At 65.7% G+C, this 55910-nt stretch carries 55 protein-coding genes (1 of these 55 cut by a window edge); 22 read left to right on the top strand and 33 right to left on the bottom strand.

What is annotated here, in order from left to right:
- The 3 genes from ABQF30_RS21910 to ABQF30_RS21900 form a co-directional block, all read right to left on the bottom strand.
- A protein-coding gene (locus ABQF30_RS21910; protein ID WP_448467672.1) for an acyl-ACP desaturase crosses the window boundary here: on the bottom strand, nucleotides 1-449 show its 5' portion. The gene continues 379 nt to the left of window position 1, outside the view; only the first 449 of its 828 coding nucleotides appear in the window; the start codon lies at nucleotides 447-449; the stop codon falls past the left edge of the window.
- A 68-nt stretch (nucleotides 450-517) separates the two neighbouring features.
- Nucleotides 518-1981, bottom strand: a complete 1464-nt coding sequence (locus ABQF30_RS21905) for a glycine hydroxymethyltransferase (protein WP_448467670.1) — start codon at nucleotides 1979-1981, stop codon at nucleotides 518-520.
- A gap of 57 nt (nucleotides 1982-2038) precedes the next feature.
- Nucleotides 2039-3268, bottom strand: coding sequence for a DUF885 domain-containing protein (locus ABQF30_RS21900; protein ID WP_448467668.1), 1230 nt, complete (start codon nucleotides 3266-3268; stop codon nucleotides 2039-2041).
- 30 nt (nucleotides 3269-3298) lie between these two features.
- Between ABQF30_RS21900 and coaA the strand changes: the two genes are divergently transcribed.
- Nucleotides 3299-4237, top strand: a complete 939-nt coding sequence (gene coaA / locus ABQF30_RS21895; protein WP_448467666.1) for a type I pantothenate kinase — start codon at nucleotides 3299-3301, stop codon at nucleotides 4235-4237.
- Nucleotides 4238-4240: 3 nt separating this feature from the next.
- Here the strand turns inward: coaA and ABQF30_RS21890 are convergent, their stop codons facing one another.
- The 6 genes from ABQF30_RS21890 to ABQF30_RS21865 all read right to left on the bottom strand — a co-directional run bounded on the left by ABQF30_RS21890 (nucleotide 4241) and on the right by ABQF30_RS21865 (nucleotide 9586).
- The gene (locus ABQF30_RS21890) at nucleotides 4241-5713 is read right to left on the bottom strand and encodes an FAD-dependent oxidoreductase (RefSeq protein ID WP_448467664.1); all 1473 of its coding nucleotides are present in this window, start codon (nucleotides 5711-5713) and stop codon (nucleotides 4241-4243) included.
- A gap of 76 nt (nucleotides 5714-5789) precedes the next feature.
- Entirely contained in the window at nucleotides 5790-6194 is a 405-nt protein-coding gene (locus tag ABQF30_RS21885) for a hypothetical protein (protein ID WP_448467662.1), read from the bottom strand.
- 128 nt (nucleotides 6195-6322) lie between these two features.
- Entirely contained in the window at nucleotides 6323-6730 is a 408-nt protein-coding gene (locus tag ABQF30_RS21880) for a hypothetical protein (protein WP_448467813.1), read from the bottom strand.
- Between the two features lie 275 nt (nucleotides 6731-7005).
- Nucleotides 7006-7362, bottom strand: a complete 357-nt coding sequence (locus ABQF30_RS21875; RefSeq protein WP_448467660.1) for a hypothetical protein — start codon at nucleotides 7360-7362, stop codon at nucleotides 7006-7008.
- Between the two features lie 10 nt (nucleotides 7363-7372).
- A complete protein-coding gene (locus ABQF30_RS21870; RefSeq protein ID WP_448467658.1) occupies nucleotides 7373-8746 on the bottom strand; it encodes a hypothetical protein in 1374 nt (457 codons plus the stop codon).
- A gap of 45 nt (nucleotides 8747-8791) precedes the next feature.
- Nucleotides 8792-9586 (bottom strand): (2Z,6E)-farnesyl diphosphate synthase, encoded by a 795-nt coding sequence (locus ABQF30_RS21865; RefSeq protein WP_448467656.1) that lies wholly within the window; start codon nucleotides 9584-9586, stop codon nucleotides 8792-8794.
- Nucleotides 9587-9642: 56 nt separating this feature from the next.
- On the opposite strand from ABQF30_RS21865, the gene trhA reads away from it, so the two are divergent.
- Complete coding sequence (gene trhA / locus ABQF30_RS21860) at nucleotides 9643-10386, top strand: PAQR family membrane homeostasis protein TrhA (RefSeq protein ID WP_448467654.1); 744 nt, start codon at nucleotides 9643-9645, stop codon at nucleotides 10384-10386.
- 1 nt (nucleotide 10387) lies between these two features.
- Here trhA and ABQF30_RS21855 read toward each other — a convergent pair whose 3' ends face one another.
- The 4 genes from ABQF30_RS21855 to mca are packed head-to-tail and all read right to left on the bottom strand — an operon-like array spanning nucleotide 10388 to nucleotide 13917.
- Nucleotides 10388-10756, bottom strand: coding sequence for a nuclear transport factor 2 family protein (locus ABQF30_RS21855; protein ID WP_448467652.1), 369 nt, complete (start codon nucleotides 10754-10756; stop codon nucleotides 10388-10390).
- A gap of 10 nt (nucleotides 10757-10766) precedes the next feature.
- Entirely contained in the window at nucleotides 10767-12740 is a 1974-nt protein-coding gene (locus ABQF30_RS21850; protein WP_448467650.1) for a thioredoxin domain-containing protein, read from the bottom strand.
- A 35-nt stretch (nucleotides 12741-12775) separates the two neighbouring features.
- Complete coding sequence (locus tag ABQF30_RS21845; RefSeq protein WP_448467648.1) at nucleotides 12776-13054, bottom strand: hypothetical protein; 279 nt, start codon at nucleotides 13052-13054, stop codon at nucleotides 12776-12778.
- Complete coding sequence (mca, locus tag ABQF30_RS21840) at nucleotides 13051-13917, bottom strand: mycothiol conjugate amidase Mca (protein ID WP_448467646.1); 867 nt, start codon at nucleotides 13915-13917, stop codon at nucleotides 13051-13053. Before mca ends, ABQF30_RS21845 begins: the two co-directional genes overlap by 4 nt.
- A 90-nt stretch (nucleotides 13918-14007) precedes the next feature.
- Between mca and ABQF30_RS21835 the strand changes: the two genes are divergently transcribed.
- The 3 genes from ABQF30_RS21835 to ABQF30_RS21825 all read left to right on the top strand — a co-directional run bounded on the left by ABQF30_RS21835 (nucleotide 14008) and on the right by ABQF30_RS21825 (nucleotide 15893).
- Complete coding sequence (locus ABQF30_RS21835) at nucleotides 14008-14430, top strand: DUF4307 domain-containing protein (protein ID WP_448467644.1); 423 nt, start codon at nucleotides 14008-14010, stop codon at nucleotides 14428-14430.
- Between the two features lie 263 nt (nucleotides 14431-14693).
- Entirely contained in the window at nucleotides 14694-15188 is a 495-nt protein-coding gene (gene greA, locus ABQF30_RS21830; protein ID WP_448467642.1) for a transcription elongation factor GreA, read from the top strand.
- A gap of 36 nt (nucleotides 15189-15224) precedes the next feature.
- Nucleotides 15225-15893, top strand: a complete 669-nt coding sequence (locus tag ABQF30_RS21825) for a GOLPH3/VPS74 family protein (RefSeq protein ID WP_448467640.1) — start codon at nucleotides 15225-15227, stop codon at nucleotides 15891-15893.
- A gap of 23 nt (nucleotides 15894-15916) precedes the next feature.
- On the opposite strand, the gene ABQF30_RS21820 is transcribed toward ABQF30_RS21825, so the two are convergent.
- The 4 genes from ABQF30_RS21820 to ABQF30_RS21805 form a co-directional block, all read right to left on the bottom strand.
- Entirely contained in the window at nucleotides 15917-17071 is a 1155-nt protein-coding gene (locus ABQF30_RS21820) for a cystathionine gamma-synthase (protein WP_448467639.1), read from the bottom strand.
- A 107-nt stretch (nucleotides 17072-17178) separates the two neighbouring features.
- Nucleotides 17179-18270, bottom strand: coding sequence for a DUF2189 domain-containing protein (locus tag ABQF30_RS21815; protein WP_448467637.1), 1092 nt, complete (start codon nucleotides 18268-18270; stop codon nucleotides 17179-17181).
- 292 nt (nucleotides 18271-18562) lie between these two features.
- Nucleotides 18563-19957, bottom strand: a complete 1395-nt coding sequence (locus tag ABQF30_RS21810) for a cystathionine beta-synthase (RefSeq protein WP_448467635.1) — start codon at nucleotides 19955-19957, stop codon at nucleotides 18563-18565.
- A 29-nt stretch (nucleotides 19958-19986) separates the two neighbouring features.
- Entirely contained in the window at nucleotides 19987-21024 is a 1038-nt protein-coding gene (locus ABQF30_RS21805; RefSeq protein WP_448467633.1) for an alpha/beta hydrolase, read from the bottom strand.
- 193 nt (nucleotides 21025-21217) lie between these two features.
- On the opposite strand from ABQF30_RS21805, the gene ABQF30_RS21800 reads away from it, so the two are divergent.
- Nucleotides 21218-22204, top strand: a complete 987-nt coding sequence (locus ABQF30_RS21800; RefSeq protein ID WP_448467631.1) for an SGNH/GDSL hydrolase family protein — start codon at nucleotides 21218-21220, stop codon at nucleotides 22202-22204.
- Nucleotides 22205-22249: 45 nt separating this feature from the next.
- Nucleotides 22250-23467: an acetyl-CoA C-acetyltransferase gene (locus ABQF30_RS21795; protein ID WP_448467629.1), complete on the top strand. Its 1218-nt coding sequence runs from the start codon at nucleotides 22250-22252 to the stop codon at nucleotides 23465-23467.
- Nucleotides 23468-23490: 23 nt separating this feature from the next.
- Here ABQF30_RS21795 and ABQF30_RS21790 read toward each other — a convergent pair whose 3' ends face one another.
- Together ABQF30_RS21790 and ABQF30_RS21785 are read right to left on the bottom strand one after the other, a co-directional pair.
- The gene (locus tag ABQF30_RS21790) at nucleotides 23491-24378 is read right to left on the bottom strand and encodes a hypothetical protein (RefSeq protein ID WP_448467627.1); all 888 of its coding nucleotides are present in this window, start codon (nucleotides 24376-24378) and stop codon (nucleotides 23491-23493) included.
- A gap of 207 nt (nucleotides 24379-24585) precedes the next feature.
- A complete protein-coding gene (locus ABQF30_RS21785; RefSeq protein WP_448467625.1) occupies nucleotides 24586-25434 on the bottom strand; it encodes a Bax inhibitor-1/YccA family protein in 849 nt (282 codons plus the stop codon).
- A 172-nt stretch (nucleotides 25435-25606) separates the two neighbouring features.
- On the opposite strand from ABQF30_RS21785, the gene ABQF30_RS21780 reads away from it, so the two are divergent.
- The 3 genes from ABQF30_RS21780 to ABQF30_RS21770 are packed head-to-tail and all read left to right on the top strand — an operon-like array spanning nucleotide 25607 to nucleotide 29130.
- On the top strand, nucleotides 25607-26653 hold the full coding sequence (locus ABQF30_RS21780; protein WP_448467623.1) for an enoyl-CoA hydratase/isomerase family protein: 1047 nt from the start codon (nucleotides 25607-25609) through the stop codon (nucleotides 26651-26653).
- Nucleotides 26650-27426 (top strand): enoyl-CoA hydratase, encoded by a 777-nt coding sequence (locus tag ABQF30_RS21775; RefSeq protein WP_448467621.1) that lies wholly within the window; start codon nucleotides 26650-26652, stop codon nucleotides 27424-27426. The genes ABQF30_RS21780 and ABQF30_RS21775 overlap by 4 nt, the downstream gene beginning before the upstream one ends.
- Nucleotides 27427-27435: 9 nt before the next feature.
- Nucleotides 27436-29130 (top strand): alpha/beta hydrolase, encoded by a 1695-nt coding sequence (locus tag ABQF30_RS21770; protein ID WP_448467619.1) that lies wholly within the window; start codon nucleotides 27436-27438, stop codon nucleotides 29128-29130.
- Between the two features lies 1 nt (nucleotide 29131).
- Here ABQF30_RS21770 and ABQF30_RS21765 read toward each other — a convergent pair whose 3' ends face one another.
- Both ABQF30_RS21765 and ABQF30_RS21760 read right to left on the bottom strand, forming a co-directional pair.
- A complete protein-coding gene (locus ABQF30_RS21765; protein WP_448467617.1) occupies nucleotides 29132-29497 on the bottom strand; it encodes a rhodanese-like domain-containing protein in 366 nt (121 codons plus the stop codon).
- Between the two features lie 2 nt (nucleotides 29498-29499).
- The gene (locus ABQF30_RS21760; RefSeq protein WP_448467615.1) at nucleotides 29500-30033 is read right to left on the bottom strand and encodes a cysteine dioxygenase; all 534 of its coding nucleotides are present in this window, start codon (nucleotides 30031-30033) and stop codon (nucleotides 29500-29502) included.
- Between the two features lie 121 nt (nucleotides 30034-30154).
- On the opposite strand from ABQF30_RS21760, the gene lpqV reads away from it, so the two are divergent.
- On the top strand, nucleotides 30155-30613 hold the full coding sequence (gene lpqV, locus ABQF30_RS21755) for a lipoprotein LpqV (RefSeq protein WP_448467613.1): 459 nt from the start codon (nucleotides 30155-30157) through the stop codon (nucleotides 30611-30613).
- Here the strand turns inward: lpqV and ABQF30_RS21750 are convergent.
- Nucleotides 30610-32328, bottom strand: a complete 1719-nt coding sequence (locus ABQF30_RS21750) for a SulP family inorganic anion transporter (protein ID WP_448467611.1) — start codon at nucleotides 32326-32328, stop codon at nucleotides 30610-30612. The two genes, lpqV and ABQF30_RS21750, sit on opposite strands and share 4 nt — an antisense overlap.
- A 104-nt stretch (nucleotides 32329-32432) precedes the next feature.
- On the opposite strand from ABQF30_RS21750, the gene ABQF30_RS21745 reads away from it, so the two are divergent.
- Nucleotides 32433-33407, top strand: a complete 975-nt coding sequence (locus ABQF30_RS21745; protein WP_448467609.1) for a patatin-like phospholipase family protein — start codon at nucleotides 32433-32435, stop codon at nucleotides 33405-33407.
- 11 nt (nucleotides 33408-33418) lie between these two features.
- On the opposite strand, the gene ABQF30_RS21740 is transcribed toward ABQF30_RS21745, so the two are convergent.
- Nucleotides 33419-34273 carry a patatin-like phospholipase family protein gene (locus ABQF30_RS21740; RefSeq protein WP_448467607.1) on the bottom strand — a complete coding sequence of 285 codons (855 nt, stop codon included), beginning with the start codon at nucleotides 34271-34273 and terminating at the stop codon, nucleotides 33419-33421.
- Between the two features lie 59 nt (nucleotides 34274-34332).
- Here ABQF30_RS21740 and ABQF30_RS21735 point away from each other — a divergent pair, with 59 nt between their 5' ends.
- Complete coding sequence (locus ABQF30_RS21735; protein ID WP_448467605.1) at nucleotides 34333-35376, top strand: zinc-binding dehydrogenase; 1044 nt, start codon at nucleotides 34333-34335, stop codon at nucleotides 35374-35376.
- On the opposite strand, the gene ABQF30_RS21730 is transcribed toward ABQF30_RS21735, so the two are convergent.
- Nucleotides 35373-36455, bottom strand: a complete 1083-nt coding sequence (locus tag ABQF30_RS21730) for an NAD(P)H-dependent amine dehydrogenase family protein (protein WP_448467603.1) — start codon at nucleotides 36453-36455, stop codon at nucleotides 35373-35375. The genes ABQF30_RS21735 and ABQF30_RS21730 overlap by 4 nt on opposite strands.
- A gap of 246 nt (nucleotides 36456-36701) precedes the next feature.
- Between ABQF30_RS21730 and ABQF30_RS21725 the strand changes: the two genes are divergently transcribed.
- Both ABQF30_RS21725 and ABQF30_RS21720 read left to right on the top strand, forming a co-directional pair.
- Nucleotides 36702-37088 (top strand): hypothetical protein, encoded by a 387-nt coding sequence (locus tag ABQF30_RS21725; RefSeq protein ID WP_448467601.1) that lies wholly within the window; start codon nucleotides 36702-36704, stop codon nucleotides 37086-37088.
- Nucleotides 37089-37106: 18 nt separating this feature from the next.
- On the top strand, nucleotides 37107-38297 hold the full coding sequence (locus ABQF30_RS21720; protein WP_448467599.1) for a lipid-transfer protein: 1191 nt from the start codon (nucleotides 37107-37109) through the stop codon (nucleotides 38295-38297).
- A 77-nt stretch (nucleotides 38298-38374) separates the two neighbouring features.
- On the opposite strand, the gene ABQF30_RS21715 is transcribed toward ABQF30_RS21720, so the two are convergent.
- Complete coding sequence (locus tag ABQF30_RS21715) at nucleotides 38375-40003, bottom strand: long-chain fatty acid--CoA ligase (protein ID WP_448467597.1); 1629 nt, start codon at nucleotides 40001-40003, stop codon at nucleotides 38375-38377.
- 71 nt (nucleotides 40004-40074) lie between these two features.
- On the bottom strand, nucleotides 40075-40665 hold the full coding sequence (locus ABQF30_RS21710; protein ID WP_448467595.1) for a GNAT family N-acetyltransferase: 591 nt from the start codon (nucleotides 40663-40665) through the stop codon (nucleotides 40075-40077).
- A gap of 460 nt (nucleotides 40666-41125) precedes the next feature.
- Between ABQF30_RS21710 and ABQF30_RS21705 the strand changes: the two genes are divergently transcribed.
- The gene (locus ABQF30_RS21705; RefSeq protein WP_448467593.1) at nucleotides 41126-41440 is read left to right on the top strand and encodes a hypothetical protein; all 315 of its coding nucleotides are present in this window, start codon (nucleotides 41126-41128) and stop codon (nucleotides 41438-41440) included.
- A gap of 4 nt (nucleotides 41441-41444) precedes the next feature.
- On the opposite strand, the gene ABQF30_RS21700 is transcribed toward ABQF30_RS21705, so the two are convergent.
- Complete coding sequence (locus ABQF30_RS21700) at nucleotides 41445-41759, bottom strand: hypothetical protein (RefSeq protein ID WP_448467591.1); 315 nt, start codon at nucleotides 41757-41759, stop codon at nucleotides 41445-41447.
- Nucleotides 41760-41897: 138 nt separating this feature from the next.
- Nucleotides 41898-43259 carry a cation:dicarboxylate symporter family transporter gene (locus tag ABQF30_RS21695; RefSeq protein WP_448467589.1) on the bottom strand — a complete coding sequence of 454 codons (1362 nt, stop codon included), beginning with the start codon at nucleotides 43257-43259 and terminating at the stop codon, nucleotides 41898-41900.
- Nucleotides 43260-43364: 105 nt separating this feature from the next.
- Between ABQF30_RS21695 and ABQF30_RS21690 the strand changes: the two genes are divergently transcribed.
- Together ABQF30_RS21690 and ABQF30_RS21685 are read left to right on the top strand one after the other, a co-directional pair.
- The gene (locus ABQF30_RS21690) at nucleotides 43365-44900 is read left to right on the top strand and encodes a sensor histidine kinase (protein WP_448467587.1); all 1536 of its coding nucleotides are present in this window, start codon (nucleotides 43365-43367) and stop codon (nucleotides 44898-44900) included.
- 173 nt (nucleotides 44901-45073) lie between these two features.
- On the top strand, nucleotides 45074-45769 hold the full coding sequence (locus ABQF30_RS21685) for a response regulator (RefSeq protein ID WP_448467585.1): 696 nt from the start codon (nucleotides 45074-45076) through the stop codon (nucleotides 45767-45769).
- Between the two features lie 64 nt (nucleotides 45770-45833).
- Here the strand turns inward: ABQF30_RS21685 and ABQF30_RS21680 are convergent, their stop codons facing one another.
- A complete protein-coding gene (locus ABQF30_RS21680; RefSeq protein ID WP_448467811.1) occupies nucleotides 45834-46952 on the bottom strand; it encodes an MmpL3/TtfA transport complex stabilizer in 1119 nt (372 codons plus the stop codon).
- Nucleotides 46953-47710: 758 nt separating this feature from the next.
- Nucleotides 47711-48574 carry a peptidoglycan recognition protein family protein gene (locus ABQF30_RS21675; RefSeq protein WP_448467583.1) on the bottom strand — a complete coding sequence of 288 codons (864 nt, stop codon included), beginning with the start codon at nucleotides 48572-48574 and terminating at the stop codon, nucleotides 47711-47713.
- 240 nt (nucleotides 48575-48814) lie between these two features.
- Between ABQF30_RS21675 and ABQF30_RS21670 the strand changes: the two genes are divergently transcribed.
- Nucleotides 48815-49513 carry a DUF3060 domain-containing protein gene (locus ABQF30_RS21670; protein WP_448467581.1) on the top strand — a complete coding sequence of 233 codons (699 nt, stop codon included), beginning with the start codon at nucleotides 48815-48817 and terminating at the stop codon, nucleotides 49511-49513.
- Between the two features lie 12 nt (nucleotides 49514-49525).
- Here ABQF30_RS21670 and ABQF30_RS21665 read toward each other — a convergent pair whose 3' ends face one another.
- The gene (locus tag ABQF30_RS21665) at nucleotides 49526-50380 is read right to left on the bottom strand and encodes an alpha/beta fold hydrolase (RefSeq protein WP_448467579.1); all 855 of its coding nucleotides are present in this window, start codon (nucleotides 50378-50380) and stop codon (nucleotides 49526-49528) included.
- A 104-nt stretch (nucleotides 50381-50484) separates the two neighbouring features.
- On the opposite strand from ABQF30_RS21665, the gene ABQF30_RS21660 reads away from it, so the two are divergent.
- Nucleotides 50485-51087, top strand: coding sequence for a TetR/AcrR family transcriptional regulator (locus ABQF30_RS21660; protein ID WP_448467577.1), 603 nt, complete (start codon nucleotides 50485-50487; stop codon nucleotides 51085-51087).
- A gap of 16 nt (nucleotides 51088-51103) precedes the next feature.
- On the opposite strand, the gene ABQF30_RS21655 is transcribed toward ABQF30_RS21660, so the two are convergent.
- Both ABQF30_RS21655 and ABQF30_RS21650 read right to left on the bottom strand, forming a co-directional pair.
- Complete coding sequence (locus ABQF30_RS21655) at nucleotides 51104-51877, bottom strand: amino acid ABC transporter ATP-binding protein (RefSeq protein WP_448467575.1); 774 nt, start codon at nucleotides 51875-51877, stop codon at nucleotides 51104-51106.
- Nucleotides 51874-53355: an amino acid ABC transporter substrate-binding protein/permease gene (locus tag ABQF30_RS21650; protein ID WP_448467573.1), complete on the bottom strand. Its 1482-nt coding sequence runs from the start codon at nucleotides 53353-53355 to the stop codon at nucleotides 51874-51876. The genes ABQF30_RS21655 and ABQF30_RS21650 overlap by 4 nt, the downstream gene beginning before the upstream one ends.
- A gap of 248 nt (nucleotides 53356-53603) precedes the next feature.
- Between ABQF30_RS21650 and ABQF30_RS21645 the strand changes: the two genes are divergently transcribed.
- On the top strand, nucleotides 53604-54965 hold the full coding sequence (locus tag ABQF30_RS21645; RefSeq protein ID WP_448467571.1) for an alpha/beta hydrolase: 1362 nt from the start codon (nucleotides 53604-53606) through the stop codon (nucleotides 54963-54965).
- Nucleotides 54966-54967: 2 nt separating this feature from the next.
- Nucleotides 54968-55864 carry a YjiK family protein gene (locus tag ABQF30_RS21640; protein WP_448467569.1) on the top strand — a complete coding sequence of 299 codons (897 nt, stop codon included), beginning with the start codon at nucleotides 54968-54970 and terminating at the stop codon, nucleotides 55862-55864.
- Nucleotides 55865-55910: the final 46 nt, after the last annotated feature.

Here is a 55910-nt window from a genome sequence, read left to right as displayed (position 1 = left end):
TCGATCTGGCTGAAGGTGTCGGCGCGGTAGCCCTTCATCACGTGCTCGACGCGGACGTCCTCGTTGGCCGCAGGATCGATCTCACGCGTGACCACGAGGTAGTTGCGCAGTGCGACGGCGTGCAAGTGCTCCTCGGCCGTCCAGCGACCGATGAAGCGGCCCCACTTCTCCTCCAGAATGAAGTGCTCGACCAACTCGCGGTGGTAGCCGCCGAGGTTGTCCTTGGTGATCAGCAGGATCTCCAAGGCGTCGGTGATCTTCTTGGGCAGCGTCACCTGCGACGGATCCCAGTCCTTGCCGCCGAGGAAGGCGAAGTTCTCTCCCTGGTCGAACGGCACGTAGTCGTGGGCGTACCAAAGATCCTCGCTGTCCAGATGGCGACGCAGCTCTGCCGTCACCACCGGCTCGAGCTCGAGGGTCAACGCATTAGGGACAGGTTTCTGTGCCATGAAAGTAACTGTAACCCGAGTTCACATGTTTCTCGAAATCAGCTTGCGCGTGTCCCACGCGCTGGTCCTCAGAGCGTCAGACCGGGATAGAGCGGGTTGGCTTTGAGCAGCTCAGCGGACGCCGCGTGAACCCGGTCAGCGGTGCCGTCGGCCAGTTTGTACTTGGCTTTGGAAGATCCCTCGGCGTCCGTGTTCTTCAGCACATCGACGATCAATTCGGCGACCCGGTCGAAGTCGTCGGGACCGAATCCCCGGCTCGTCAATGCCGGCGTGCCCAACCGGACGCCGCTGGTGTACCAGGCCCCGTTGGGGTCTGCCGGGACGGCGTTGCGGTTGGTGACGACGCCGGCGTCGAGCAGTGCCGACTCGGCCTGACGGCCGGTCAACCCGAACGAACGCACGTCGAGCAGCACGATGTGGTTGTCGGTGCCGCCGGTGACCAGCCCCGCATCGCGCTTGACGAACCCGTCGGCCAAGGCCTGGGCATTATCGGCGACCTGCTGGGCGTAGTCCCGGAAGCCGGGTTGGCGCGCCTCGGCCAGGGCGACGGCCTTGGCGGCCATCACGTGGCTGAGCGGGCCGCCGAGCACCATCGGGCAGCCCTTGTCGACGGCGGGCGCGAACTCCTCGGTCGCCAGCACCATGCCGCCGCGCGGACCACGCAGCGATTTGTGTGTGGTCGTGGTGGTGACGTGGGCGTGCGGCACCGGATCCTCGTCGCCGGTGAACACCTTGCCCGCCACCAGCCCGGCGAAGTGGGCCATGTCGACCATCAGGGTGGCGCCGACCTCATCGGCGATCTCGCGCATCTTGGCGAAGTTCACCCGGCGCGGGTAGGCCGAATAACCGGCCACCAGGATGAGCGGCTTGAACTCGCGGGCCGCCTCGGCGACGGCGTCGTAATCCAAGAACCCGGTCTCCGGGTTGGTGCCGTAGCTGCGCTGGTGGAACATCTTGCCGGAGATATTCGGTCGGAAGCCGTGGGTCAGGTGACCGCCCGCATCCAGGGACATGCCGAGCAGCCGCTGATTGCCCAGCTTGTTGCGCAGCGTCTCCCAATCCGCCTCGGACAGGTCGTTGACGTGCTTGGCGCCGAAGTTGGCGAGCTCGGGAGCCTCCACCTTGGTGGCCAGAATCGCCCAGAAGGCAACGAGATTGGCGTCGATGCCGGAGTGCGGCTGCACGTAGGCGTAGGGGGCACCGAACAGCTCACGCGCATGCTCGGCGGCCAGTGCCTCGACAGTGTCGACGTTCTGGCAGCCGGCGTAGAAACGGTGTCCGACGGTGCCCTCGGCGTACTTGTCGGAGAACCAGGTGCCCATCGTCAGCAGCACGGCCGGCGACGCGTAGTTCTCACTCGCGATGAGCTTCAGCGAATCCCGTTGATCAGCAAGCTCTTTGCGGGTGGCAGCGGCAACCCGAGGTTCGACGGACTCGATGACCTGCAAGGCGGCCTGGTAAGCGGCGGAAGCCGTGTCGGCGTAATCAGCGCCGGAGGCCGCGGGCAAAGTGGATGACGGATCTGCTGCCATGCGCCCAAGCCTATCCCCGGGTCGCTTCGCTCCTGCCCCAGGATGCCGATCCCCGGGTCAGCCCCGCAACGTCGACGGGATCAGCGGCTCGTCGAGCAGCCTGCCGAACCGAGAAGCCAACGACACGTCGGACGGCCTGGCGTCCAGCCAGGCCCGCAGCAGCCGGTAGCCCTCGATGTAGGTGCTGGTGTAGGCCCGCCACAGCGGCGAGGACAAGAACCGCAGCATCTGCCTGGCCCGCTCGTCGTTGACCAGCAGCCAGCGTTTGAGGAATTCGACGACGTCGTCGACGTCGCGATGCTCGTCGTGCAGCATGAGCGCCGCATCCTGACGCACATCGGCCAGCCCGGCCACCGCCTCGGACACGGCTTCGGCGCGCTCACCGTCGAACCGCAGCCCCAGATCCGCGTAGATCTCGCTCGCCCAGGTACCCCAACCCGGGCCGACGGCCGCGTGCAGCGCCAGGTCGGCCAGGCCCTCGGCCATCAGGCATTGCGGGGTGTTGACGAGAAAGATCGTCTGTTCGGCCTGGTTTTTACCGGCCACCAGCCCGGCCTCCTTGCGGCAGTGCTCGGTGTGATGGCCGGGGTAGGACTCGTGGGCCACCAGCCGGGGCAGGTTGGCCATCTGCTGTTTGAGGTCGGCGTTGACCGCGACGGTGGAGCGGTAGTCGCCCAGGTAGTAGTTGAACCCCGACCACGGTTTGTCGGTGACCACCTCGTAGGTGATGGTCTCGGTCTCGGGCAGCGGGTACTCGGCGCGGACCTTGTCGCGCAGGACCGATGAGAACGCATGGATGCATTCCTCCAGGCGTTCAGGCGGGATCTCGTCGGCGGTGCGATGAGCCTGGATCCGGCCGGCCAGCGGGCCGGTGCCGCCGAGGGCCTCGTCGAGCTTGACGTGCGCTTGGCGGTAGCGCTCCGGATCGCCCTTGCTGATGCGCACGTCGAAGTAGGCGGCCACCTCGTCGACGAACCCGACCTGCTCACCGGCGAACTTGCGGCCCGCACAGTTCAGTGCCCGCAGATGCGCGGCGATGTACTCGGCCCGGTCGTGGTCGAGGTCATCGGGTATCTGACCGAGTAGGTGATCGGCCTGCCGGGCCAGGTCCGCCGGGTCGGGTGCCGGCTCGTCCTCGACTGCGCGGCGCAGCGCGGGATCACCGGTGAAGGAGTCGACATAGCCGTCCTCAATCCGGTCGAAGCGCAGACCGAGCAGCAGAAACTCCTGAATGAAGGCGTCTGTGCCTGTCGCTCTGTCTGATCCGAAGTCCATCCCGTTAGCCATGCCCCCAACCGTAAATGCAAGACTGACCGAATGCCGCGGCCCAGCGAGCCGAGCCCCTATGTGGAGTTCGACCGAAGTCAATGGCGTTCACTGCGCATGTCCACCCCGCTGAAACTCACCGAAGACGAGCTGCTGCGACTGCGCGGTATGGGTGAGAAGCTCGACCTCCTCGAGGTCGAAGAGGTCTACCTGCCGCTGGCCCGGTTGATCCACCTGCAGGTGGCCGCGCGGCAGCGGTTGTTCGCCGCGACTGCGGAGTTTCTCGGTGAGCCGCAGCAGAATCCGGACCGGCCGGTGCCGTTCGTCATCGGCGTTGCCGGCAGCGTGGCCGTCGGGAAGTCCACTACCGCCCGCGTGCTGCAGGCGCTGCTCGCCCGCTGGGAACACCACCCACGCGTCGATCTGGTCACCACCGACGGCTTCCTCTACCCCAATCGCGAGCTGAACCGCCGGAACCTGATGCACCGCAAGGGCTTCCCGGAAAGCTATGACCGGCGCGGGCTCATGCGGTTCGTCACCGCGGTGAAATCGGGTGCCGACGAGGTCTGCGCTCCCGTGTATTCGCACCTGCTCTACGACATCGTGCCGGACGAGAAGCAGATCATTCGGCATCCGGACATTCTGATTCTTGAGGGCCTCAACGTCCTGCAGACCGGACCGGCCCTGATGGTGTCGGACCTGTTCGACTTCTCGGTGTACGTCGACGCCCGCATCGAGGACATCGAGCAGTGGTACATCTCCCGGTTCCTGACGATGCGGTCCACGGCCTTCGCCGACCCGGCGTCACACTTCCACCACTATTCGACGCTGACCGATGAACAAGCCATATTCGCCGCCCGCGACATCTGGCATTCCATCAACCGGCCCAACCTGATCGAGAATATTTTGCCGACCAGACCCCGGGCCACCCTGGTACTGCGCAAGGATGCCGACCACGCCATCAACCGGTTGCGACTGCGGAAGCTCTAGCGGCTAGATCTGAGCCAGCGGGCCGCAACGCACGTCGAATCGGTCGCGCACGGTGTCCAGCGTGCGGCGCAGATGCTCACGTTCGCGGCCGTGGATCCGCATGAAACGCAGCCCACCGGCCGTGCGCCTCAGCCACGGATACCAGCGGTCGTAGTCGAGGCCACATTCACCAAATACCTTGGCCGGGACGCTATCGGCGATCAGCCCGAGGTTGTACTGCGCCAATGAGAACAGCGCGTAGGGCAGCACCGGCTTGGCCCTGTTCAACAGATCCTGCATATCGAGCTCATAGAGTGGCAGGTCGCGCAGCTTGTCCAAGAACATGAGGTGGCTGGTGAAGTAGGCCATGTAGGTCGTGAGATGCATTGTGGCCGAGCGGGGTTGAATCGACAGCACCGTGCCGTCGCCGGACGCGTAGGGCTCGTAGGGATGGGCACTGTGGGTGAGGTATCCCGTGCAGTTGATGATCCAGCTGCCCGCTTCGACGGCTTTCGTCGCGCCGCTGCGCAATACCAACTCGGTGGATCCGTTGCGGTCGACGACATCCTCGAGGTGGTCCATGATCACGTCGTTGATGCCCGCAGCGATGGTCCTGTTCTCTGCCTCGGACAGCACACCGTACAGAAAGTTGCCCGTTTCAGGTGTGAGCCAGGTGCCGTAGGAACTGCGGAACCACCGCTCGACGTCGTGCTCGTTCGTCCCGTCGAATCGTCGTGACATGTCGATGGCCATACTGCTGAGCAGGGGGGTTCCCCACCAGCGGCGGATGCCGGTCGGAAAGAACTTCTCCCGGCAGGTGAAGAACGTCCCGGAACCGGCCACCAGATTCACCTCGCGACCGGGATAGGCGGTGACGAGCGAGTGCGCGGTGTCCATCGCTGTCTTGCCGCCACCGATCAGCCACACCGCGGCGCTGCTATCGCGCATGTCTGCGCCCCGGACATCGCAGTAGTCGGGTGACACCGAGTGCACACGCGCGCTGGATAACTCCAGCGGCTCGTTGGGCACCACCCGCAGGCCGTACGCCTTGATCAGCTTTTTCGCATCGATCACCTGTTGTCGACCGTCGGCGTTCCGACACGTGACACGCACCTTGCCGTCTACTTCCTCGTCGGATTCGAAATCCCATCCGTAGCGCTCCTCGACAGTGACCCGTTTCTTGATCTCGTCGAGGCAATGCTCGAAATGGCCGAGCACCTCGCCCTTCGTGGCGAGGTACGACGGCTCGCGGCCCAACGTCCAGGCGATGTTGCCCGCGGTGAACATCGGATGTGGTTGGTGCAGACGCACGTAGGAGTAGGTGTCGATCCACATCCCACCGACGCGCCGGCGCCGATCGATCAGGATCACCTTCTGATCGCGACCCAGATATCGACTGGCGACGAACAGGGCGTTGAGACCGGCTATGCCGGCTCCCACGATGCAGACGTCGCAGCTCTGGACCTGGGCGGGAACGGACGAAGCTGAACTGGGCACGACTACCTCCTCGAACCGGCGCTTTCCAGTGTGGTCGCGCCGGCCGAGGAAGTCGTGAGTAGTCAGCTACCCGAATTCACGCCTTGATCCGGCGCACCCCGACGTACTGCCACTCGGCCATCACGGCGGTGTAGATACCGGTGGCGATCACGGCCACGACGCCGGTCGCGGTGAGCGACATCGTGACGACGGCGACCACGGCGATCACCGTGCACAGCGCATTGGCGATCACCGTGCCGATACCGGCCGGGCGCACCCGCTGGATCGCGGCGAGCGCGAAGACCACGACGCCGTAGACGACCGAGAAGATGCCGACGCCGTACTCGACGGCCTTCGGCAGGCCGGTGAGCTCCGAGACCCAGCCGGCCGCGGCGAGCAATGCGATGCCTGTGATGCCGACGAAGACGGCGTCGACCCGCATTGCCAGGCGCAGCAGCGAATCGGTTCCGGTGGCGGAGCCGGTGGCGGTGATGGCGGTCATGATTCTCCTTCTGGTGGTGGTGTTTTCAATGTCTGAGCCCGGAGCCGCTCGGCGGCGACATGGGGCCCGGTGCGGGGCTGCGCGCCGTAACCTCTTGCGGCGGCACCCCGCACCGGCCCGGGAAGGAGTCACGCCAGACGGCGCACTCCGCGGTATTGGAGCCAGGACAGCCCGGCGGTGGCGGCGACGAAGCTCAGGACCAGGTCGACACCCAGCCCGGTCAGTGGCAGCCAGCCGGCCACGATGGCGGTCACCATGGTGATCGCGAAGCCCACATTGCCGATCACGACGGCGATGCCCACCTTCCGGATGTCAGGCACCGCGGCCAGCACGTAGAGCAACGCTCCGTAGCCCACCAGTGCGGCCCCGGCGATCCATCCGGCAGTGGCCGAAAGCCCGGAGATCCGGGCCAGCAGATCGGCGGCCATCGCGACGAACAATCCGACGCCCGCACACAGGGTGGCGTCGGCGCGAAGCGCGAAGCGGAGCAGCGAGTCGGTCGAATCGGACAGTGGCCGATGCAGGATTGCGGTCATGTCGGGCTCCTCGGCGATGAGGGTTTCGGACAGTTCTGACACTTCCGACACTGCTCAGATGCCGCTGCCAGATCCACGCCAGACGCTGCCAAGCACTGCCAGCACCAGGTCAGGGGCGATTCAGCCGGGTCTATGTGTCATTGCGCGGCCCGGCGTTCATTTCGACATCAGGGCTGTCGATAGATGCGCCAGCACCCGAATCACGACCATGACGTCGAACTCGGTGACAGGGATTACAAATGGGTTGTAGCTCGAACGCACTTCAGGCGTTGGTGCTACCCCAGTCGGTCGATGATCAGATCCTTGATTTCGGCCATCTGGTCCTCCATGGACCTGAACCCGGTGCGCGTCTCTTGGCGATGATCGGCAATCGCGGCGTGCACTCGCGAAAACTCTTCGCGAGTCCGCCGCTGAATGCTGGCGAGTTTGTCGCTGAGTGCGTTGATCGCTTCGCGGGTGGCGTCGTACTTCACCTCAATGCTCTCCAGACGCTCGTCGACCCGATTGAAACGCTCGTCAACCTTGTCGAAACGACCGCCCAGTGCACCGACGGCGGTGAGCACTGCACGGTGATCGGCGCGATCGGCTTCCAGCGCGGCAATACGCGCTTCAAGATCCGGCGACGAGGTCACAACGATGATCCTATCGACCGGCAGAGCCCGCGGCGGGCACCAAATTCCCACGCAAGTCCGCCGCAATCACCTTGGCCGCGGCGTTCTGCCAGTTGTGCAGGGAGCGCTGCGGCACCTCGGTGACGAACCACTGCCACGCTTGGCGGGCAACAGGATCGAGCCCTGCGGCGGTCGCGTTCTGTGCGTAGGCACGCACCCCTACGACGTACGGGAAGTACAGCGAGTTGTAATGCCGCCATTCCTCGGTGGTGCCGAAGTCGCCGCTGTCGCGCGGCTTGAGCGCAGCGATGCGGTCGGCCAGCAGCGCCTTGAGTTCGTTGGCGCGTTCCAGGGGTTGATCGGGCGCGCCGCGCTCGGCCAGGCGGGCGTCGATGGCCGGCAGCGCGGTCAGCGGGCTGGCGACCAGTTTGGACAGATCGGCGTAATGGCCCAGGGCACGACGGGTCAGGCGGACGAACGCATCGTCGTCGATGCCGTCGAGCGGGCTGCCCGAACGCAACGGAAGCGCGGCCTCGGTCTGCCGCAGCGCTTCGCGGTCGGCGCGCAGGCCCGGCGACCGCGAGAACGCCAGCCGGTCGAATACCCCGGCCAGTGGATCGGCGAGCACTTCGACGGCCACTGCGACTGCCAGGCTGGTGAACAACAGGATCGTCATCGCAACATGCCCGTCGCCGGCATCGAGCACGGCCAACCCGATCAGGGCCTGCGCACCGAACGGCACCGCGATCACCAACGTGCCGATGAAGGAGCGCCGCATGTCGGCCCGCACCGCCTGGCCTTCGTCGAAGGCGTCCCAGATCGCCACGGCGATGCCCAGCAGTGCGACGTCGAACCCGGTGGACGCCAACGCCAGCCAGCTGGGCACCAGGCCCAGCGGAATGATCAAGATGGCGTTGCCCAGCGCGAAGAAAAGGGTGGCGACGATGAGGAAGCCGACTGCTGATCGGGGCTTCGCGCCACCCATGACGGCCTTGATCATGGCGCCCAGCGAGGACAGTGAGATCACCGCGAACATCACCCAGTGGCCGGTGCGAAGTGGGCCGTCGACGCTGCCCGCCATCGCCGCCCCGGCGAACGCGAGCACCGCGACGCCGAAGATCGCCGCGATCTCGCCGGCCCGCGCCCGCCATGTGTCAGAGGGCCGGGACAGCTCGATGAGTACCGCGAACCATGCGATGCCCGGCAATGCGACGAGGTAGATCTCGACGCGGCTGAGAAGTTCGGACTCGGTGGTGACGCGGACCGCGTCCAGTGCGACGACGGCGGCGAAACTCGTCAGCCCGATCGCGGCGAAAACCAGGACGGGCTTACGCGGATCGCGGGCAAGCAGATAAAGCCCCAGCCACCAGCTGAGCGTGAAGACCACTGCCGACAGCGCAGCCATAGGGCCAGTCTGTCATGACGATGAGCGCTTGCGCGAAGAGCAAAGCTATCTGCCGAAGCGGCGGTGGCGCGCGGTGTAGTCACGCAGCGCGCGCAGGAAGTCCACCCGGCGGAACGCCGGCCAGTACGCCTCGGTGAACCACATCTCGGAATAGGCGCTCTGCCACAACAGGAATCCGGACAGCCGCTGTTCCCCGGAAGTGCGGATGACCAAGTCGGGATCGGGCTGCCCCGAGGTGTACAGATTCTCCGAGATGCCGTCGACGCTGACAGCGTCGATGAGTTGCTCGGCGGTGGCGCCGTTGGCCAACTCCTTGTTCAGCAGTGAGCGGACCGCGTCGACGATTTCCTGCCTGCCGCCGTAAGCGACTGCGACGTTGACGTGGAAAGAACCCGCACTTGCCGCCGTTGTCTTCTCGACCGCCTCACGCAGCCGACGGGCCGGCTCCTCCCCCAGCAACTCCAGATCGCCGACGGTGCGCACGCTCCATTTGTTGGCAGGCGCGCAGATCTCCTCGACGACGTCGGTGATGATCTCGATCAGCTCGGTGAGCTCGTCGGGATCCCGCTGCAGGTTCTCCGTCGAGAGCAGATAGACCGTCGTCATCTCGATGCCGGCGGCCTGGCACCAGCGCAGCATCTCGGCGATCTTGGCCGCACCCATCCGGTAACCGATGCTGACGTCATCGTGACCAGCATCACGGGCCCAACGGCGGTTGCCGTCGCACAGAACCGCGATGTGCCGGGGCAGTTCAGCTTTGGACCGCGCCAAGTCCTGGCGCAACCGCATCTCATAGATCCGGTAGGCCGGTTCCTTGAGACGCGGGGGAATGATGTCCACGAGAATCCAGACTACTGTGATCGGGGGATACCCCATGTGCTGTTAATGGAGGTGACATGAGCGCGCCGATCGGTGCCAAGAAGCCCTACCGGGCGGCCGCGGTGGTGAACCGGCACGCCGAGGATCTGCCGGAGGCTGTCGCCGGAGGCGTCGCACAGTTCCTCGGCAAGCCGCGGGCACGCGGCTGGATCCACGTCTACTCCGCCGTCATCGCGTTCATCGCGGGCGCGGCGCTGGTGTCGGTGTCGTGGTCGATCGAGTCGACCCGCGCCGGGCTGGCTACCTTGCTCTACACCTTCACGATCGTGGCGATGTTCGCCGTCAGCGGCACCTACCACCGGGTGAATTGGGAATCCCCCAGCGCCCGCAAATGGATGAAGCGGCTGGACCACTCGATGATCTTCATCTTCATCGCGGGCAGCTACACCCCGTTCGCCTTGCTGGCGCTGCCCGAATCCAAAGGCATGGTGCTGTTCTGGATCGTCTGGGGCGGTGCGACCGCGGGTGTACTGCTCAAGATGTTCTGGCCGTCAGCACCTGCGTGGGTCGGCGTGCCGCTGTATCTGCTGCTGGGTTGGGTCGCGGCATGGTTCATCGGGCCGATCATGGACGGCGCGGGCACGGCGGCGGTGGTGTTGTTGATCGTCGGCGGCGCGCTCTACAGCGTCGGCGGGGTGCTCTACGCACTGAAATGGCCCAACCCCTGGCCGACCACCTTCGGCCATCACGAGTTCTTCCACGCCTGCACGGCCGTCGCGGCGATCTGCCACTACATCGCCATGTGGTTCGCGGTCTTCTGACCTACAACTGCTTGACGTCGGCCGGTGACCAGTAGGCCTTCATCGACGTAATTTGACCGTCGGCGTCGAACGTCTGGACCTCGATGGGTTCGATGCGCATCGCGCCTCCGACCGTGATGGCGAAGACGAACGCGGCCTCGTGGCCACCGGGCCGGAAGGTCAGGAGCTCCGTCTTGATCTCGGTTCCCGCCATGTTCTTGTAGAAGCCCTCAATGGCCTGCCGCCCGATGTGGACCTCGCCGCTTCCGACCGGATCCTCCAGGGTCGCGTCTTCGGCGTACAACGCGGCGACGTCCGCAGCGGTCCCGGTCGCGCACGTGTCGAGGTAACGCTTGACGAAGGATTCGAGGGCAGCGGCGTCATGGCTCATGGCCGCGACGCTACACGGACACCCCCAGTGCGGCAGCGAGATCCCCGACGGTCGTGACCGGCAGATCGCACGCCCTGCCCCGGCACACGTACGCGGCGTCGGTGCCGTCCACGCGGTCGCGGTCGATCAGCAATTCCGACGTGTTCACGGCGCCGCCGATCACCACCGCCCCGCCGGGCGCCAGAGTGCGCGCCGCGGCCAACAACGCAGAAGGCTGCTCGCAGGCCACCGCGATCTGGATGGGCCCGCGCAGCTGGGCCTCGGCGACCGCCAGCCAGTGCCCGCCCGAGCGCGCCGCCCGGGCCAGGATCGGCGTCGCCGACGACAACGTCTCCTGTGCGGCGGCCGCATATCGTTCCGATGAGGTCAGGTGGGCGCCCAGTTGCAGCGCCTCGGCGATCAGGGAAGCACCCGATGGCGTCGCGCCGTCGATCGGGTCGGAGGGACGCACCATGAGTTTCTCGGCGTCGTCGGCGGTGTCGAACCAGCGCCCTGACCGCTCCGGATCGGCGAAGTGCACCAGCGCGGTGTCCAGCAGCGTTGACGCCTCCGGCAGCCCCTGCCCGGTCAGCTGGTACAGCGTCAACAACGCGGTGGCCAGGGCGGCGTGATCCTCCAGGATCGCCGCGCTGTCCCCGACCTGACCGCCCAGGCTGGCCCGTCGCAGCCGCCCGTCGACAAGATGCAGATCCACCAGCCGCCGCGCGCATTCCGAAGCGGCATCAAGGAATTCGGGCCTGCCGAGTGCCACCGAGGCCTCAGCCAGGGCGGTGATCGCCAGCCCGTTCCACGCGGTCACCACCTTGTCATCGCGGCCAGGCTGGGGCCGTGTGGCGCGCGCAGCCAACAGCGCCGAACGCACCGAATCGAACCGTGCCGCGTCGTCGGGATCGGCGCGCAGCTGCAGCACCGACGAGCCATGCTCGAAAGTTCCGTCGGCAGTCACTCCGAAAAGCGAAGCCGCCCAAGCGCCGTCGTCCTCACCAAGCACTGATCGCAGTTCGGCCGCGGTCCACACGTACGTCAGACCTTCGCGGCCGGCGGCGTCGGCGTCCAGCGACGACGTGAACATTCCACCGTCGCCGAGCTCGCGCATCATGAAATCGCCTGTCTCCGAGGCGATCCGGCGCGCCAATGGATCCCCTGTCCGGCGAGCCAGGTGCGCATACGTCCGCAGCAGCAGCGCATTGTCATAGAGCATCTTCTCGAAGTGCGGCACGACCCAGGACGGGTCGACGCTGTAGCGGGCGAACCCGCCGGCAAGCTGGTCATAGATGCCGCCGCGAGCCATCGCCGCGCAGGTCTGCTCCACCGCTGCCAACGCCGGTGCGGATCCGGTGCGTTCGTAGTGCCGCAGCAGTGCCTCCAACAACGCCGACGGAGGGAACTTCGGGGCGCTCCCGAAACCGCCGTGCGCGGCATCCTCGTCACGTAGCACCGCTGCGACGGCGTGGTCGCACAACTCCGGGCTCACCGGTGAGCCGCCTCCGGGCAGTCCTGCGGACATGGACCGAAGTTCGGTGGCGATCTGATCCGACGCCTGCTCGACCTCGTCGCGGCGATCCCGCCAGGTCTCGGCGACCGCCGCCAGCAGTTGCAGGAACCCCAGCTTCGGGTAGTAGGTGCCGCAGAAGAACGGCCGGCCGTCCGGTGCGAGAAAACAGGTCATGGGCCAACCGCCCTGACCGGTCAAGGCCACGGTGGCGTTCATGTAGACCGCGTCCAGATCGGGCCGCTCCTCGCGGTCCACCTTGATGCACACGAAGCCGTCGTTCATCACGGCCGCGACCTCGGCGTCCTCAAAAGACTCGTGCGCCATCACGTGACACCAGTGACAGGCGGCGTAACCGATGGACAGCAGGATCGGCACATCGCGTTCGGCAGCCTCGGCCAGCGCGTCCGCCGACCATTCCTGCCAGTGCACCGGGTTTTCGGCGTGCTGCCGCAGATAGGGACTGGTGGACCTGCTCAGTTGATTGGCCACACCTTCACCCTAGGTGCGGATTTGCCCTGGGCGCGTCAGCCCGACCCTTTGGGGGCCCCGTTGTCGGGTCCGGCCTCGGACTCGGTTTCCACCGTGCCCTCGTCGGCGGCCTGATCGGGTTCGGGGTGTTCCGGGTCGAAGGACTCGGGCAGCTTGCGCAGGTGCCGGTTCATCGACCAGACCAGAGCAAATGTGCCGACCAACAGCAGCACCGTGATCAGCAGACCGAATGGAGCGGCCTTTCCGAATTCCGGGCCGGTGTTGCGGGGTTCCTCGGCCAGCAGGGTCACTACTGCCGTCAGCGTCTCGATCATTCCTCAATCCCGGTGAACAGGTCGTCTTCCGGCAAACTCACCGGCACGCGGGAGCGGGCCAGTTCGAACTCCTCGGTCGGCCACAACCGCTGCTGCCATTCGATGGGCGCATGGAAGAAATCGCCCGTCGGATCGATCTGGGTGGCGTGTGCCCGCAACGCGTCGTCGCGCTGGGTGAAGTACTGCGAACATTCGATACGGGTGGTCACCCGGTTGGCGAACACATCATGGTCGGGGTCCCAGTGTTCCAGCCACTTCGCGAATGGTCCCGTCTGGCCGTTCTTGGCGAACTCGTCCTGCAGCAACTGCATGCGTTGGCGCAGGAAACCGTGGTTGTAGTACAGCTTGGCGACGCTCCACGGGTCCCCGGAGTCGGGAAACAGCATGTGGTCCGCCGCCGCCTCGTAGGCGGCCATCGACACCTCGTGGCAGCGGATGTGGTCGGGGTGCGGATAGCCACCGTTCTCGTCGTACGTGGTCAACACGTGCGGACGGAATTCGCGGATCACCCGGACCAGACGTTCGACGGGCTCGGCCAGCGGCACCACCGCGAAGCAGCCGTCTGGCAGCGGCGGCAGCGGGTCGCCCTCGGGCAGCCCGGAGTCGACGAACCCCAACCAGTGATGCTCGACGCCGAGGATCTCGGCGGCCTTGGCCATCTCGTCACGTCGAACCTCCGACATCCGGCCGTGCACCTCCGGCAGGTCCATCGCCGGATTGAGAATGTCTCCGCGCTCGCCACCGGTCAGCGTCACCACCATGACGCGTACGCCCTCGGCCGCATAACGCGCAGTGGTCGCCGCACCCTTGCTGGACTCATCGTCCGGGTGCGCATGGACAGCCATCAACCGCAGTTCACTCATTTCGTTCCATCTAACTACGGCGACCTCTTACCTAATTCCATTACCCGTGCCGGTGGCTACGCGCTGTCGGAGCCTATAGTTCCAGTTCTGATGATCGAACGTCCCGCCGCCCGCTACGGATCACAACAACTGCCCGGCCGGACCCGGCGTTGGATCCTCATCGCGATCGCCGTGGCGGTGGTGATCGTCGGGGTGATCGTCGCGCTCGTCGCATTCCAGCGGTTCGGCAGCGGCGACGTAAAAGGCGAGCTCACAGCCTATGAGCTGATTGACGACGAGACCGTCTCGGTGACCGTCGGAGTCACCCGGCCCGACCCGTCGCTTCCGGTGGTGTGCATCGTGCGGACACGAGCAATCGACGGCAGCGAAACCGGCCGGCGCGAGGTTTTGGTCCCGCCTTCGGACCAGCGAGTGGTCCAGGTGACGACCGTGGTGAAATCGACGCGCAAGCCCGTCGTCGGCGACGTCTACGGCTGCGGCACGGAGGTGCCGTCCTACCTGGTAAGCCCCTGATCCCGCGGCGCAGGTGAGGAGCGTTTCGGCGGGGCGCAACAAACGCCGAACAGCAAATACGTGAAGATCCGCTGTCCACGCGGTGGTACGATTGTGCGATACACGGTTCCTTGCTGGGGCCGTGTATTGCTGCATTAGCGCTCAGAACGGCGCTTTCGCCCGCGGCAATACACGCACTTTCATCCCGGCCCGAAACTGATGGCTTTTCGTACGCGAGAAGGCGCGAGAGCACCGCAAGACTAGATGGACAGGAGCGCGACGACATGACCGACACCCAGGTCACCTGGCTCACCCAGGAAGCATTCGACCGGTTGAAAGCGGAGCTGGATCAGCTGATCGCCAACCGGCCGGTCATCGCTGCCGAGATCAACGACCGCCGCGAAGAGGGCGACCTGCGCGAGAACGGCGGCTACCACGCCGCCCGCGAGGAGCAGGGCCAGCAGGAGGCCCGGATCCGTCAGCTGCAGGAACTGCTGAACAACGCCAAGGTCGGCGAGGCCCCCAAACAATCCGGTGTGGCCCTGCCGGGCTCGGTCGTCAAGGTGTACTACGACGACGACAAGAAGGACACCGAGACCTTCCTGATCGCCACCCGCCAGGAGGGCATCAGCGACGGCAAGCTCGAGGTGTACTCCCCCAACTCGCCGCTGGGCGGGGCCCTCATCGACGCCAAGGTCGGCGAATCCCGCACCTACACCGTGCCGAACGGCAACACCGTCAAGGTCACGCTGGTCAGCGCCGAGCCGTACCACTCCTGACGCGCGGCCCGCTGGGCACGCACTACAGTCGGGGAAATGGCGCAAATCGCCGAGGACCTGTTCTTGCTGTTGCTGGACAACGCGTCCGCACAGCCTGGACTGGACCGACGTCGCCGTGAGCGGGTGCTGAGCGCCGCAGTGCTGTTGGATCTGGCTTACTCATGCCGGATCCGGCCCGCCATGGCCGGGGAGCCGATCGAAGCGGGCATGCTGGTGGCGCTTGCCGGCCGATGGCCTGCGGATCCGGTGGCGGACCCGGCGTTCGAGTTGTTGCAACGGCGACCGCTGTCGGCCGAAAACGCACTGACCAAGATGCGTAAGCATATCCAGCCCACGCTGGAAACCTATCTCGAAGGCGCGGGGCAGATTCGCCGAGTCCGCATGCCGGGCAAGGGATTTCCCGGCCGCAGTGTGTACTGCTGGCCGCTGACCAATCGACTACGGGTGAGCCAGGCGCGTGCCGCGCTACTGGGAGCGCTGTTCGACGGCCAGTCCCCCGTGCCGTCGATCGCGGCGATCATCTGCCTGCTGCATGCGGTTGACGGGCTGGGTGCGGTGCTGAGCCTCAACGAGCGAGGGTGGCGCTGGGTGCACGCCCGGGCCACCGAAATCGCCACCGGCAGTTGGGTCGACGAGAACGCGACCGCGCTGCCGGAGATGAACCTGGCGGTGACGACCTCGGCCCTGCGCCCGGCCCTGATGTAGCTACTTTTTTTGCGTGAGCGGGGTTAGGTGAGCGCCTGCTCCAGGTCGGCAAGCAGATCGGCGGCATGCTCGATGCCCACCGACAGGCGCACCAGATCGTCGGGCACCTCAAGCTGAGAACCCGCGGTCGAGGCATGCGTCATCGCTCCCGGATACTCGATCAGCGACTCCACCCCACCGAGAGATTCGGCGAGGATGAAAATCTCAGTGCGAGAACATAATTCACGGGCAGCCCGGGGCCCGCCACGCAGCCGCAGAGAAACCATGCCGCCAAACCCGGTCATCTGCCGCGCCGCCACATTGTGGTTGGGATGGCTGGTCAGTCCTGGGTACAGCACCGTCTCGACCGCTGGGTGTCCGTCGAGGAATTCGGCTATCAGCGCGGCGTTTTCACTGTGCTGACGCATCCGAAGCACCAGCGTCTTGAGTCCTCGCATGGTCAGGTACGCATCGAACGGGCCGGGCACCGCGCCCGCGCCGTTCTGCAGAAACGCGAATGCAGCGTCGAGTTCTTCGTCATTGGTCAGCAGCGCGCCGCCCACCACATCGGAATGCCCGCCGATGTACTTGGTGGTGGAATGCAGCACGATGTCGGCGCCCAGCAACAGCGGCTGCTGCAACGCCGGCGACGCGAAAGTGTTGTCCACCAACACCTTCACCCCCGACGAAGACGCGATCTGCACGATCCCGGAGATATCGGCGATCGTCAGAAGCGGGTTGGTCGGCGTCTCCACCCAGATCATCCGGGTGCTCGGGGTAAGCGCCGAGCGCACCGCGTCCAGATTCGACAGCGGCACCGGGGTGTGACTGATACCCCACTGCGAGAACACCTTGTCGATCAGCCTGAAGGTGCCCCCGTAGGCGTCGTCGGGAATCACCACATGGTCGCCGGGGCGCAGCACGGCACGCAGCGCGCAGTCGGTGGCCGCCATACCCGAGCTGAACGCCCGCCCGTAGGAGGCCTCCTCCACCGCGGCCAGCGCGGCTTCCAACGCCGACCGCGTCGGATTGCCGGTGCGGGCGTACTCGAAACCGCCGCGCAGCCCGCCGACGCCGTCCTGGGCGAAGGTCGAACTCGCGTAGATCGGGGTGTTGACGGCTCCGGTCCCCGGGTCGGGACGGTAGCCGGCGTGGATGGCTTTCGTGGCCAGACCGTGCCACTTGCGCTGTTCGCTCATAACGTGTTGAGCCTATCGGCACCGGTGCTCGATGACACATCGACTCTGCGCCCACGGCACAGGCTTCTCGGCCTTGTCCACCGTGGGCGCAGAGTCGATCGCGGAGGCTACGGCGTGAGCGGTGCCACCTGCCCGCCGGTGAGCCGGCGGAATGCGTACACCTGGATGAGGGTCAACACCGGGTACGCCACGAGAAGGCCAACCAGGCACAGGATCGCACCGACAAATCCGATGGCCAACATGACAAGTCCCGTCAGGAACACCTGGCCGAAGTTGGCCTTGCTGATGTTGAGACTCGTCTTGACGCCGTCGACACCGTTGAGATTGCGGTCGATCACAGCGACCGTCGTGAACAGGAACAAGACCGCAAGAACGATCGCGGCGATGAAATACACCGGGAGCCCGACGAACAGGAACCCCGGCATGAAAACGCCTGGGATCAGCAGCACCAAGGCAACCGCGAACATGATCGCACCGACGATCAGGCTCGCGATGATGACATTGCTGACGTTACGCGGCCTGAAGAACGAGCCGATGGTCACCGGTTGCCCGTTCGCGATGTCCAATATGCCGCCGATATAGGCAGATTGGATCACCGCCGAGACGACCAGCATCACGATCCCGCCGATGATGGACACGATGACCCCGCCGGCCTCCATCGGGTTGGCCTCGGAGTAATCGGCCGGGCCGGAGATCATCTGGATGATGCCCTGCAGCAGTGCGTAGATCAGGCCGAACACCAGCGTCGAGACAATCAATTCGACCGGGTGTTTGGTGAACTTGTTCCACGCCCACGAGATGGCCTCGCCCACGCTGTATCCGCTGCCTTGCCCATATGCCGGAACGCCTGGCTGCGCGTAGCCACCGGGATAGCCGCCGGGCGCGGGGTAACCGCCGGGTTGGGGATAGCCCCCGGCCTGTGGGTAATTCCCTGGCGGAGGAGGATAGCCGCCCGCTCCCGGCGGGGGCGGCGGATAACCACCGTGCTGCGGAGGCGGGGGCGGCGGATAGCCACCTCCAGGAGGTGGTGGGGGCGGATAGCCACCCTGCGGCGGGGGCGGGTAACCCCCGGGCGGCGGAGGCGGCGGATAGCCACCCTCCGGTGGAGGCGGCGGGTAGCCACCCTCCGGCGGAGGCGGCGGGTACCCACCCTCGGGCGGAGGCGGGTAATTCCCCGGAGGTGGCGGTTGATCGGTCACGTTGACGGCTCTCCTCATCTCGGATAGCGACCGCGACACGGCCGCGACTTTCTACCAGCACCTAGATGTAGCGCGGCGGAACGGCTCCACAGGCAGGTTACGCACCGCCGGTCCCGTTGGCACGGCCACAAACGCGCGCGTCGCCTTCAGGGGCGGTGGTACTCGGCCCGTCATGAATGCCTTCCGGTATTGAGTTTGCTGGCCCTGAGCCAGCTCACCTTACCTGAGAAGTCGCTGATGGCAGGGCATTCCACGCCAGGTTCACGGTGTGGAATGGCCGCCACGGCATCGGCTAAGGCCGGCCGAGGCCCTCCGACAGGAAGCCGAGCAGGTCGTGACGGGTCAGTACCCCGACCGGTTTTCCTTCCTCGACCACCATGACCGCGTCGCATTCCCGCAGCGTCTTGGCCGCGGTTCCAACCAACTCACCTGCCCCGATCAGCGGCAACGGCGGGCTCATGTGCTCGGAGACTGCGTCGGCCAGTTTCGCCCGGCCCTCGAACACCGCCGAAAGCAGTTCCCGTTCGGACACGCTGCCCGCGACTTCGCCTGCCATCACCGGCGGTTCGGCGCCGACCACCGGCATCTGCGATACGCCGTACTCCCGAAGGATGCCGATCGCATCGCGCACGGTCTCCGACGGGTGCGTGTGCACCAAGTCCGGCAGCGCCCCCGATTTGCCGCGAAGAACGTCGCCGACCCTCGGCTGCTCGATCGAACCGTCCAGCCGGTTGCGCAGGAATCCGTACGACGACATCCATGCGTCGTTGAAAATCTTTGAGAGATAACCCCGTCCGCCATCAGGCAGCAGTACCACGACGACCGCGTCGGGACCTGCCTTCTTCGCCACCTCGACGGCAGCCACCACCGCCATACCGCACGACCCGCCAACCAGAAGGGCCTCTTCGCGGGCCAGCCGCCGCGTCATGTCGAACGAGTCGGCATCGGAGACCGCGATGATCTCGTCGGGAACCTCCGGGTCGTAGGCCGACGGCCAGAAGTCCTCCCCTACGCCTTCCACCAGGTACGGCCGCCCCGTCCCGCCGGAATACACCGAGCCCTCCGGGTCGGCGCCGATGATCCGGACCTTTCCGCCGGATACCTCTTTCAGGTAGCGGCCCGCGCCGGTGATGGTGCCGCCGGTGCCCACGCCTGCCACGAAGTGCGTGACCTTGCCGTCGGTGTCCGCCCAGATCTCCGGACCCGTCGTCTCGTAATGCGACTCCGGGCCCATCGGGTTGGAGTACTGGTCGGGTTTCCAGGCGCCGTCGATCTCGGTGACGAGGCGGTTGGAGACACTGTAGTAGCTGTCCGGGTGATCCGGCGGCACGGCAGTCGGGCACACCACGACGTCAGCGCCGTACGCGCGCAACACATTCCGCTTGTCCTCGCTGACCTTGTCTGGGCAGACGAAGACGCATTTGTAGCCGCGCTGCTGGGCCACCAGGGCCAGTCCGACGCCGGTGTTGCCGGAGGTCGGTTCGACGATCGTGCCGCCCGGTTTGAGCTCGCCACTGGCCTCGGCGGCGTCGATCATCTTGACCGCGATACGGTCTTTGGCGCTGCCGCCCGGGTTGAGGTACTCGATCTTGGCCGCGACCAGACCGGAGCCTTCGGGGACAACCGAGTTCAGCTGTACCAGAGGGGTATTGCCGATGAGCTCACTGAGGTGCCTGGCGATGCGCATATGTCCATCGTCTCAGGCGCGCGTTCGGCCTACCAGGTGGCCTCTCGAATGTACTCACCGATCTGGCGCAGCGAGCGTTTCGCTTCGGCGACCATGGGCCCCGCGATCTGGAATACATGCATCTGACCGGGCCAAACCCGGACCTCAACCGGCACCCCGGCGGCGGCCAGGAGGTGGGCGGCCTTGCGCGCATCGCTGATCAGAACCTCTGAGCCCGACACATGGATCAATGTGCGCGGCAGTCCCGGCTCGATGTGGTCGAGCGGCTCGTAGACGTCCTCGTCGATGCGTGCACCCGCGGCCTCCACGATCTCGACCAGGGCGTCGAACGCCTTGGCCGGGAACATCGCGTCGCGGTGGATGTTCGGGTGGTCGGCCCGGGCCCGATTGTCGATCTCGAACAGCGGGGACATCGTGACGAGCGCCGCAGGCACCTCGTCTTCCTCCAGCAGCCGTTCGGCCAGTGCCAACCCCAGGTAACCGCCCGCCGAGTCGCCCGCGATCACAATCTGATCCGGCTCGTATCCAGTGAGACGCAGCCACTGGTAGGCGTCATAACAGTCGTCGACGGCCGTGCCGACGGAATGCTTGGGAACCATCCGGTAGTCCACTACGAGCACCGGGCTGTCGGCGTACTCCGACAGCGACGTCACGAGCCCGGAGTGGGTATTGGCGCCGCAGACCAGGAAGGCCCCGCCGTGCAGGTACAAGATCACGCTGCGCTTACCGTCGGCCGGCAACACGCCGTTCGCGCGGACCAGTTGCGCGGTGCAGTTGGGCAGCGAAATCGTGGCCTTGATGGTGCCGGGAGCCGGCCGCAGGAGCCGCGCGGCGAAGTTGACCACTCCGAATGGCCACGGCAAATGCGGAGCATAGCTACCAATTGCCAGAGTCGGCCTGATTGTCAGCATCGCAGCCAGCGAAGCGAGCCGGCCCCCGATGCTGGTGCCGTCCTCGACCACCTCGACCGGGGCCCCGTCACTGACCGGGAACCTGCGCCCGCGATGCGCTCTAGCTGGGCTTATGCCAGCATGAAGCGACCTCGATACTTTACTCGGTGCGGTCATCGCCACCACTCCTACGCCGTTGTAGTGCTAGGTGTGCTACGTCACTCAGACAACCCGGGTAACTTAGCTTGACATCCGTAATCTGTTCAACAATCAAATAAACTGAATTGATACCGGACTTGATACCGCACCGTAATCGTCAAGTCGGTCTCACTACGCTGAGAACACGCGGCACCGCCCTAAAATGTTCAGCGTGGGCTCAAGCAGGGATGCTCGTCGCGTCCGCCGCCGCAATCGTGCTCGTCGTCGGTCAACCGTCGCCCTCGCAGCCGCGGCGACGCTGGCGTCGACCGGATCTGTCTATATCGGGGCCCGGAACCTGCTGTCCGGACAGGCCGACAAAGCCCGGCAGGTGATCCCGAAGTCCTGGGAGATCCCACCGCGCGCCGACGGCGTATACGTACCGGGCGGTGGGCCCGTCCAGCGTTGGGAGCGCGGCGTCCCGTACGACCTTCACCTGATGATCTTCGGCGACTCGACGGCCACCGGCTACGGCTGCCGGGCGGCTGACGAGGTGCCCGGCGTTCTGATCGCGCGAGGGATGGCCGACCAGCTCGACAAGCGAATCCGGTTGAGCACCAAGGCAATTGTCGGTGCAACCTCGAAGGGGCTGTCCGGGCAGATCGACGCGATGTTCGTGGCGGGGCCCCCACCGGATGCGGCGGTCATCATGATCGGCGCAAACGACATCACCAAACCCAACGGCATCGGCCCGTCGGCACGCCGACTGGGCGCCGCGGTCCGCAGATTGCGATCGGCGGGTGCGGTCGTCGTCGTCGGCACATGCCCGGATTTCGGGGTGATCACCGCGATTCCGCAGCCGCTGCGGTTGGTGGCCCGCAGTCGCGGCCTGCGGTTGGCCCGTGCACAGGCCGGTGCCGTGCGCGGGGCAGGCGGCGTACCGGTGCCGTTCTCCGACCTGTTGGCCCCGGAGTTCTACAAGGCGCCTGAGCTGCTGTTCTCCGAGGACATGTTCCACCCGTCGGCGGCCGGCTACGCCTTGGCGGCCACGCAGTTGCTGCCGGCGCTGTGTAATGCATTGGGCGACTGGGACGGTGACGACGCTCTGGAGTCCGGATCGGCAGAAGGGGCCTCGCTGCTGGCGCGCCTCGGCATCGTGAGCAGGTTGTGGCGGCGTTCGACCGGGGTGCCCGCGCCGGTCGTGGTATCGGCGGGTTAGGTTCTCCTTTAGATTTTCATAGATACTCGATTTCCAGGAGCCCTCATGCCTGAAGCCGTCATCGTCGCCACTGCTCGCTCGCCGATCGGCCGAGCCAACAAGGGATCGCTCGTCGATATGCGGCCCGACGACCTGGCCGCCCAGATGGTCAAGGCCGTGCTGGACAAGGTGCCCGCGCTGGACCCGCGCGACATCGACGACCTGATGATGGGTTCCGGCCAGCCCGGCGGCGAGGCCGGGTTCAACATCGGCCGCGCCGTGGCGGTGCAGCTGGGTTACGACTTCCTGCCCGGCACCACGGTGAACCGTTACTGTTCGTCGTCGCTGCAGACCACGCGGATGGCGTTCCATGCCATCAAGGCCGGCGAGGGCCATGCCTTCATCTCCGCAGGCGTCGAGACCGTGTCCAGGTTCGCCAAGGGCAACGCCGACGGCTGGCCCGACACCAAGAACGCGCTGTTCGCCGACGCCATGGCCCGCTCGGTTGAGGCCGCCTCGGGCGCCGAGGAGTGGCACGACCCCCGCGAGGACGGCCTGCTGCCCGACGTCTACATCGCGATGGGCCAGACCGCGGAGAACGTTGCGCTGCACACCGGCATCAGCCGCGAAGACCAGGACCACTGGGGCGTGCGTTCGCAGAACCGCGCCGAGGAAGCCATCAACAGTGGCTTCTTCGACCGCGAGATCGTTCCGGTGACGCTGCCCGATGGCACCGTGGTCTCCAAAGACGACGGCCCGCGCGCGGGCACCACCTACGAGAAGATCAGCCAGCTCAAGCCGGTGTTCCGGCCCAACGGCACCATTACCGCGGGCAATGCCTGCCCGCTCAACGACGGTGCGGCGGCGCTTGTGGTGATGTCCGACGAGCGGGCTCGCGAACTCGGCCTGACCCCGTTGGCGCGCATCGTGTCGACCGGCGTGTCCGGGCTGTCCCCGGAGATCATGGGACTCGGCCCGATCGAGGCCGTCAAGAAGGCTTTGGCCAACGCGGGCATGTCAATCGGCGATATCGATCTGTACGAGATCAACGAGGCATTCGCCGTGCAGGTGCTCGGTTCGGCCCGGGCGCTGGGCATGGACGAGGACCGTCTGAACGTCTCCGGTGGCGCGATTGCGCTGGGCCATCCGTTCGGCATGACCGGCGCCCGCATCACCGCCACCCTGCTGAACAACCTGCAGACCCAGGACAAGACGTTCGGCATCGAGACGATGTGTGTCGGCGGCGGGCAGGGCATGGCGATGGTTGTGGAGCGGCTCTCCTAGTCGCTTTTGCGTCGAGCGTGCACTCAGATCGCAGATTCACGCAATTCGGCGATCTGAGTGCACCGTCGCGGTCCAAGCACGGGCCACGCGCCGGAGCACATCAACTTCCCTGTGACGCTTGGCCACTCTGACCCGGGTCCATCTGAGTTCATCGAGGTCTTCTGAGCGGATGATGTCGTGGGCGAACTGTATGGGTCACGACGATGATGGTCGCCGTCGTACTCGACCGCCAACTTGTGTTCTTCCCACCCCATGTCGAGGTAATACCGTCGACAACCATCGACGCTCGTCACCGGAATCTGGGTCGCCGGCCGCGGATACCCGTCGCGGATCAACAACAAGCGCAACCAGGTTTCCTTCGGCGACTGGGCACCCCGGTCGTAAAGATCAAGTGCGGTAACCAATTGCCGCACTCCGCGTGCGCCACGATGTCTTTCGGTGGCCAGTGCTAGTACTTCCTCAGCATCGAACCGCGTCACGTTGCCGAGTGCATCGACGCGGGCGACCGCGTCGTCTAAGCGGCCGCGCCGCCCGAGATCGAATGCGGTTCGCTCACGCGTCGTGAGCGGCAGCCCGCGACGTTCGGTGACTTCATCGATCGCAAGGTCGCCGACTTTGTGGGTGATGATTCCGCGTGGCGGCCTGCGGTTCGACCAAACCAGCTCGATCGGGAGTGTGTCCTCGACGTATTCCGCGCCGTGCAGCGCGGACGCTGTGAGTCCTGCCAGCACTCCTCCGCGACGCGACCACAACCACGCGGCGGCGGCGCGATGGTGAATTGTCATCTCGATGTCACGCCGTGTGTAGACGTCGGGGAACACAGCGGTGAGAGGCCCGCGGGGGCTTCGTAGTTGATGCTTACGTACCAAGCCCGCCGCGAGGGCCTCGCTGCCGAGGAATGGGGTGTCCATCGTCTCACCCTCGCCCACCGAACATGGCGCCGGCTCAGCTGTTTCGCGATCTGGGGATGGATTTCATGTTGTGGATAGCTTTGCCCATTCCGAGCGTGCGCTCAGATCGAGATTTCACCAGCCAGCGCGATCTGAGCGCACAGTCGGCGACAAACCCAAATGAAAAAGGCGCCCGCAATCGCGGACGCCTTTCTCGGGGTAAAGCTGCTAGTCGTTGTTGAAGTACGACAGCAGCCGCAGGATTTCGATGTACAGCCACACCAGGGTGACGGTCAGGCCCAGGGCGATGCCCCATGCGGCCTTCTCCGGGGCACCCGCGCGGACCATCTGGTCGGCAGAATCGAAGTCGATCAGGAAGCTGAACGCCGCCAGACCGATGCACACCAGCGAGAAGATGATCGCGATCATGCCGCCGTCGCGCAGGCCCATACCGGCACCGCCGCCCACGCCGAACATCGCCAGCACGAAATTGAGCAGCATCAGCGCCAGCACACCGAACATGCCGGCGATGAGCATGCGGGTGAACTTCGGGGTGACCCGAATGGCGCCGGTCTTGTAGACGACGAGCATGCCGAAGAACACGCCCATGGTGCCGACGATCGCCTGCGCGATCATGCCGGCGCCGCCGACCGAGGCGACGTTGGCGATGATGAACGACACCGCGCCGAGGAACAGGCCTTCCAATGCCGCGTACGAGAGCACGATGGCCGGGTTGTCCTGCTTGCGCCCGAAGGTCGCGATCAGGACGAGCGCCAGGCCGCCGAGGCCACCGATCAGGGTGAACGGCATGGCCAGCGCCATGTTGCCCGCCACCAGGAAGTACGAGACGACGGCGACGACCGACAGCACACCGAGGGTGATACCGGTCTTCATGACGACGTCGTCAATGGTCAGCGGCCGGGAAACCCCGGTCTGCTGCTGGTCCAGGTACTCGGGCGCATACTGCTGCGCGTGCGTCTGCTGCGCACCGTAGCCGGCGGCTCCGGTACCGAACTGTGCGTATCCGCCCTGCGTCTTAGGCAGACTGCGGAATACGGGGTTGCTGGACTCGCGCACCGTCGATCCTCTCCTAGTGCTGTGTTCGATTACGAACTGCATGGTCAACGATCAATGATCCGGACTGGTTCCCGGTGACGCGAGAGAGTTCCCAGGAAACGTCCAGGTTTGATCTTGGGGCAAACCCTACCCGTCGCGCACCATCATGGGACATCGAACTAGATTGCAACTCGTGACCGAAAACAAGGACATCCTAGTAAGTGTCCGCAACGGCGTCGGCATCCTCACGCTGAACCGGCCCAAGGCGATCAACTCGCTCAACGAGGCCATGGTCGCGGGGATCGCCGAGGCCCTGGACGCCTGGGAAAACGACGACTCCATCCATACCGTGCTGCTCACCGGCGCCGGCGAGCGCGGGCTGTGCGCCGGCGGCGACGTGGTGGCGATCCATCACAGCGCGAAGGCGGGCGGTACCGACGCGCGCCGGTTCTGGTACGACGAATATCTGCTGAACGCTCGCATCGGGAACTATCCCAAGCCCTATGTCGCGCTCATGGACGGCATCGTGATGGGCGGCGGTGTCGGTATCGCGTCTCACGGCAGCATCCGCGTGGCCACCGATACCACCAAGATGGCGATGCCCGAAGTCGGCATCGGGTTCATTCCCGACGTCGGCGGCACCTACCTGTTGTCGCGGGCCCCCGGGGCGCTGGGGCTGCACGCCGCGCTGACCGGGGCGCCGTTCTCCGGTGCCGACGCGATCGCGATGGGGTTCGCCGATCACTATGTGCCACACGACAAACTCGCCGACTTCACCGAAGCCGTTGTCACCGACGGCGTCGAGCAGGCCCTGAAAGCCCACGCCGTCGAACCACCGCCCAGCCCGCTACTCGCACAGCGGACCTGGATCGACGACTGCTACGCCGGTGACACCGTCGCCGACATCCTGGCCGCGCTGCGGAGTCACGAAGCGGAACCCGCGAACAATGCAGCCAACCTCATCGCCACCCGCTCCCCCGTGTCGCTCGCCGTGACACTCGAGGCGGTGCGCCGCGCCGCGAAACTCGACACCCTCGAAGATGTGCTGCGCCAGGAGTATCGGACGTCGTGCGGGGCGCTGCGCTCCCACGACCTGGTCGAAGGCATCCGCGCCCAGTTGATCGACAAGGACCGGAACCCGCAGTGGTCGCCGGCATCGATCGCCGCTGTCACCCAAGCCGACGTCGACGCATACTTCGTTCCAGCAGATCCGGACCTGACGTTCGAGGAGAAGAAATGACCAACTTCGAGACGATCCTGGTGACCCGCACGGACCGGGTCGCCACCATCACGCTGAACCGGCCCAAGGCGCTCAACGCGCTCAACAGCCAGGTGATGACCGAAGTCACCACGGCCGCAAGCGAACTCGACAAGGACCCGCAGGTCGGTGCGATCATCCTCACCGGCAACGAGAAGGCGTTCGCGGCCGGGGCCGACATCAAGGAGATGGCCGACCTCTCATTCGCCGACGTCTACGAGGCGGACTTCTTCGAGCTCTGGTCCAAGTTCGCCGACACCCGCACCCCCACCATCGCCGCGGTCGCCGGCTATGCCCTGGGCGGCGGCTGCGAACTGGCGATGATGTGCGACATCCTGATCGCCGCCGACACCGCGAAGTTCGGCCAGCCCGAGATCAAGCTCGGAGTGCTGCCCGGGATGGGCGGCTCCCAGCGGCTCACGCGGGCCATCGGCAAGGCCAAAGCCATGGATCTCATCCTGACCGGCCGCACCATTGACGCCGTCGAGGCCGAACGCGCGGGATTGGTGTCGCGGTTGGTTCCGGCGGACTCGCTGATCGACGAGGCTCTCGCGGTCGCGGAGACCATCGCCGGGATGTCGCTGTCGGCGTCACGGATGGCGAAGGAGGCAGTCAACCGCGCCTTCGAGGCCACCCTGGCCGAGGGCCTGCTGTACGAGCGCAGGCTGTTCCACTCGGCCTTCGCCACCGCCGACCAGAAGGAAGGCATGGCGGCGTTCACCGAGAAGCGCGCCGCCAACTTCACCCATCGCTAAGGTCTACGCGTGACCGACACCGCGGAGACAACCGAAGAAGCGCCACCCCAGCAGGCGCCGGCCAAACCGCCGTGGTGGCTTCGCCACTACACGTTCTTCGGTACCGCGGTGGGCCTGGTGTTCCTGTGGTTGTCGATGACCCCTTCGCTGCTGCCCCGCGGCCCACTGTTCCAAGGGCTGGTCAGCGGCGGCGCTGGGGCAATCGGCTACGGCCTCGGCGTTCTCGGCGTGTGGTTGGTGCGCTACATGCGCTCCGCGGAAACCAGCCCAAGGGCACCGAAATGGGCGTGGCTGACTCTGGTGGCGGTCGGCATCGTCGGCCAGATCCTGATAATCATCTGGTTCCACGTGTGGCAGGACGACGTCCGTGACCTCATGGGAGTACCCCGGCTCAAATTCTGGGACCACCCGCTGACTGCCGCCATCTCGATCGTTGTGCTGTTCGCGCTCGTCGAGATCGGCCAGTTGATCGGCAAGCTGGTGCGGTTCCTGGTGCGTCAGCTCGATCGTGTTGCGCCGCCACGAGTTTCGGCGGTAGTCGCGGTTGCGCTGGTGCTCGCGTTGAGCATCGCGCTGCTCAACGGCATCGTGGTTCGGTTCGCGATGGACACCATCAACCGGACGTTCGCCGCGGTCAACGACGAAACCGATCCGGACTTCGCCGCACCGACGTCACGGCTGCGGTCAGGCGGTCCGGAGTCCCTGGTGAGCTGGGAGTCACTGGGCCACCAGGGCCGGGTGTTCACGGCGGCCGGGCCGACGGTCGAACAACTCACCAGGTTCAACGACAAGCCCGCTGTCGAGCCCGTCCGCGCCTACGCCGGACTGCATTCCGCCGACGGCATCGACGCCACCGCCGCGCTGGCCGCGCGGGAACTACAGCGGATGGGCGGCCTGGACCGCCAGGTGATCGCGGTGGCCACCACCACTGGCACCGGTTGGCTCAACGAAGCCGAGGCCTCGGCGCTGGAGTACATGTACAACGGCGACACCGCAATCGTGTCCATGCAGTACTCGTTCCTGCCCAGTTGGCTGTCGTTCCTGGTGGATCAGGAGAATGCGCGTCAGGCCGGCCAAGCCTTGTTCGAGGCGATCGACGCGCTGGTACGCGAAATGCCCGAGCAGCAGCGGCCAAAGTTGGTGGTGTTCGGCGAGAGTCTTGGTTCGTTCGGTGGTGAAGCCCCGTTCCTGGCACTGAACAACCTCATTGCCCGCACCGACGGTGCATTGTTCTCGGGCCCGACGTTCAAGAACACGATCTGGACCGGGCTGACCCGCGACCGCGATCCCGGTTCGCCGGAGTGGTTGCCGATCTACGACAATGGCGAGAACGTTCGGTTCAGCGCGCAAGCCGAGAATCTCAATAGACCCGACAAGCCGTGGGGGCACCCGCGCGTGGTGTACCTGCAGCACGCGTCGGATCCGATCTCGTGGTGGACGCCCGACCTGCTGTTCGCGAAGCCTGACTGGCTGCGCGAAGCGCGTGGCGACGATGTGTCACCACGGATGGAGTGGATTCCGGTGGTGACGTTCCTTCAGGTGTCTGCCGACATGGCAGTGTCGGTCGAGGTTCCCGACGGGCATGGCCACGTCTTCGTCAAGGACGTGGCCAACGCGTGGGCGGCGATCCTGCAACCACCCGACTGGACAGCGGCCAAGACCGAGAAGCTGCGGCCGTTACTGACCAACAACGAAAACGCTTGAGCTAAGCCAACACACCGATCAGCTCGTGATAGCCGCCGACGACGTCGGTGGCCCGGTGCAGGCCGAGATCAAGCAACGCCGCCGCTGCCAGGCTCGACGTATAGCCCTCCGAGCACAGGATCACCCAATACACGTCGTCGTCGACAGCCTGCGGCAGCCGCGCCTCACTCGTCGGGTCGCACCGCCACTCCAGCACGTTGCGCTCGATCACGAGCGCTCCCGCGACCTCCCCTTCCCGGGCCCGTTGCGCAGCCGGACGAATGTCGACAAGCACAGCTCCGTCGGCCAATGCAGCGGGAACCTCCGCGGCGGGCAACCGGTGCAGCCGGGTGCGGGCGGCGGCGAGCACGGCGTCGATACGGCTCATCGTCATCCCTCCGGCGCGTCGGTGAGTTCAGTGCGGTTGCGGCGCAACGTGTTCCGCCCAGTCACTTCGTAGTACGACATGGCGGTCAACGGCGGCGAATAGGCGTGCACGCTCAACGTCGGCCCGGCCACCGGCCCTGGTGCCCGCACCACGTCGTGAACCCAGCCAAGCGGGAACGCCGCCTGACTCCCCGCCGACAAACGTCTGTGGCGCAACGCCTCACCGTCCCAGCGGGTTTCGGCAAGCGATCCGGACACCACGGTGAGCGCACCCAGCGAGCCGCCGTGGTCGTGCAGCTCCGTGGACCGGTCGGGCACCCAGCTGATCAGCCAGACATCCAGCTCGTCGTTACCTTCGAGGCGCGTGTACCAGCGGTCATCGTGCGGCAGCACCCGCAGCAACCGGTCGTAGCGGCCGGACAGCACGTCGTCGGCCGCCCGGTCGGTGGTGTGCAGTAGCTCCGGTAGCCGCAGCCGGGTGGGCGCCGAGACGGAAGGCACGACGGGGCGCGCAATCGTGGAAACAGTGGAAAGCATGCGAAAACTCCAGAAATGACGGAGGGACGAGGGAGGTGATGCGGTGCTCTACCGAGCCCGACAACACTCCTGAAATCCGGTCCCGTCCGTCACGGCGGCAAGTGTTGCATAGATTGGCGGGATGCGCAGTTACACGTGGGCCACGCGATTGACCTCCGGAGCCGTCGCGGCAGCCGGTTTGAGCCTGCTCGTCGGATGCACCTCGGAGGCGGAGAAGGGCCAGCCGGACGCGTCCTCCCCGCCAGAGGCGACCGCCACCACCACAACCGAATCGCAGACTCCTACGGCAGCGCCGGGTGAGGTCGCGGTGTCGCCGGGCGGGGTCACCACGGCCGTCGGCGCCGACGCACAGTCCACCGAAGACGAGTACTTCCAGGCCTGTCACGCCGCGAAAGTCTGGATGGACGAGAAGGGCGGCGACCGCAAGGCACAGATCGAGCCGTACCTGGCGAGCTTGCAGGCTCCAGGTGCGGGGCCCGGCCCGGGCACCTACAACAAGGCCTGGGGGGAGCTGGAACCGGCGCGTCAGGCCGCGGTCATCGTCGCGGTCCAGGCAGCGGCCGACCAGCTGTGCGACTAATTCGAATCACGGTGCGGTAAACCACCGGGCTCGTCCGGTCGGCCGGCGATCCAGGCACGCCCGCGTTCGACGGCGGTGTCCAGTGCCCCGAACACGTGATCGGTGGCGGGCACGATGCCGTCTGCGCCCAGCAAGTCGTCGAGACCGCCGCGCTGCAACACCTCCGCGGTCGCCTTGTCGACGCCGCAGATGAACAGGCGTCCGTTGTTGGCCTTCAACTGGTCGCCCCATCGGCGCATCGCCTTGATCGCCACCGAGGACGGAACGTCGGGCAGCGCACGCAGGCTGAGCACCACGACGGCGTTGGTGGTGCCTTCGGCACGCGGCCAGTCCTCGTCGATGTGGGCCACTTCGGCGAACAGCCCGACGCCGGCGTAGTGCAGGACGGTGACGTCGTTGCTGGCGCACTGCTCGGGAACGGGCACGGTGCGCCAGCCGCCGTTGTCGGGCTCCAGCGAAACCAACTGTGCCGACTTGGAGGCCTTCGCGCAGTAGAGCACCAGCGAGGTGATGACACCGATGAGGATCGCGGTGTGCAGGGGCAGTTGGGTGGTGGCCAGGAACGTGATCACCATGGCCAGCGCGGAAAGCGGGGCCACCCGCAACACGAGCTTGATGTCCTTCCAGCGCCCGACGACGAGTTCGGCGCCGATCACCAGGATGAGGCCACCGATCACCGGCATCGGGATGATCTCGGCGACTGACCCGGCAATCAGTACCAGCAAGGCCAGCCAGATCCCGGCGAAGATGCCGGCCCACCGCGTCTGTGCACCCGCGGAGGTCGCGACCCCGGTACGGGACAGCGACCCACCGGCCGGCAGTGCTCCGAAGAACCCACCGGCAACGTTGGCCGCGCCCTGCGCCAGGAAGTCGCCGTTCATGTTGGTACGGCTGCCGTCGGGATTCGGCACCGCGGCCGAGATGCCTGCGGCCTGCGCGAGCGCGACGAGCGCGACCGCCACGCCGCCGACGATCAACTCCGGCATCGCGGCGAAGTTCGGAACGGTCACGGGGGGAAGCGAATTCATGATGGAGGCGATATCGCCGACGTTTTCGACATCGACTTTTGCTATGGCGACGAAAGCGGTGACAACCACCAGCGCGATCAGCGTCGCGAACGATTCCAGCGGTTTGATGAAGTGGAACACGGCCCAGACCGCGACGGTGCCGAGCGCGACCGCGACCGCGGCCGTTTCCCACATCCCGATGTGGGCCAGTGAATCGATGAACTTGCCGATCGTGTTGCCGCTCTGCGGTTTGTAACCGGTGGCGTCGCCCAGCACCCCGGCGATGATCTGCAGAGCAATGCCAGTGGAGAATCCGGTCATCACTGCGTTTGAGACGAAGCTCATGATCGAGCCGAACTTCAGCAGCCCGAACACCAGCATCACCAAGCCCACGACGATGGCCAGAGCCGCGACGTTGGCCGGGTCGGCCGGAGAGAGCCCGGCATCTTCCAGCACACTGCGCGAGGAGAGCGCGATCGCGCTCGTCAATGTCGTCACCATCAGGACCGTGCGGGAGAAAAGCGAGCCGATGATTCCCGGCACGACGCCCGCGTACAGTCCGGCGACCGGGTTGAACCCGCCGATACTGGCGTAGGCCATGCCTTCAGGGATCGAGAAGAGACCCGTCACCAGGCCAGAGATGGCATCGCGAGGGGTGGGCTTGCCAATTCTGCGGACAGCTCCGGCTGCCTTGGATGGCGTGCTCATATTGATTACCCTGCCACCACAACGCGATTGGCGTGGACTAGTCGAAGATCCGTTACATTTCGACGGCTTCCGATGCTGGTCATCGCGTAGCGCACAATGAACGCATGCGGGTTGCGTTGGCTCTCGGCAGCGGCGGTGCGCGTGGGTATGCGCACATCGGCGTCATCAACGAACTACGCGAACGCGGGTACGACATCGTCGGGATCTCCGGCTCGTCGATGGGTGCGCTGGTCGGCGGCCTGCACGCGGCCGGCAAACTCGACGACTTCGCCGATTGGGCGCGGACACTCACCCAGCGCGCGGTATTACGCCTGCTGGATCCATCGCTCACCGCGGCGGGCATCCTGCGCGCGGAGAAGATCCTCGATGCAGTCCGGGACATCCTCGGCGATGTGACCATCGAGGAGCTGCCCATTCCCTACACCGCAGTGGCGACCGATCTGATCTCGGGCAAGTCGGTGTGGTTGCAACGCGGTCCGGTCGATGCGGCCATCCGCGCGTCGATCGCCATCCCCGGCGTGATCGCACCGCACGTGCTGGCCGGTCGGCTGCTGGGCGACGGCGGCATCCTCGACCCCCTGCCGATGGCGCCGATCGCGGCGGTCAACGCCGATCTGACCATCGCGGTCAGCGTCTCCGGCAGCGACCCCGGCACAGCCGTCTCACCCACCGAACCCCAACCGCGGCCCACCACCGAATGGTTGAGCCGGATGTTGCGCAGCACCTCGGCGGTGCTCGACACCGCCTCGGTACGCAGCGTTCTGGACCGGCCCACCGCGCGGGCGGTGCTGAGCCGGTTCGGCGCATCGATACCGGAGTCCGAAGACGACGCCGCTCAGGACGGCGAGCTGCCGGAAATCCCCGACACCACCGGGGTGCCGCGGCTCGGGAGCTTCGAGGTGATGTACCGGACCATCGACATCGCGCAGGCTGCGCTGGCCCGGCACACGTTGGCGGCCTACCCGCCCGACCTGCTGATCGAGGTGCCCCGCACGGTGTGCCGCAGCCTGGAGTTCAATCGGGCCGCCGAGGTGATCACCATCGGGCAGGACCTGACGGCCCAGGCGCTCGACGGCTGAGCTTCGGCCGATCAGCCCAGGAACGCGGCGATCTCGCCGGCCGCCCGCCGGCCCTGGGCGCGGCCGGCGCGCGCCGAAGGTATCCGGCAGGCAGGGTCCAGCGGGTTGGCGCCGAACGCCGCGAGCGCGTCGTCGTCGGCGAAGATGCCCAATGACCGACCGTGGAAGCCGTCGACCTCCTCGGCCGCGCCGCCACCGAACGGCGATGGTGTCGAACGTCCTTGCGGCACCAACGCCACAACGCTGTCGCAGTCGGCGGCCAGTGCCATGTTGACCGCACTGCCGATGCCGCCGTCCATGAACCGGCGGCCGCCGATCGTCACGACCGGCCACACCCCCGGTACCGCGCAACTGGCCGCGACCGCGTCTACCAGAGACACCGCGGAATCCCGGTCCAGTGTCACCAGTTCGCCGGTGTCGATGTCGACGGCCGAGATCCGCAGGTCGCGGTCGGGCCAGTGATGGGAGGGCAGGCGCTGCGCGATCACCTTGCGCCGTACCGCCGGGTCGATGGTGGCGGTGTTCAATGCAACGGAGCCGATCCCTTGCAGCTTCTGCGCCTTGGTGGTGTTCGGCGTCAGCATCGCATTGAGAAACAGGTCGGTGACGCCGTCGATGCTGACGCCGGGATTCAGCTCGGCCGAGCTGTCTTGCACCTGCCGTTCATACAACTGGTCGAGGCTGAGACCGCTGCCGAGTTGGGCGGCCACCGTCGAACCGGCCGACGTGCCCACCAGCACGTCACTGGCCAACAAAGCCTCCGCCGTATCCGGCATTTCGTCGGCGATGCCCCGCAGAACCCCGGTCTCCCAGGCGATTCCCGCGATTCCGCCGCCGGCCAGCACAAGTGCACGTTTGGAACTCACAGGCAACCAGTGTGCCAGGACTAATGTCGGAACCAGCAGGGCCCGACGAAGGGAACGACATGACAGCCACAATGCGTGCCGAACGCTTCTATGCCGATACCAAAATAGTTGCAGTGGAGGATGTTCCGATCCCGGAGCCGGGCCCGGGCGAGGTTCTGGTGAAAGTGGCGTTCTGCGGGATCTGCCATTCCGACCTGAGCCTGATCAACGGCACGTTCCCGGCGCAGGCGCCGGTGGTGACGCAGGGTCACGAGGCGTCGGGCACCATCGCCAAGCTCGGCCCGGACGTCAGTGGCTGGTCCGAGGGCGACCGGGTGATCGTGGCGGCGGGCCGGCCCTGCATGAGCTGCCCGAACTGCCGCCGCAGCGACGTCGCCAACTGCATGCGCATCCAGTTGATGGCCTTCGCCTATGACGGGGCGTGGGCCGAATACACCCTCGCCCAGGCGATCGGGCTCACCCGGGTGCCCGACAATGTGCCGCTGGAGCAGGCCGCGATCCTGGCCGACGCGGTGTCGACGCCATACGGGGCGGTGGTGCGTACCGGCAAGGTCGGCATCGGCGAGTCGGTCGGGGTGTGGGGGCTCGGCGGTGTCGGCACCCACATCGTTCAGCTCTCGCGACTGGTGGGGGCGGCCCCGCTGGTGGCCGTCGACATCAAACCCGAGGTGCTCGAGCGGGCGTTGGATTTGGGCGCGGACTATGCGTTCGACGCGCGTGACGAGAACCTCGCCGAGGAGATCACCGAAGTGACCGGCGGGCGTGGGCTGGACGTGGCATTCGACGCCGTGGGATTGAGGTCGACGTTCGAGCAGGCGTTGAGTCAACTGACCGTCGGCGGCCGTCTGGTGGCGGTCGGGATGAGCGCCGAGTCGCCGACGGTGGGCCCGACCTCGATGTTCGGCTTGACCCAGAAGCAGGTACTTGGCCATCTGGGCTACCAGAACGTCGATATTTCGACGCTCGCGACGCTGGTTTCCCTGGGCAGGCTGGATCTGTCGCGGTCGATCAGCGAGATCGTGTCGTTGGAGGACGTGGCCGTCGGGATCGACAAGCTGGAGCGTCAGGACGGCAACCCGATCCGAATCCTGGTGCGGCCCTAAGCTTCGCGCAGCCCGGGCGCGGCTTTTCCGGTCAGTAACGGCAGGTCCGGATAGGTGGCGATTCCCGGGGCGGCCGCGCACACCGCAGGTATGGAGTTGACGCAGTGCGCGGCGGTGGACACCACGCCGGGTTCGGCGGAGCCGACGATCAGGGCAGAGCCGGGGCCGTCTTCGGTGACTTCGCCCTGGAATCCTTTGACTATCACGGTGAAGTCCGGGTTTCCGCGGACCTCCATCTCGTAGCGTTGCCCGGCCGGCCCGAAATCCCATGCCGGATCAAGGTTTTCCTCGCCCATCAGCCAGTTGACGGTGACTCGGACGACCGGTTTGTCGTCGACGAGGGCTTCCCAGTGGAACTTTCGTCCCGCGACCTGCCCAGGTTCGATGACGCCGATCGGCGATTCGATGGGCGCGGTCGCCACGGCGATCTCCTGCGTCGCCCGGATCCGCGGATCTGCGTTGAACCCCACCTGGTCGACCACCAGTTTGACGGCCTGGATGAAGCCGCCGTCGAGCAGCTTCTGCATCGGCCCGCTCAGCGCCTTGTCCGGCGTGTCGCCGAACCCCATCACGTGCCGCACCACATCGGGCGCCTCATAGGTGCGCAGGTCGGAGAACTCTTCGGCCCGAACGAATGTCACACCGGTGGACATCGCGGAGAGCAGCAGCGGGAACTTCTCGCTGATGCCGCCCGGCGCGATGCCGGTGCCGTGCAGGGTGGCGTTACCCTCCAGCCCCGCATTCCGCAGTGGGGCGGCCTGCTTGCCGGTGGGATAGAACCAGCCGACCGGGGTGACGACGTTCTTCCCCGAGCGCAGCAGCGCGGCCACTTCATCCGGGTTGGGTAGCAGCGGCGAATAGATGACGGCGTCGGCATCAAGGCCCAGGATGTCGTCGACGCTGTTGGTCGCGACGACGCCCAGCGGTTCGGTCCCGACGATCTCGCCGACGTCCTTGCCGGCCTTGTCCGCCGAGTGCACCCAGCAGCCGACGAGTTCCAGGTCGGGGTGCTCCAGCACGCCCTTGATGGCGGCGACGCCGACGCCCCCGGTTGCCCATTGCACGACCTTGAGCGCCACGCGACCTCCTCGATGGAACTAGAACGCGTTCTACTTTAGGTCTACACCACTGTCCTCGTCAGGAGAAGTGCGACCACGTCGCGCCACGTAGGAAACGACAACGGCCACGATGACGGCCGGCAGAAATGCCGGCAACGTCAGCAACAGCGAATGGTCGGCGAGATAGGTCATACCGTCTCGACGAGATGTCGGGCGGAAGTGTGACTGTCACATTCGCGGCTGCTCCCCCGTCTGGTGAGTATGCAAATGAGATTCATCCAGATCGTCGTTGTAGTGGCCGCGCTGAGCATGCTGGTGACCGGGGTATGGATGCGGATCGACCCGGCGTCTTTCGCGCAGTGGGCCAACTGGCCCAACCACGAACACTTCTTGCACGATGCCGGGGCGTTCCAGATCGGCATCGGGCTGACCATGCTGTTCGCTCTGTGGTGGCATGACGTGATCGCCGTGGTGCTGGCCGGGTTCGTCGTGGCCAACACCCTCCACGCGATCAACCACTTCTTCGACCGGGACGGCGGCAGCCCGTCGGATTGGTGGCAATTGGGCGTGTTCTCACTGCTGGCGGCTGCCGGTCTGGCGGTTCGGATGCGTCAGCTGCGCCTCAAGACGGTGTCCTTGTCCGGAAATCGTTAGCGTCGTATGTTCCTCGACATGGTTAACAAAGTGTTCGTCGTAGGCGTGGGGATGACCAAGTTCGAGAAGCCCGGCCGTCGCGAGGGTTGGGATTACCCGCAGATGGCCAACGAGTCGGGCAACAAAGCTCTCGACGACGCCGGCATTGACTACTCGCAGGTGCAGCAGGGCTATGTCGGCTACTGCTCCGGAGACTCGACGTCCGGCCAGCGCGCCCTCTACGAACTCGGCATGACGGGTATTCCGATCGTCAACGTCAACAACAACTGTTCCACCGGATCGACTGCGCTTTACCTTGCCGCACAGGCGATTCGCGGTGGACTCGCAGATTGCACGATCGCGCTCGGATTCGAGAAGATGCAGCCCGGCTCGCTTGGCGGCGGCGCCGATGACCGGGAGTCGCCGTTGGGCCGGCATGTGAAGGCGCTCGCCGAGATCGACGAGTTCGCGTTCCCGGTGGCGCCGTGGATGTTCGGCGCGGCCGGGCGTGAGCACATGAAGAAGTACGGCTCCACCGCCGAGCACTTCGCGAAGATCGGCTACAAGAACCACAAGCATTCGGTGAACAACCCGTACGCCCAGTTCCAGGACGAGTACACCCTCGACGACATCCTGGGCGCCAAGATGATCTCCGATCCGCTGACCAAGCTGCAGTGCTCCCCCACCTCTGACGGGTCGGGCGCGGCGATCCTGGCCAGTGAGGCGTTCGTCGACAAGCACGGTTTGGCCGCCCAGGCGGTGGAGATCGTCGGGCAGGCGATGACCACCGACTTCGCGTCCACCTTCGACGGCAGCGCCGCCAACATCATCGGCTACGACATGAATGTGCAAGCAGCCCAGCAGGTTTACTCACAATCGGGACTTGGCCCCGAAGAATTCCAGGTCATCGAACTGCACGACTGCTTCTCGGCCAACGAGCTGCTGCTGTATGAGGCTCTCGGCCTGTGCGGTGAGGGTGAGGCTCCCGCGTTGATCGACAACGAGGACACCACCTACGGCGGACGCTGGGTGGTCAACCCGTCGGGCGGGCTGATCTCCAAGGGCCATCCGCTAGGTGCGACGGGCCTGGCGCAGTGTGCCGAGCTGACCTGGCAGTTGCGTGGCACCGCCGACAAGCGCCAGGTCTCGAATGTCACTGCCGCGCTTCAGCACAACATCGGGCTTGGCGGGGCCGCCGTGGTGACCGCCTACCAGCGCGCCGAGCGGTAACTTTCCCTCCGCGAGCAGACGCGAACTCGCACAAATCAAGCGTCTGCAGTGCGCTTTTGCGTCTGCTCGCCAGGAGACTAGAGGGTGATGACCTCGTAGGCACCGTCGGCGTGGCGGGCCCGGATGGTCTTCTTGTCGTACTTGCCCACACTGGTGCGGGGCACCTGGTCGATGAACGCCCAGCGCTCCGGTAGCCACCAGCGAACCACTTTGTCGGCTAGGTACTCTCGCAGTTCCTGGGGGCTCGCGGCGGCGCCTTCGTGCAGCACAACCACCGCCAACGGGCGTTCCTGCCAGCGGTCGTCGGGCACCGCGACGACCGCGGCCTCCAAGACCGCGGGGTGGGCGATCAGGTGGTTCTCCAGCTCAACCGATGAGATCCATTCGCCCCCGGACTTGATCACGTCCCTCGCCCGGTCGGTCAGGGTGACGTAGCCCAGTTCGTCGACGGCGCCGACGTCCCCTGTGCGCAGCCAGCCACTGTCGAATTTCTCGGCGTCGCGGCCCAGGTAGTAGGAACCGGTGATCCATGGCCCGCGGACTTCGACTTCGCCCACCGCCTTGCCGTCGGCCGGCATCGGATTGCCTTCGTCGTCGACGATGCGGACCTCGACGCCGCACATGGGTCGGCCTTGACTGGCCCGCATCGCCCAGTGCCGCTCCTCGGACACCCCCGGCAGCGGCTTGGCCACCGTCGCCAGCGGCGAGGTCTCGGTCATCCCCCAGGCCTGCTGGATATAGACGTCGTACCGCTCCTGGAACGTCTGCATCAGCGATACCGGCACGGCCGAACCGCCGCACGCCACCATCCGGAGTGACGAAATATCATGGCCGGGAGTATTTTCCAGGCAGTTCAGCACGTCGTTCCAGATGGTCGGCACGGCGCCGGCAACTGTCGGCCGCTGCGATTCGATCAACTCGATCAGCGAGGCCCCGTCGAGGAAGCGGTCAGGCATCACCAGGTTCGCACCGGCCATCAACGCCGCATAGGGCAGGCCCCAGGCGTTGGCGTGGAACATCGGCACGATCGGCAGCACCACGTCGCCGCAGCTGACGTCGAGCGCGTTGGCCGTGCAGGTGCTGAGCGAATGCAGGTAACTCGACCGATGGCTGTAGACAACGCCTTTCGGATTGCCGGTGGTTCCGCTGGTGTAACACATTGCGGCCGCCGAATTCTCGTCGACGTCGGGCCAGTCGAACAGCGGGGATTGCCCGTTCACCACCTCGTCGTAGCGCAGCACCGTCTTTCCCGAGGCCTTGAGCGGCGCGAGATCCCCGTCGCCCACCACGATCACGGTGTGCACGGTGTCCAGCAGCGCGAGCACCGGGGCCAACACCGGAACCAGCGAGGAATCGGCGATCACCACGCGGTCCTCGGCCTCATTGGCCACGTAGGCGATCTGCTCCGGCGAGAGCCGGATGTTCAGCGTGTGCAGCACCGCGCCCATGGCGGGCGCCGTCAGGTAGGCGGTCAGATGCTCGGCGTTGTTCCACATGAACGTGCCGACCCGCTCGTCGCCGGTGATGCCGAGCTGCCGCAGCGCATGCGCGAGCCGGGCGGCCTGCTCGCCGACCTCGCGATAGGTGGTGACGCGGTAGCCGCCCTGCCCGGTGGCGGTCGTGACGGTGCGGTCGCCGTTGATGCCGCAGGCGTGCCGCAGGATCGCGGTGATCGTCAACGGCGACTTCTGCATGGTGCTGTCCACGGGCGCGATGCTAACCGTGGCGGCACCCGCTACGGAGCGATTCGACACCTAACGGGTGGTCACGACTGCGGTTAGAGGAGGTCGAGGTCGACGACGGCGGGAACACGGTCGCCGACCAGGTAACCCGGCAGGATGTCGCCGAACTGCTCGATGGCATCTCCGAACGTTGCCCGGTACCGGTCGAACAGGGGCTCAGGCAGCGCGACGGTCACATAGCGGACACCGTCGGTGGCCAGTGTCTGGGCGAGCGGCTGCCAAAGCCGTTCGGCCACACCGCTTTTTCGGCGTGATGGGGTGACGGCGCAGGTCGCCAGTTCGGCGACGCGGATGGGCGACACCGTGGCGAAGAACGCCTGCCAGTCGCGGTAGATCAGGTTCGCCCGGGAAGCGGCGCAAGCAGCGCTGAAGCTGTCGATACCAAGGTCGGGGTCACAGCGCAGCGCCCGCAGAATCCCGATCGGTTTATCGTCGCTGTCGCGTGCCACAAAGAATTCCGACGACTGCTCCCACCGCCGCAACTGACACAGCTCCTCAGCCGCGTCGTCATCGCGGCACGTGTAACCGTTCTCCAGCCCGAAGATCTGATACTCCCAGCGCTTGGCATGCCCGAATCTCTCGTCGGTGTTGGCGATTCGGTCGATCTGCACCACAGGTGCTGACATCGGTCTTCCTCCCTCAGTCGTGGGCGACGCATTCAGCAAACTGCCCGGGAGGGGAAAACGGCGCGGTCAGCCCGCAGTCGAGCTCCAGCACCTGATCGCCCCTCCCCGCCGACATTGCGCTGAATCGCAAGCAACATAAAACAAACCACCGCCCGCGTTGGGGCCTCCGTTTCCGGCCAACTGCACTGAACCGGCCCCCGACGCGTGTTGACCCACTGAACTGTTGCAAACTGCGGCAAACACCCGCAGGCTGGCGCAGTGACCCCCGCCGACCTCGATCTGCCAGTTGATTCCGCCGCCACGCCGGCATGGCCGCGCCGCCCGGACGCACATCCGGGGCACTTTGCTGGGCCGCTGACCGAGTCAGTGCGAAAACTCACTGCTCAGCCGGGAACGAAATGAGTTTCGGAAACGATGTAACGAGAGGACGATGGGCAGTAACCGAGGAGAGGTGCGGTCGATGCGCGTGAAATGGTCCCTGATGGCAGTCGTTGCGGCTGCGATCGGGGTGATGGGCGCGCCGGCGGGCCTCGCCTCCGCCGAGGAAACGGCTCAGCAGGTGATCAGCCGGCTGCAGTCGGAGGGCTACACGGTGAATATCGACCGTCTCGGGACAGCTCCGCTGGACAAGTGCGTCGTCACCAGCGTCCGCAATCCTCAGCAGGTCAGGCAGTGGGTCCCCTACACCGGCCCCGGCCGCAATGGTGACGACCGCGCGCTCGTGGAAGTGGTCACCAGCCAGACCGTGTCGGTGTCACTGAACTGCCAGCGCTGAGCAACTAACCCGAACAGTCCAGCGACACCGTGATCGTGCGGCGCACGACAACCGGAATCAGGTCGAAGTCTTTCTTGCCGTTCTTCCCGATGCGCTCGACGCGGATGAGCTTGGTCTGACTCTGCGGGTTGCGGACGCTGGTGACAGTGCATTGCTCCAACGGCGCGCTGCCCACCCGGTCGACATTGACGTGGAACCCTTGGGCTTCCAGCTGCCCGATGGTCACGATGGCCGACTCGGCCACCGCAGGCCCGGCCGGTGCCAAGATGGCTCCCACTGCCGCCCCCGACGCGGCCAACATGACGATTGATACTCGCATGGCCGTGTCTTCCTTACCTTCTCGCTTACTTGTCGTGTGGTTGTTCACCCTTGTTACGAGCAGCCGAGGTCAACGGTTCAACGAAGGCGAAAGGGCCCGGCCGGATGATCCGGCCGGGCCAATCGATTCGCGGGCTCGCTAGACGCGGGCAGGCTCCTCGACAGCAGAGGGACGTTCGTCGACCATGCTGAGTTCGTCGAACGGATCGTCGCCGCGCAGTACCGCGTCGACCTTGTTCTTGTCGATCGTCTTGGTCCACGAGCCGACCAAGATGGTGGCCACCGCGTTGCCCGAGAAGTTGGTCAGCGCACGCGCCTCGGACATGAACCGGTCGATGCCGACGATCAAGCCGACGCCGTCGAGCAGATCGGGACGGTGGCTCTGCAGACCGCCGGCGAGCGTGGCCAGCCCCGCCCCGGTCACCCCGGCCGCACCCTTGGACGCGACGATCATGAACACCAGCAGGCCGATCTGCTCGGTCACCGACAGCGGGTCGCCAAGCGCGCCGGCGATGAACAGCGACGCCATCGTCAGATAGATCGCGGTGCCGTCGAGGTTGAACGAGTAGCCCGTCGGCACCACCACGCCCACAGTGCTGCGATCCACGCCCAGGTGCTCCATCTTGGCGATGAGCCGGGGCAGGGCCGACTCCGACGACGACGTGGACACGATGAGCAGGTACTCGCGGGCCAGGTAACGGACCAGCTTGAAGATCGACACACCGGCCACCGTCCGCATCAGCAGTCCGAGCACACCGAACACGAACACGGCGCAGGTGAGGTAGAACCCGAGCATCAGGGCCAGCAGCTGCGTCACCGCCGCCCAGCCGGTCTGTCCGACCACGTTGGCGATCGCGCCGAACGCCCCGATCGGTGCCAGCCACAGGATCATCACCAGGACTTTGAACACCAGCTTCTGCAGGTGCTCGATACCGCGCAGGATCGGCTGACCCGCGTCACCCATCGCCTGGAGCGCGAAGCCGACCAGCAGCGCGACGAACAGTGCCTGCAACACGCTGCCCGCTGTCAGCGACGAGAACATCGTCTCCGGGATGATGCCCCGAACGAAGTCCATCAGGCCGCCTGCCTCGTGAGCGGTTTCGGCCAGCTCGGCGCCCTTGCCCACGGCGCCCTCTGACAGGTGCATACCGGTGCCCGGGTGCAGCACATTGCCGACCACCAGACCGATCGCCAACGCGAAGGTGGACATCAGCAGGAAGTAGACGAAAGCCAGCCCACCGACCTTGCCGACGGTGGCAGCTTTACGCACCGACCCGATGCCGAGCACTATGGTGCAGAAGATCACCGGCGCGATCATCATCTTGATCAGGTCGACGAACATGGTGCCGAGCACGCCGACGCTCTTGCCGACGTCGGGAGCCAGAATGCCGATGGCGACGCCGGCCAGCACCGCCACGATCACTGCGATGTAGAGCCAATGCGTGCGGTCACGGCGGCGCGGCGGCGCCGGCTCCGGTTGACGGTCCAGGGTGAGGCTCATCGGGGTTCCTCCAGTTCGACATCGAATGCGGTCTGGAAGTAGGTTCGGCGATGACGTGAGCCAGGTCACGTTTTAGTTCATTACGTTCAGGGACCGGAGGTTGTCGTGGCGCGCTTCTGGCCCCGTTCGTTGGCCGGCCAGGCGATCGCATTACAGGTCATCGTGGTCGCGTTGGTCGTGCTGGCCGGCTCCGCGCTGGCGCTGCTCGACGCGCGCCGCGACGGTGAGGAGGCCGCGCGCCAGCAGGTGATCGGCATTGCCACCGCGCTGGCCGATGCCCCCTCCACCGCGGCGGCCATCGAATCGGGAAGAGCCACCGAAGTTCTGCAGCCGGTCACCGAGGCCGTGCGGACCACCACGGGCATCGCGTTCATCACGATCATGGCGCCGGACCGGACCCGGTTCACCCACACCGATCCGAGCCAGATCGGTGCCGCCTACATCGGCACCATCGAACCCGCTTTGCGCGGTGAGACTTTCAGTGAGGTGTACACCGGAACGCTGGGGCCGTCGGTGCGGGCGGTGGTTCCTGTCCGCGACCCCGACGGGGCCATCGTCGGGCTGGTCTCCGCCGGTATCACCCAACAGACGCTGGCGCAGCGGTGGCGGGCGCAGATCCCGGTGATTGCGGCGGTAACCGCTGCCGCACTGGCTGTTTCACTGGTCGGGGTGTGGGCTATCCGGCGCAGGCTGCTGCGTCAAACCCATGGGCTGCGACCCGACGAGCTGCGCGTGATGTACGACCATCACGACGCGATCCTGCATTCGGTGTCCGAGGGCCTGGTGGTGCTGGACCGTAATGGCGTGGCGTTGGTCAACGATGAGGCGCGACGCCTGCTGGGCTTGCCGCCCGGCCCGGTCAAACCGACGGATCTGCCGGAGTTCCTGCGATGCCACGATCCGGGCGCCCGCGACGAGCTGCACGTCACCAACGAGCGGGTATTGGTGGTCAACCGCGCCCCCGTCGTCGATTCGCGGTCCGAGGTCGTCACCATCCGGGACCGCACCGAATTGCAAGGTGCGCTGGGCGAACTCAGCTCGTTGCAGGTGCTCGCCGACTCGCTGCGGGCCCAAGCCCACGAATCAGCCAACAAACTGCACACCGTGGTCACCATGGTGGAGATGGGCCGCCCCGAGGAGGCGGTCCGCTTCGCCACCAGTGACCTGGAGCTGTCCCAGCGGCTGGTCGACCGGCTCTCCCAGTCCGTCGGCGAACCTGCGCTGGTGGCCCTGCTGCTCGGCAAGACGGCACAGGCCGACGAGCGCGGGATCACGCTGACCGTCACCGAAGACACTCAATTGCCGGCCGAGACCGTCCTGTCCGGGCAGGAGATGATCACCGTGCTGGGTAACCTGATCGACAATGCGATGGACGCCTGCGACCGCGACGATCCGTGGGTCGAGGTCACCGTGACCCAGGATGACACGGAGCTGATGGTCCGGGTGGCCGACAGCGGTGCGGGTATGGATCCAGCGACCTTCGAAAAGGCCATGCAGCGAGGCTATTCCACGAAGTCCGGGGACTCCGCGGGTCACGGGCTCGGGTTGGCGTTGGTGGCGCAGGTGGTCAACAAGCACGGTGGCACGCTGCACGCTGATGTGACCTATGGGTCCGTGGTGACGATCACGGTGCCCCGATGAGCGCTTGCGCGAAGAGCAAAGGGCCGCGATGAGCGCTTGTGCGAAGAGCCGAGAACCACAGTGAGACATCCCTCAGGCGCCCGCTTCGCCGAGATTGAAACCAGGGACGAAATCCGCGCCGAATCTGTCCCTGAGTGCAATCTCGGCAGTGCACTGTCAGCCGGACCAACGCGATGACCACCATTTCCGTCCTCATCGTCGAGGACGACCGGCTGATCGCCGAGGCACATCACACCTATCTTGCTCGGCTAGAAGGCTTCTCGACGGCGGCCGTGGTGCATACGGCACGCGACGCCATGCGCGCCGCGGCAGAGGCCGCCGCCTCGGAGCATCCGATCGACCTGGTGCTGCTGGACATCGGCCTGCCCGATGCCAGCGGAATCTCGTTGGCGTCCGGACTGTCCGGCCTGCAGCCCGCGCCGGACATCATCGCGATCACCTCCGAGCGCGACCTCGAGATGGTCCGCGCCGCGGTGGCGCACGGGGCGCTGGCCTACCTGCTCAAGCCGTTCACGTTCGCGGCGTTCCGCGACCGGCTGGAACGCTACCGCCGCTACCGCTCGGCGCTGCCTGCCGGTACGGATGCCGCCAGCCAGGCGGAGGTCGACCGTGCGATGGCCGAGTTACGCGGTGCACCAGACAAATCCGTCGCACCCAAAGGTGCTGCGCCGCAGACCACCGACGACATCGCCCGTGCGGTTCGGGATGAGCCCGATGGATTGACCGCCGACGAGGTGGCCAAGCGCGTCGGGGTGTCTCGGGTGACGGCGTGGCGGTACCTGGAGCGACTGGCCGACGACGGGACCGTCACCCGCAGCACCGAGTACGGCAAGGCGGGCCGTCCCCGCACCCGTTATCAATGGCGCTGACCCTTCCGCGAGCAGATGCGCCTACGCGTCTGTTCGGCGGATGAAAGACGCCGGCGGAACCGGATCAGGCTCCGGCGGGCTCCAGTGCGGGCAGCTCGGGAAACGCGGCCGGCTCGGTCCGTACCAGCTGTGAGTACAGGGCGGGCAGCGCGGCGGCGACGTCGAATGCGTTGACGTGGCCGGTGTAATCGGCAATGTAGACGCGTGCGCCGTCATGGCGCACCGCAACGGCCGCGGGCTGCGCGCCCACGTCGATGCTGCCGAGGACCTCGTTGGTCAGCGTGCACAGCACGATGACGCGGTCGTAGTCGACAACATACGCGCGGGTCGCATCCGGGCTCAGAACCAATTGCGTAGGTGCTCCGCCGATCTCGACGTCACCGACAACTGCGGCGCCCGCCAGATCGACAATGTGCACCACACCACGACGCTGCCGGTCCGAGGTCAGTACGTAGGCGGTGCCGTCGGCACCGAGCGCGATGTCCCGGATCGGCGCACCGATCCACACGGTCGCCTCGGCCTGAGCGGTCTCGGTGTTGATGGTGACCACGCGGCTGCCACGCGAATCCGAGGTCGCGGCATACAGGCGCTTGCCGCTGGGATCCACGCGCAGCGCATCCAGGCTGACGCCGTCACCCGAGGCGATGTCGATGGTGCCGACCCGCTCGGCGGTGGTGTCGATGACGGCGATGTCGACGCGGTCGTGGCTGCTGCGACCGGCGAACAGCCGCTTGCCGTCGGGGCTCATGGCGAGCGCGGTCACGGACATCGCCAGCGGATACTCGGCGAGCACCGCACCGGTGATGGTGTCGACGACGACGATCGCGTCGTGCGCCGACGAGGTGACGCTGACGTAGGCGCGGTCGTCGGCGGCGGCGACCGCGAACGGCTCCCCGCCCAGGCGCACCGAACCCACCACGCCCAACGTGTACGGGTTGATGACGGTGAGGCAGTCGGCGGCGGAGTTGGTCACCACAATGGTCTCGCGGTCGGCGTCCACGGCGATGTCACCGACGGGACCGCGACCGACCTCCACCAGGCCCGCCACGTCGACGTCGTCGAGAACACCGTCGAACGTGACACTGCCTGCCGTCGGTTGCTCGGGAGCGGCCTCGCGCCGCACGACATTGCGTACTGCGCGCAGGAAGTTCTTTGCCATGGTCATCGGCACCTCCGCCGGCATGGCGTTCACCGGCACTAGATTTCAGGTAAGACTTGCGCCAGGAAGGCGCGGTTGCATCGATTCTAGCGACGAAAATGACTGTCCTGGGATAGCTGAACAGCGAATGACTAGCCTGGGCCGAACTTTTCTCAGAGCGTGCTTAGGAAATTCTTCGTTATCCGTTTGTTATGTTTTTGTCGCAATACGTTAAATCCCGGTTACCAGGTTGGATGCCTACATCGGCAACGACATTTCCCGAACCGGACCGATGCGCGGGCACGATAAATTCTTACCATTTGCCGCCAGAATGAGCGATAAATCACACCACGACACGTCAGCAAACTTTTCCGGCCGTCGCGCCGGACGACTCCGCTACACGCCTGACCACATGTTACCGATGTGAAAGATGTGCCTCGGCGGACCGGTTGTTCGCTGTTCACTCTCCGATAACCGCCACACCGGCCGTCGCATAGTCACACAGGTCACAGCAGTACCTCCTGCCGATGGTGCTCAGTTTGCCAGGTGGCGCCGGGCCGATTGCCTCATCGACCACATTGGCCACATCGGCCCGCCCCCTGATGCGCACCAGACCCACCAGCCACTTCAGTCGCGTCAGCCTCAGACCGGCTGTTCACCGCCCTGATAAGGCCCTTATGCGCAGCGCACCATTTCTGGCGAACAACGACGACCGACACACTCGCAGCCGCCGAGTGTGCCGAGCCATACGGCCTACGCGGCGAGTCGCGTACGAACCCGCACGCTCGCGTAGGAAACCGCGCTCAGGCAGCGGCCGGTGCCACCTGTCTCAGCCGCAGCGCCGCCGCGGTGGCAGGGCCGACGATGCCATCGACCTTCAGCCCTCCGGCACGACGCTGGAAGGCCTTGACGGCGGCCTCGGTCAACGGACCGAAGATGCCGTCAACCGCGAGATCCGCAGCCCCCGCCGCGTTGACGGCGTTGAGCCGGCGCTGCAGTTCGGCGACTTGGGCTCCTTCCATCGGTCGGAAGAGCAGGAAGTCGGCGAACTCCCCCACCGGGACGGGCGGCCGCGGGGTGGGAGCCGGATTGTCGATCCCGCCGATCCGCTCCTGGATGTCTGCCCGCAGGATGTCCATGTCGATGGCGCCCGGATCCCACTTGCCCTGAGCACGGCCCGCGTACTCCTTGTGTCCGATGGTGCGCGAAGAACTCTGCGCCAGGCGTCGATTGATCGCTGCACAACACTGGGTCAGCGCGAAATATTGTGCGTCCGGCCAGTTTTGCCGATGTGGCGCCGTCGGGCTGGTACCGCTGTTGGCGCACTCGATGCCGATCAGATGCCAGTTGCCCATATTCGTCGGTATCCACGGATACATTCCGATGCCCGCGTGCCACGCCACACCGAGCGCCACCAGTGTCACCGTGCCGTCGCGCGCGATGTGCAGTTGCGACAGCGGCCCGGCGAGATCGGGACGACCGGTGGCTATCGACGCAGCGCTGGCGGTGTCGGATCCGGTGTGGTGCACCATCACACCGCGGATGTCCTTGAAGTCGCCGTGCCCACGGGTACGCCAGCCGGAATACTCGACGAGGTTGACGCCCTCGGCCCGAAGTACGTCGGCGAGCCAAACCGGGTCACCGGTCCACGGTCCCGTCTGCGGCACGGTGAATCCTTTCGGTTGCAGCAACTATTGCGTGCATCAATGCTACGCCGCGCATCTGTGACCATCCGGGCCGGGCGAATTGATCCAGATCAGTTATGCGTCAATATTTTTCCTCATGATGACATCGGCCTGTCAGCCGTCGGACGACCGTTCGCGGCCATCCACGACAGCTAATCTATCCGTTCGAGCCGAAGCACAGTTGTCCCGCGTGTCGGTCGCCGAATGTGCGAGCATCTGCGGATGGACACGCAGGACGATCCCGAGGCGCGCATCCGCGACCTGGAACGCCCGCTCGCAGATGCCGCGCGAGCTTCGGAGCTCGGCACCGCACATGACACGGGATTCGTCCGCCCGCCACCGACACGGCCGTGGACAGACACCTTCCCACCGCCGCCGCCCGGACCTGCCGCGCCGTGGCCGGGTTACGCGGATCATTTCCCCGCGCCACCGCCTCAGCAGCACAAGAGATCCGGTGGCGGCCTCCTGATGGTGCTGGGAGCGGTGATCGCGTTCATGTTCACCGCGGGCATCGCGGCCTACATCATGTTCGCCGGGAGTACCGCTGAGGGCGGCAGCGCCGCGGGTGAGACGAACACCCGTGAAAGCCGTGCGGCGCAGCCGCCGGCGGCGCTGCCTACGGTGATCCCGCCGGAGACCGTCACCACCGTGGTGCCCGGTGAGGCGGTCATCGTGTCAGGCATCGAGGAGCACCGGACCATCGAGTGCGACGGGAACGCCGTAATCGTCAGCGGTATCGAGAACACCGTGGAGATTACCGGTCACTGCCCGAGCGTGACGGTCTCCGGGATCCAGAACACCATCACGGTCGACTCGGCCGACACCATCGGCGTCTCGGGCTTCGAGAACCGGGTCACGTTCCACACCGGGCAGCCGCAGATCGGCAATTCCGGGATGTCGAATACGGTCCAGCAGGGCTGATCCGGCCGAAACCTAAGGCGTGCGCGCGAGATCGTCGAGAAACTTCACAATCTCCTCGACCAACGGTGTCGGGTTGTCTTCGGGCACCCAGGCATACGAGTCGTCGATGAACACGAGCTGCGCTCGCGGCATCGTATCGGCCAGTCGCCGAGCACCTTCGGCGGGAAAGAATCGCTCCTCGCGCGGCCAGACGATCAGCGCCGGACGTCGGTAGTCGGCCAACTGTGGCGAGTAGCGCGCGAGGTAGGTGGGTGACAGCCCTTCGAGGAATCGTCGAAAGTCCTTGCGTACCAAATTGTCTGTCCGCAGTGGACGCAAATAGTCGGCCATGATGTCGCGCGGCATGGCTCGTTTGGTCGCGCCGCCGTAGGTGACCGGCAGTCGCTGGAAGGGTTTGAATCCGATCGCGGCCGACTGTAGCGCCGCCGCCCCGGGCAGCGAGATCATCTTGGTCAGAACCTTTGTCGGCCACGGGTCGGAGTCGAAGGCGTTGGTTGCGACGAGCACGAGGGCGCTGACCCGCTCCGGATTCGACGCGGCGACGACCTGGGCGATGTCACCGCCGTATCCATTTCCGACCAGCACCGCCTGCTCGATGCCGAGCGCGTCGAGCAGGTCGACGACAGTGCGCGCCAACCCGGGCAGCGTCAGGTCGGCATCCGGGACGGCGGGCGAATGCGAGCCGAGCGGTAGGTCGGGGGCGATGCACCTGACGTCGTCACCGAGTCCGCCGGCGATATGACGCCAGACACGACCGTTGGCGACGAGTCCGTGCAGCAGCACAACGGGCACACCGCGGCCGCTCTCCCGCAGCCCGATCGGACCACACGGCAACTGGACGAGGCGGCGGGACGTGAGTGCGGCCATGGCGCGTCCTCTCAGTCATCAGGCATCCAACAAAATAGATACAGACTGTATGGAAACATGAAAGAACGCGAACATCAATACATACAGGCTGTTAAAATTCTCCGATGAACGGCGCACCTCGCGACGGGCGGGAACAGCGCAGCGAATCCACGCGGTCGGCCCTGGTAGCGGCGGCGCGCGAGTTGTTCGTCCAGCGGGGGTATGCCGCGGTGTCGACGGGCGACATCGCGCGCGCCGCAGCCGTGACGCGTAACGCGCTCTACTACCACTTCCCCACGAAGGAAGCCGTCTTCCGCGCGGTGTACGAGAACGTCGAACGGGAACTCGCAGAGCGGGTGATGCCTGCGGCCCTGGCGCACGTCCGCGTGCGCGACCAACTCGAGGCCGGCATCGAGGCCTTCCTCGACGGCTGCCTGGATCCCACGGTGGCCAGGGTGAGCATTCTGGAAGCGCCTGCGGCGCTCGGGTTCCCACAGATGCGCGAGATCGACAACCGGAATTATCTCAGCGTGCTGCGAGACGGCATCAGCGCAGCCATCGCCACCGGGGAATTACCCGAACTCCCTGTCGACGCCCTGGCCTCCATGCTCATCGGCGCACTCGACGAAGCCGCACTGCTCATCGCGACCGCCGACGACCCCAGCAAGGCTCGACGCGAGGCGGGTGTAGTGGCACTGGCCTTGGTCGCCGGCCTGTTCGGCCGGTAGGCCGAAGCGCCTACGGTCACAGCACTTTCGACAGGAACTCCTGCAGTCGCGGATGTTTGGGGTTGTCGAACACCTCGGCCGGGCTGTCGTCCTCGACGATCTTCCCGTCCGCCATGAAGAGCACCCGGGAGGCCACCTCGCGGGCGAAGCCCATCTCGTGGGTGACGACCACCATCGTCATCCCGCCCTCGGCCAGCGCGCGCAGCACCTCGAGCACATCGCCGACCATCTCCGGGTCAAGCGCGCTGGTGGCCTCATCGAACAGCATGATCGACGGATTCATCGCCAGGGCCCGAGCAATGGCGACGCGCTGCTTCTGGCCACCGGACAAGGTGGCGGGCTTGTCGTGCGCCTTCTCCGCCAGACCCACCTGATCGAGTAGTTCCATTGCGCGCTTCTCGGCGGCGGACTTGTCCATCTTCTTCGTCAGCAGCGGTGCGAGCGTGACGTTTTCGATCGCCGTCATGTGCGGGAACAGGTTGAAATGCTGGAATACCATACCGATGTGCTGGCGGACCTTGTCGAGGTCCACCTTCTTGTCGGTGAGGTCGAACTCGTCGACGGTGACCTTGCCGCCGGTGATGTCCTCGAGCTTGTTGAGGCAGCGCAGGAACGTGGACTTGCCGGACCCGGAAGGTCCGATGACACAGACGACTTCACCCTTGGTGATGGTGGTGTCTATTCCGTCGAGGACCACCAGGTCGCCGAACGACTTCTTCAGGCCCTCGATGCGGATCTTGACGGTTCCTTCGGGTTCGGCCGCCGCGGCTTCCGGTACGAGCTGGGTCATTTCACGAGCCTCTTCTCAACTCGGTCAGACAACTTGGTGAGCGTCATGATGACGACGAAGTAGATGATGCCGATGATCAGCCACATGGTGAACGACTGGAAGTTACGGGCGATGATGATGCGCCCGGTCTGGGTCAGCTCGGCGATGCCGATCACCGAAAGGATCGAGGTGTCCTTCAACGTGATCACGAACTGGTTGATGTAGGACGGGATCATGGTTCGAATGGCTTGCGGCAGAATCACTTTGCGCATCGTGGGCAAGTATCCGATGCCGAGGCTGCGGGACGCCTCCATCTGGCCCTTGTCCACCGATTGAATCCCGCCGCGCACGATTTCGGTCATGTACGCGCCGGCGTTGAGCGAGAGGGTGATGATGCCTGCCGTCAGCGCCGACATCTGGAAGCCGAGCGCCGATGGGATGCCGAAGTAGATGAAGAACGCCTGCACCAGAAGTGGTGTGCCACGGAAGATGTCGACGTAGGTGGTGCCGATGGCGCGCAGCCAGATGTGCCGCGACACCCGGCACAGACCGAAGATTATGCCGAGTACCAGTGCGATGGCGATCGAGACGACCGTCAGGATGATGGTCATCTTGAGGCCGACCATCAGGATCGGGAACGTGCTCTTGAGCAGGCCGAGGAATGAGTTGTCGGTGTCGACCGCGTCCTCACCCAGATAGGTCTCGAGGATCTCCTCGTAGCGACCGGATTCCTTGAGGCTCGCCAGACCCGCATTGAACTTCTGCAGCAGCTCGCCGTTGCGGCCCTTGTTCACCGCGAAGCCGTAGCTTGCGCCCTGCTCCTTCGGGGTGACGCTCTTGAACCCGTTGCCCTGTGCGATGCCGTACTGCAACACCGGGTAGTCCTCGAACACGGCCTGCGAGTTGCCGGTGCGGACCTCGTCGAACATCGACGCCGAATCGGCGAAGTACACGGTGCTGAAGCCGTACTTCTCCTTGATCGACTCGGCGAACTCCGCGCCTTCGGTTCCGTTCTTCACCGCAACGCGCTTACCGCGCAGGTCTTCGTAAGACGTGATGTCCTCGTTGGCCTCCAGCACCGCCATCTGCACGCCGGACTCGAAGTACGGGTCCGAGAAGTCGAACACCTTCTTCCGGTCCTCGGTGATCGACATGCCGGCGATGACGCCGTCGGCCTGATTGGCTTGCACGGCTTGCAATGCCGCGTCGAATCCGAGCGGTTTGATGGTGACGTTGAACTTCTGGTTTGCGGCGATCTCGTTGAGGAGGTCGATATCGATGCCCACGAATTTGCCACTGGCATCTTGGAATTCGAACGGTGCGAATGTGATGTCGGTCGCGATGACGTACGTCTCGCCCTCGGCCGACGCGGTCGCCGGGGCAAGCAGCGACGTCCCCAGAAGCCCGATGAGCAGGGCCGCGACGAGCGCGAGCAAACGGGCAGGCGTGTGCGAACCTGATCGTCGATTGTGAACGTGCTGTGGCCAACCGGCTCGCATGTGCGACTCCCATCATTGCGGCAGTGCGGGCCGCCTCACCGTATCGTCACCCCACATCTCAGCGGGAGCGTTCGCGGCAGTTCCCAGCTCACCCGGACAGCTACCGGCGCTATCCAGCTGATCTCCCAACAACCTTCATGCAATCCAAGGAGTTTCAATCGGGCCCGGCGTCGTCCGAGACTCCGCCCGCGAGGACGGTCGGCCCGCTACCATCGGCCTATGGTCCAGGCCTGGGCAGTGACAGTGCAATGAGCCTCACCAGCGGCTGGTTGCCGATAACAGTGCAGATTCTGACGCTGGCGATGCTGGTTGCCGCCATTGCCTGGCGGTCACCGCAGTGGCTGTTCCGGTGGGTACCCATTGCGCTCGGCGCGGGCGTGGTACTGGCGGTGATCGTACGTTTGTTCGTCAAATTCCAGGGCTGGTCGGAACGGGCAGCGTCAGCGGGCTCGGTGTTCTGGGTGGCGATGACGGGCTTCGCCATTGCGATTGCCATTCTGAGTTGGAGCGGCACCCTGTGGTGGCGACGAGCGCTCTCGGTGGCCGCGGTCCCCCTCAGCGTGATTTGTGCCTTGCTGGCCCTCAACACTGCGACTGGATACTTTCCGACGGTGCAGTCCGCCTGGCAGCGGGTCACGGGCAGCGAGCCGCCCCAGTTGATCGACGAAGAGACTCTGGCGGCGATGCAGCGCGACGGTGAGCGGCCGACCCGCGGCACACTCGTGCGGGTAAACACTCCCGACAATGTGTCGGGATTCAGACACCGACCGGAGTTGGTGTATCTCCCGCCGGCCTGGTTCGCGTCGAATCCACCACCCCAGCTTCCGGTCGTCATGGCCCTCGGCGGCGAGTTCAGCCATCCCGAAGACTGGCCCGAGTCGGGCGGAGCGCTCAAGACCCTCGACGAGTTCACCGCGCGACACCACGGCAACGCACCGGTGATGGTGTTCCCCGATTCCACCGGCTCGTTCAGCAACGACACCGAATGTGTCAACGGCCCACGTGGTAATGCCGCCGATCACCTCACCAAAGAGGTTGTGCCGTTTATGGTCTCGAAGTTCGGCGTCAGCGCCGACGCGGCGAACTGGGGGCTGGTCGGCTGGTCGTCGGGCGGCACCTGTGCGCTGACGCTCGCCGTCACCCATCCGGAGTTGTTCAGTGCGTTCGTCGATCTGGACGGCCAACTTGGGCCCAACACCGGCACGAAGGCGCAGACCATCGCCCGGCTCTACGGCGGGGATGCGCAGGCATGGGCGGCATTCGATCCCCAGACCGTCATCCTCGAACACGGCCAGTACCCGGGCATGGCGGCGTGGCTCGGCGTCTCGGATGACACCGCGACCGTCTACCGGGCGGCCGGCAACACACCTCCGCCCCCGGAGGCGATCGCCAACTGGGATCCATACTCCGAAGATCACGCCGACAACGCGAACAAGTTGTGCGCGTTGCTGAGTGGCCACGGCGTCGAGTGTTCGGTGTCGAGTTACTCGGGCTCCCACGACTTTCCCTCAGCGGGCAAAGCATTCGCCGCAGCACTGCCCTGGCTGGCGAGCAAGATCGGCACACCGCAGGTGCCACCGACGCCCCTGCCCGGCGCGCCGCAGGACTAGTCGTGTCCGGCCGGGGCGGGAGAAAAATCAAGCCGACGGCGTTCCGGGACCGCAACGACGACGAGCCGTTCAATGCGTCCGGCGTGGTGCAGGTAGACGCGCGTCGGTTCGTGTTCGTCGACAACAATGTCTCGACGGCGGTTTTCGAGCTGGAGTTCGATGCCGGCGTCGACGAAGTGCGAGACATCCGGCGACGTCGGCTGATGGGCGTGACGGAGGCACAACTGGGCGATCCAGAAGGATTCGCACGCATCGACGCTAACGGCGAGATCTATCTGGTCGCCACTTCGTCGTTGGCTGTCACCGGCAAGCGGAACATCCGGGACGGTTTGGTACGGATCCACTACACGCCCGGGGGCGATCTACCGGCCGAACCGATGCCCGGCTTCCGCGATTGGCTGCTCGGCCAGGATCTACTGCGCGCTGAACACTACGAACAGAAGCCGGACGCGGGCGGGCTGAACATCGAAGGCCTCACGTGGGATCCGGCTGCCGGCGTACTCGTGTTCGGTCTGCGCGGGCCCGCAGTTACTGACTGTATCCGGCTCATCGAGGTACCCGTCGACGCCGGCGGCGCCCCGTGGTCGACGGCCTCGCTGGGTCCGCCGTCAATCCTGCATGTCGGCATTCCGAGTTCGGCCGGCTTGCAGGGTGTTCGCGACATTTCATACGACGAAGACACCGGAGACTTCATCCTCCTGCTCGGCCGTGCCCTCAGTGACGGCGACGAACCGTTCCTTCTGGCCGTCTGGAACCGCGATCGCAACGATCTGCACATCCTGGATACGAAGTTCCACAAGTCGATGAAACCGGAAGGCATCACGACGTTTTTCGTGGGCGGCCAGAAGAAGATGCTCATCGTCGATGACCGTGGCGGCTACGCCGTGATCGATCACTGAAACTGTTTGCCTTTTTGGCAACTTTCCTTGGCAGATCGCCTCTCGG

It is taken from the genome of Mycolicibacterium sp. XJ870 (assembly GCF_053483975.1).
This window is presented reverse-complemented; position numbering and strand designations above follow the sequence as displayed.

Excerpts from the sequence above, each read along its gene's own strand:
- greA (WP_448467642.1), top strand. The coding sequence starts at position 14,694 with ATGACCGACACCCAGGTCACCTGGCTCACCCAGGAAGCATTCGACCGG.
- ABQF30_RS21670 (WP_448467581.1), top strand. The coding sequence starts at position 48,815 with ATGGACACGCAGGACGATCCCGAGGCGCGCATCCGCGACCTGGAACGC.
- ABQF30_RS21745 (WP_448467609.1), top strand. The coding sequence starts at position 32,433 with ATGCGGGTTGCGTTGGCTCTCGGCAGCGGCGGTGCGCGTGGGTATGCG.
- ABQF30_RS21845 (WP_448467648.1), bottom strand. The coding sequence starts at position 13,054 with ATGATCGAGACGCTGACGGCAGTAGTGACCCTGCTGGCCGAGGAACCC.
- ABQF30_RS21820 (WP_448467639.1), bottom strand. The coding sequence starts at position 17,071 with ATGAGCGAACAGCGCAAGTGGCACGGTCTGGCCACGAAAGCCATCCAC.
- ABQF30_RS21825 (WP_448467640.1), top strand. The coding sequence starts at position 15,225 with ATGGCGCAAATCGCCGAGGACCTGTTCTTGCTGTTGCTGGACAACGCG.
- ABQF30_RS21795 (WP_448467629.1), top strand. The coding sequence starts at position 22,250 with ATGCCTGAAGCCGTCATCGTCGCCACTGCTCGCTCGCCGATCGGCCGA.
- ABQF30_RS21710 (WP_448467595.1), bottom strand. The coding sequence starts at position 40,665 with ATGTCAGCACCTGTGGTGCAGATCGACCGAATCGCCAACACCGACGAG.
- ABQF30_RS21650 (WP_448467573.1), bottom strand. The coding sequence starts at position 53,355 with ATGCGAGCCGGTTGGCCACAGCACGTTCACAATCGACGATCAGGTTCG.
- lpqV (WP_448467613.1), top strand. The coding sequence starts at position 30,155 with ATGCGCAGTTACACGTGGGCCACGCGATTGACCTCCGGAGCCGTCGCG.
- ABQF30_RS21870 (WP_448467658.1), bottom strand. The coding sequence starts at position 8,746 with ATGGCTGCGCTGTCGGCAGTGGTCTTCACGCTCAGCTGGTGGCTGGGG.
- ABQF30_RS21760 (WP_448467615.1), bottom strand. The coding sequence starts at position 30,033 with ATGCTTTCCACTGTTTCCACGATTGCGCGCCCCGTCGTGCCTTCCGTC.
- ABQF30_RS21835 (WP_448467644.1), top strand. The coding sequence starts at position 14,008 with ATGATCGAACGTCCCGCCGCCCGCTACGGATCACAACAACTGCCCGGC.
- ABQF30_RS21880 (WP_448467813.1), bottom strand. The coding sequence starts at position 6,730 with ATGACCGCAATCCTGCATCGGCCACTGTCCGATTCGACCGACTCGCTG.
- ABQF30_RS21695 (WP_448467589.1), bottom strand. The coding sequence starts at position 43,259 with ATGAGCCTCACCCTGGACCGTCAACCGGAGCCGGCGCCGCCGCGCCGC.
- ABQF30_RS21705 (WP_448467593.1), top strand. The coding sequence starts at position 41,126 with ATGCGCGTGAAATGGTCCCTGATGGCAGTCGTTGCGGCTGCGATCGGG.
- ABQF30_RS21735 (WP_448467605.1), top strand. The coding sequence starts at position 34,333 with ATGACAGCCACAATGCGTGCCGAACGCTTCTATGCCGATACCAAAATA.
- ABQF30_RS21775 (WP_448467621.1), top strand. The coding sequence starts at position 26,650 with ATGACCAACTTCGAGACGATCCTGGTGACCCGCACGGACCGGGTCGCC.
- ABQF30_RS21665 (WP_448467579.1), bottom strand. The coding sequence starts at position 50,380 with ATGGCCGCACTCACGTCCCGCCGCCTCGTCCAGTTGCCGTGTGGTCCG.
- ABQF30_RS21805 (WP_448467633.1), bottom strand. The coding sequence starts at position 21,024 with ATGACCGCACCGAGTAAAGTATCGAGGTCGCTTCATGCTGGCATAAGC.
- mca (WP_448467646.1), bottom strand. The coding sequence starts at position 13,917 with ATGAGTGAACTGCGGTTGATGGCTGTCCATGCGCACCCGGACGATGAG.
- ABQF30_RS21885 (WP_448467662.1), bottom strand. The coding sequence starts at position 6,194 with ATGACCGCCATCACCGCCACCGGCTCCGCCACCGGAACCGATTCGCTG.
- ABQF30_RS21700 (WP_448467591.1), bottom strand. The coding sequence starts at position 41,759 with ATGCGAGTATCAATCGTCATGTTGGCCGCGTCGGGGGCGGCAGTGGGA.
- ABQF30_RS21905 (WP_448467670.1), bottom strand. The coding sequence starts at position 1,981 with ATGGCAGCAGATCCGTCATCCACTTTGCCCGCGGCCTCCGGCGCTGAT.
- ABQF30_RS21810 (WP_448467635.1), bottom strand. The coding sequence starts at position 19,957 with ATGCGCATCGCCAGGCACCTCAGTGAGCTCATCGGCAATACCCCTCTG.
- ABQF30_RS21685 (WP_448467585.1), top strand. The coding sequence starts at position 45,074 with ATGACCACCATTTCCGTCCTCATCGTCGAGGACGACCGGCTGATCGCC.
- ABQF30_RS21790 (WP_448467627.1), bottom strand. The coding sequence starts at position 24,378 with ATGGACACCCCATTCCTCGGCAGCGAGGCCCTCGCGGCGGGCTTGGTA.
- ABQF30_RS21645 (WP_448467571.1), top strand. The coding sequence starts at position 53,604 with ATGAGCCTCACCAGCGGCTGGTTGCCGATAACAGTGCAGATTCTGACG.
- ABQF30_RS21655 (WP_448467575.1), bottom strand. The coding sequence starts at position 51,877 with ATGACCCAGCTCGTACCGGAAGCCGCGGCGGCCGAACCCGAAGGAACC.
- ABQF30_RS21765 (WP_448467617.1), bottom strand. The coding sequence starts at position 29,497 with ATGAGCCGTATCGACGCCGTGCTCGCCGCCGCCCGCACCCGGCTGCAC.
- ABQF30_RS21855 (WP_448467652.1), bottom strand. The coding sequence starts at position 10,756 with ATGAGCCATGACGCCGCTGCCCTCGAATCCTTCGTCAAGCGTTACCTC.
- ABQF30_RS21680 (WP_448467811.1), bottom strand. The coding sequence starts at position 46,952 with ATGCCGGCGGAGGTGCCGATGACCATGGCAAAGAACTTCCTGCGCGCA.
- coaA (WP_448467666.1), top strand. The coding sequence starts at position 3,299 with ATGCCGCGGCCCAGCGAGCCGAGCCCCTATGTGGAGTTCGACCGAAGT.
- ABQF30_RS21750 (WP_448467611.1), bottom strand. The coding sequence starts at position 32,328 with ATGAGCACGCCATCCAAGGCAGCCGGAGCTGTCCGCAGAATTGGCAAG.
- ABQF30_RS21900 (WP_448467668.1), bottom strand. The coding sequence starts at position 3,268 with ATGGCTAACGGGATGGACTTCGGATCAGACAGAGCGACAGGCACAGAC.
- ABQF30_RS21720 (WP_448467599.1), top strand. The coding sequence starts at position 37,107 with ATGGTTAACAAAGTGTTCGTCGTAGGCGTGGGGATGACCAAGTTCGAG.
- ABQF30_RS21660 (WP_448467577.1), top strand. The coding sequence starts at position 50,485 with ATGAACGGCGCACCTCGCGACGGGCGGGAACAGCGCAGCGAATCCACG.
- trhA (WP_448467654.1), top strand. The coding sequence starts at position 9,643 with ATGAGCGCGCCGATCGGTGCCAAGAAGCCCTACCGGGCGGCCGCGGTG.
- ABQF30_RS21725 (WP_448467601.1), top strand. The coding sequence starts at position 36,702 with ATGAGATTCATCCAGATCGTCGTTGTAGTGGCCGCGCTGAGCATGCTG.